At 41.6% G+C, this 57,671-nt stretch carries 54 protein-coding genes (1 of these 54 running past the window's edge); 19 read left to right on the forward strand and 35 right to left on the reverse strand.

What is annotated here, in order from left to right; genetic code table 11:
• Positions 1–128: 128 nt before the first annotated feature.
• The 4 genes from recQ to mdh form a co-directional block, all read right to left on the reverse strand.
• Complete coding sequence (gene recQ, locus KUL10_RS16955) at positions 129–2,429, reverse strand: DNA helicase RecQ (RefSeq protein ID WP_233499873.1); 2,301 nt, start codon at positions 2,427–2,429, stop codon at positions 129–131.
• Between the two features lie 5 nt (positions 2,430–2,434).
• Positions 2,435–2,752, reverse strand: coding sequence for a CcdB family protein (locus tag KUL10_RS16960; RefSeq protein WP_110430147.1), 318 nt, complete (start codon positions 2,750–2,752; stop codon positions 2,435–2,437).
• On the reverse strand, positions 2,752–2,997 hold the full coding sequence (locus KUL10_RS16965; protein WP_110430148.1) for a type II toxin-antitoxin system CcdA family antitoxin: 246 nt from the start codon (positions 2,995–2,997) through the stop codon (positions 2,752–2,754). The genes KUL10_RS16960 and KUL10_RS16965 overlap by 1 nt, the downstream gene beginning before the upstream one ends.
• 299 nt (positions 2,998–3,296) lie before the next feature.
• Complete coding sequence (mdh, locus tag KUL10_RS16970) at positions 3,297–4,235, reverse strand: malate dehydrogenase (protein WP_110430149.1); 939 nt, start codon at positions 4,233–4,235, stop codon at positions 3,297–3,299.
• A 219-nt stretch (positions 4,236–4,454) separates the two neighbouring features.
• On the opposite strand from mdh, the gene argR reads away from it, so the two are divergent.
• The 4 genes from argR (at position 4,455) to arsB (ending at position 6,912) form a co-directional block, all read left to right on the forward strand.
• Positions 4,455–4,919 carry a transcriptional regulator ArgR gene (gene argR, locus KUL10_RS16975; RefSeq protein ID WP_110430150.1) on the forward strand — a complete coding sequence of 155 codons (465 nt, stop codon included), beginning with the start codon at positions 4,455–4,457 and terminating at the stop codon, positions 4,917–4,919.
• 126 nt (positions 4,920–5,045) lie between these two features.
• Positions 5,046–5,381: a metalloregulator ArsR/SmtB family transcription factor gene (locus KUL10_RS16980; protein ID WP_110430151.1), complete on the forward strand. Its 336-nt coding sequence runs from the start codon at positions 5,046–5,048 to the stop codon at positions 5,379–5,381.
• 15 nt (positions 5,382–5,396) lie between these two features.
• On the forward strand, positions 5,397–5,867 hold the full coding sequence (locus tag KUL10_RS16985; protein ID WP_110430152.1) for an arsenate reductase ArsC: 471 nt from the start codon (positions 5,397–5,399) through the stop codon (positions 5,865–5,867).
• A gap of 25 nt (positions 5,868–5,892) precedes the next feature.
• Positions 5,893–6,912: an ACR3 family arsenite efflux transporter gene (gene arsB / locus KUL10_RS16990; RefSeq protein ID WP_110430153.1), complete on the forward strand. Its 1,020-nt coding sequence runs from the start codon at positions 5,893–5,895 to the stop codon at positions 6,910–6,912.
• 5 nt (positions 6,913–6,917) lie between these two features.
• On the opposite strand, the gene rsmI is transcribed toward arsB, so the two are convergent.
• On the reverse strand, positions 6,918–7,760 hold the full coding sequence (gene rsmI / locus KUL10_RS16995; protein ID WP_110430154.1) for a 16S rRNA (cytidine(1402)-2'-O)-methyltransferase: 843 nt from the start codon (positions 7,758–7,760) through the stop codon (positions 6,918–6,920).
• 118 nt (positions 7,761–7,878) lie between these two features.
• On the opposite strand from rsmI, the gene KUL10_RS17000 reads away from it, so the two are divergent.
• From KUL10_RS17000 to KUL10_RS17015, 4 genes are all read left to right on the forward strand, one after another.
• Positions 7,879–9,789: a penicillin-binding protein activator gene (locus KUL10_RS17000; protein ID WP_158525417.1), complete on the forward strand. Its 1,911-nt coding sequence runs from the start codon at positions 7,879–7,881 to the stop codon at positions 9,787–9,789.
• A gap of 7 nt (positions 9,790–9,796) precedes the next feature.
• Entirely contained in the window at positions 9,797–10,156 is a 360-nt protein-coding gene (locus KUL10_RS17005; RefSeq protein WP_110430156.1) for a YraN family protein, read from the forward strand.
• Positions 10,157–10,230: 74 nt separating this feature from the next.
• A complete protein-coding gene (locus KUL10_RS17010; protein WP_110430157.1) occupies positions 10,231–10,824 on the forward strand; it encodes a phosphoheptose isomerase in 594 nt (197 codons plus the stop codon).
• Between the two features lie 7 nt (positions 10,825–10,831).
• Positions 10,832–11,413 (forward strand): BON domain-containing protein, encoded by a 582-nt coding sequence (locus KUL10_RS17015; RefSeq protein WP_110430158.1) that lies wholly within the window; start codon positions 10,832–10,834, stop codon positions 11,411–11,413.
• An 88-nt stretch (positions 11,414–11,501) separates the two neighbouring features.
• Here the strand turns inward: KUL10_RS17015 and KUL10_RS17020 are convergent, their stop codons facing one another.
• The 18 genes from KUL10_RS17020 to pdsR all read right to left on the reverse strand — a co-directional run bounded on the left by KUL10_RS17020 (position 11,502) and on the right by pdsR (position 29,793).
• Positions 11,502–11,993: a ClpXP protease specificity-enhancing factor gene (locus tag KUL10_RS17020; RefSeq protein WP_110430159.1), complete on the reverse strand. Its 492-nt coding sequence runs from the start codon at positions 11,991–11,993 to the stop codon at positions 11,502–11,504.
• A gap of 37 nt (positions 11,994–12,030) precedes the next feature.
• Positions 12,031–12,663 (reverse strand): stringent starvation protein SspA, encoded by a 633-nt coding sequence (gene sspA / locus KUL10_RS17025; protein WP_110430160.1) that lies wholly within the window; start codon positions 12,661–12,663, stop codon positions 12,031–12,033.
• A gap of 120 nt (positions 12,664–12,783) precedes the next feature.
• Positions 12,784–13,518 (reverse strand): cytochrome c1, encoded by a 735-nt coding sequence (locus KUL10_RS17030; RefSeq protein ID WP_110430161.1) that lies wholly within the window; start codon positions 13,516–13,518, stop codon positions 12,784–12,786.
• Positions 13,515–14,780, reverse strand: coding sequence for a cytochrome b N-terminal domain-containing protein (locus KUL10_RS17035; RefSeq protein ID WP_110430162.1), 1,266 nt, complete (start codon positions 14,778–14,780; stop codon positions 13,515–13,517). Before KUL10_RS17035 ends, KUL10_RS17030 begins: the two co-directional genes overlap by 4 nt.
• 2 nt (positions 14,781–14,782) lie before the next feature.
• Positions 14,783–15,409 carry a ubiquinol-cytochrome c reductase iron-sulfur subunit gene (gene petA, locus KUL10_RS17040; protein WP_110430163.1) on the reverse strand — a complete coding sequence of 209 codons (627 nt, stop codon included), beginning with the start codon at positions 15,407–15,409 and terminating at the stop codon, positions 14,783–14,785.
• Positions 15,410–15,707: 298 nt separating this feature from the next.
• Positions 15,708–16,100 carry a 30S ribosomal protein S9 gene (gene rpsI, locus KUL10_RS17045; protein WP_110430164.1) on the reverse strand — a complete coding sequence of 131 codons (393 nt, stop codon included), beginning with the start codon at positions 16,098–16,100 and terminating at the stop codon, positions 15,708–15,710.
• 12 nt (positions 16,101–16,112) lie between these two features.
• Complete coding sequence (rplM, locus tag KUL10_RS17050; protein WP_110430165.1) at positions 16,113–16,541, reverse strand: 50S ribosomal protein L13; 429 nt, start codon at positions 16,539–16,541, stop codon at positions 16,113–16,115.
• A gap of 159 nt (positions 16,542–16,700) precedes the next feature.
• Positions 16,701–17,753 carry a GGDEF domain-containing protein gene (locus KUL10_RS17055; RefSeq protein WP_110430166.1) on the reverse strand — a complete coding sequence of 351 codons (1,053 nt, stop codon included), beginning with the start codon at positions 17,751–17,753 and terminating at the stop codon, positions 16,701–16,703.
• Positions 17,750–18,850, reverse strand: coding sequence for a GGDEF domain-containing protein (locus KUL10_RS17060; protein ID WP_110430167.1), 1,101 nt, complete (start codon positions 18,848–18,850; stop codon positions 17,750–17,752). Before KUL10_RS17060 ends, KUL10_RS17055 begins: the two co-directional genes overlap by 4 nt.
• Positions 18,851–18,996: 146 nt before the next feature.
• Positions 18,997–21,150 (reverse strand): GTP diphosphokinase, encoded by a 2,154-nt coding sequence (relA, locus tag KUL10_RS17065; RefSeq protein WP_110430168.1) that lies wholly within the window; start codon positions 21,148–21,150, stop codon positions 18,997–18,999.
• 137 nt (positions 21,151–21,287) lie between these two features.
• Positions 21,288–22,742, reverse strand: a complete 1,455-nt coding sequence (gene rlmD, locus KUL10_RS17070) for a 23S rRNA (uracil(1939)-C(5))-methyltransferase RlmD (protein ID WP_110430169.1) — start codon at positions 22,740–22,742, stop codon at positions 21,288–21,290.
• A 9-nt stretch (positions 22,743–22,751) separates the two neighbouring features.
• Positions 22,752–23,183 (reverse strand): holo-ACP synthase, encoded by a 432-nt coding sequence (acpS, locus tag KUL10_RS17075; protein WP_110430170.1) that lies wholly within the window; start codon positions 23,181–23,183, stop codon positions 22,752–22,754.
• 39 nt (positions 23,184–23,222) lie between these two features.
• Complete coding sequence (gene pdxJ / locus KUL10_RS17080; RefSeq protein WP_110430171.1) at positions 23,223–23,969, reverse strand: pyridoxine 5'-phosphate synthase; 747 nt, start codon at positions 23,967–23,969, stop codon at positions 23,223–23,225.
• 59 nt (positions 23,970–24,028) lie between these two features.
• Positions 24,029–24,772 (reverse strand): DNA repair protein RecO, encoded by a 744-nt coding sequence (recO, locus tag KUL10_RS17085; protein WP_146216803.1) that lies wholly within the window; start codon positions 24,770–24,772, stop codon positions 24,029–24,031.
• The gene (locus KUL10_RS17090; protein WP_110430173.1) at positions 24,769–25,050 is read right to left on the reverse strand and encodes a hypothetical protein; all 282 of its coding nucleotides are present in this window, start codon (positions 25,048–25,050) and stop codon (positions 24,769–24,771) included. Before KUL10_RS17090 ends, recO begins: the two co-directional genes overlap by 4 nt.
• A gap of 85 nt (positions 25,051–25,135) precedes the next feature.
• Positions 25,136–26,851: a single-stranded-DNA-specific exonuclease RecJ gene (recJ, locus tag KUL10_RS17095; RefSeq protein WP_110430174.1), complete on the reverse strand. Its 1,716-nt coding sequence runs from the start codon at positions 26,849–26,851 to the stop codon at positions 25,136–25,138.
• 18 nt (positions 26,852–26,869) lie between these two features.
• Positions 26,870–29,077: a proteobacterial dedicated sortase system histidine kinase gene (gene pdsS, locus KUL10_RS17100; protein WP_199509306.1), complete on the reverse strand. Its 2,208-nt coding sequence runs from the start codon at positions 29,075–29,077 to the stop codon at positions 26,870–26,872.
• Positions 29,074–29,793: a proteobacterial dedicated sortase system response regulator gene (gene pdsR, locus KUL10_RS17105; protein ID WP_110430175.1), complete on the reverse strand. Its 720-nt coding sequence runs from the start codon at positions 29,791–29,793 to the stop codon at positions 29,074–29,076. The genes pdsS and pdsR overlap by 4 nt, the downstream gene beginning before the upstream one ends.
• 236 nt (positions 29,794–30,029) lie before the next feature.
• Here pdsR and pdsO point away from each other — a divergent pair, with 236 nt between their 5' ends.
• Positions 30,030–30,806, forward strand: coding sequence for a sortase-associated OmpA-like protein PdsO (gene pdsO / locus KUL10_RS17110; RefSeq protein ID WP_110430176.1), 777 nt, complete (start codon positions 30,030–30,032; stop codon positions 30,804–30,806).
• A 120-nt stretch (positions 30,807–30,926) separates the two neighbouring features.
• On the opposite strand, the gene KUL10_RS17115 is transcribed toward pdsO, so the two are convergent.
• From KUL10_RS17115 to djlA, 6 genes are all read right to left on the reverse strand, one after another.
• Positions 30,927–33,404 carry an EAL domain-containing protein gene (locus tag KUL10_RS17115; RefSeq protein WP_110430177.1) on the reverse strand — a complete coding sequence of 826 codons (2,478 nt, stop codon included), beginning with the start codon at positions 33,402–33,404 and terminating at the stop codon, positions 30,927–30,929.
• Positions 33,401–33,823 (reverse strand): BLUF domain-containing protein, encoded by a 423-nt coding sequence (locus KUL10_RS17120; protein WP_110430178.1) that lies wholly within the window; start codon positions 33,821–33,823, stop codon positions 33,401–33,403. Before KUL10_RS17120 ends, KUL10_RS17115 begins: the two co-directional genes overlap by 4 nt.
• Before the next feature lie 143 nt (positions 33,824–33,966).
• Complete coding sequence (locus tag KUL10_RS17125) at positions 33,967–34,986, reverse strand: lysophospholipase (protein ID WP_146216804.1); 1,020 nt, start codon at positions 34,984–34,986, stop codon at positions 33,967–33,969.
• Between the two features lie 149 nt (positions 34,987–35,135).
• Complete coding sequence (gene dsbC, locus KUL10_RS17130; protein WP_233499874.1) at positions 35,136–35,885, reverse strand: bifunctional protein-disulfide isomerase/oxidoreductase DsbC; 750 nt, start codon at positions 35,883–35,885, stop codon at positions 35,136–35,138.
• Between the two features lie 91 nt (positions 35,886–35,976).
• Complete coding sequence (gene xerD, locus KUL10_RS17135; RefSeq protein WP_110430180.1) at positions 35,977–36,957, reverse strand: site-specific tyrosine recombinase XerD; 981 nt, start codon at positions 36,955–36,957, stop codon at positions 35,977–35,979.
• Positions 36,958–36,997: 40 nt separating this feature from the next.
• Entirely contained in the window at positions 36,998–37,942 is a 945-nt protein-coding gene (gene djlA, locus KUL10_RS17140; RefSeq protein WP_110430181.1) for a co-chaperone DjlA, read from the reverse strand.
• A 236-nt stretch (positions 37,943–38,178) separates the two neighbouring features.
• On the opposite strand from djlA, the gene KUL10_RS17145 reads away from it, so the two are divergent.
• The 8 genes from KUL10_RS17145 (at position 38,179) to KUL10_RS17180 (ending at position 47,373) form a co-directional block, all read left to right on the forward strand.
• The gene (locus KUL10_RS17145; protein ID WP_110430182.1) at positions 38,179–40,347 is read left to right on the forward strand and encodes an LPS-assembly protein LptD; all 2,169 of its coding nucleotides are present in this window, start codon (positions 38,179–38,181) and stop codon (positions 40,345–40,347) included.
• Positions 40,348–40,430: 83 nt separating this feature from the next.
• The gene (gene surA, locus KUL10_RS17150) at positions 40,431–41,738 is read left to right on the forward strand and encodes a peptidylprolyl isomerase SurA (protein WP_110430183.1); all 1,308 of its coding nucleotides are present in this window, start codon (positions 40,431–40,433) and stop codon (positions 41,736–41,738) included.
• On the forward strand, positions 41,738–42,724 hold the full coding sequence (gene pdxA / locus KUL10_RS17155) for a 4-hydroxythreonine-4-phosphate dehydrogenase PdxA (RefSeq protein ID WP_110430184.1): 987 nt from the start codon (positions 41,738–41,740) through the stop codon (positions 42,722–42,724). The genes surA and pdxA overlap by 1 nt, the downstream gene beginning before the upstream one ends.
• A complete protein-coding gene (rsmA, locus tag KUL10_RS17160; RefSeq protein ID WP_110430185.1) occupies positions 42,721–43,518 on the forward strand; it encodes a 16S rRNA (adenine(1518)-N(6)/adenine(1519)-N(6))-dimethyltransferase RsmA in 798 nt (265 codons plus the stop codon). Before pdxA ends, rsmA begins: the two co-directional genes overlap by 4 nt.
• Positions 43,519–43,520: 2 nt before the next feature.
• Positions 43,521–43,895 (forward strand): Co2+/Mg2+ efflux protein ApaG, encoded by a 375-nt coding sequence (gene apaG, locus KUL10_RS17165; protein ID WP_110430186.1) that lies wholly within the window; start codon positions 43,521–43,523, stop codon positions 43,893–43,895.
• A complete protein-coding gene (locus tag KUL10_RS17170; RefSeq protein ID WP_110430187.1) occupies positions 43,896–44,699 on the forward strand; it encodes a symmetrical bis(5'-nucleosyl)-tetraphosphatase in 804 nt (267 codons plus the stop codon).
• A 90-nt stretch (positions 44,700–44,789) separates the two neighbouring features.
• Positions 44,790–46,814, forward strand: a complete 2,025-nt coding sequence (locus KUL10_RS17175; protein WP_110430188.1) for a methyl-accepting chemotaxis protein — start codon at positions 44,790–44,792, stop codon at positions 46,812–46,814.
• A gap of 109 nt (positions 46,815–46,923) precedes the next feature.
• Positions 46,924–47,373: a hypothetical protein gene (locus KUL10_RS17180; protein WP_110430189.1), complete on the forward strand. Its 450-nt coding sequence runs from the start codon at positions 46,924–46,926 to the stop codon at positions 47,371–47,373.
• 9 nt (positions 47,374–47,382) lie between these two features.
• Here the strand turns inward: KUL10_RS17180 and lysC are convergent, their stop codons facing one another.
• The 4 genes from lysC to KUL10_RS17200 all read right to left on the reverse strand — a co-directional run bounded on the left by lysC (position 47,383) and on the right by KUL10_RS17200 (position 53,510).
• Positions 47,383–48,732: a lysine-sensitive aspartokinase 3 gene (gene lysC, locus KUL10_RS17185; protein WP_110430190.1), complete on the reverse strand. Its 1,350-nt coding sequence runs from the start codon at positions 48,730–48,732 to the stop codon at positions 47,383–47,385.
• 111 nt (positions 48,733–48,843) lie between these two features.
• Positions 48,844–49,386: a DUF192 domain-containing protein gene (locus KUL10_RS17190; protein ID WP_110430191.1), complete on the reverse strand. Its 543-nt coding sequence runs from the start codon at positions 49,384–49,386 to the stop codon at positions 48,844–48,846.
• Between the two features lie 124 nt (positions 49,387–49,510).
• Complete coding sequence (acnB, locus tag KUL10_RS17195) at positions 49,511–52,123, reverse strand: bifunctional aconitate hydratase 2/2-methylisocitrate dehydratase (RefSeq protein ID WP_110430192.1); 2,613 nt, start codon at positions 52,121–52,123, stop codon at positions 49,511–49,513.
• 253 nt (positions 52,124–52,376) lie between these two features.
• Positions 52,377–53,510, reverse strand: coding sequence for a PQQ-dependent sugar dehydrogenase (locus KUL10_RS17200; RefSeq protein ID WP_110430193.1), 1,134 nt, complete (start codon positions 53,508–53,510; stop codon positions 52,377–52,379).
• Positions 53,511–53,695: 185 nt separating this feature from the next.
• Between KUL10_RS17200 and KUL10_RS17205 the strand changes: the two genes are divergently transcribed.
• Both KUL10_RS17205 and KUL10_RS17210 read left to right on the forward strand, forming a co-directional pair.
• The gene (locus tag KUL10_RS17205; RefSeq protein WP_110430194.1) at positions 53,696–54,127 is read left to right on the forward strand and encodes a hypothetical protein; all 432 of its coding nucleotides are present in this window, start codon (positions 53,696–53,698) and stop codon (positions 54,125–54,127) included.
• Positions 54,128–54,231: 104 nt separating this feature from the next.
• A complete protein-coding gene (locus tag KUL10_RS17210; RefSeq protein ID WP_110430195.1) occupies positions 54,232–55,797 on the forward strand; it encodes an AMP-binding protein in 1,566 nt (521 codons plus the stop codon).
• A gap of 8 nt (positions 55,798–55,805) precedes the next feature.
• On the opposite strand, the gene KUL10_RS17215 is transcribed toward KUL10_RS17210, so the two are convergent.
• Together KUL10_RS17215 and KUL10_RS17220 are read right to left on the reverse strand one after the other, a co-directional pair.
• Positions 55,806–57,374, reverse strand: a complete 1,569-nt coding sequence (locus tag KUL10_RS17215) for a sulfotransferase (RefSeq protein WP_110430196.1) — start codon at positions 57,372–57,374, stop codon at positions 55,806–55,808.
• A 2-nt stretch (positions 57,375–57,376) separates the two neighbouring features.
• Positions 57,377–57,671, reverse strand: the 3' portion of a protein-coding gene (locus tag KUL10_RS17220) for a sulfotransferase (RefSeq protein ID WP_110430197.1). It continues 1,304 nt past the right edge of the window; 295 of the gene's 1,599 nt are visible here — the last part of the coding sequence; its start codon lies beyond the right edge, outside the window; the stop codon is at positions 57,377–57,379.

Below are 57,671 nucleotides of genomic sequence, written 5' to 3' on the forward strand. Positions count from 1 at the left end.
AATGAGCCTCAATAAAAATACCAAGTAATCTTAAATTGAGTAGCTAACATTTAATGACAAAAGGATTATCCGATTAATAGTCAAAAGAACATTAGTAAACAACCAGGTAGCAGCGAGAGATATGCCTATCACTTGACTGTATCTTTGGATAAAAAAGAAACATTGCACATATAATAAAGTCGGATAAAAGTTAAGCCTAGATAGTCTATTTTACCGTCTAACTCATCAAACGTAGGTTTCAATCGCTCTGTTCCATTGACTTTAAAACTTCTCACAACTGTATCAAGTAGACTTTTAGAAATATTAAGTGTGCTCAAAAACCGTTCAGGGTTTTCGATTTGATTGTTTGCTTTGATAAACTTTTCTAAATGGGTAAGGATGGTTTGAGGTTTGACCTTATTGCTGTTTGCCAATTGCTTAATCGATTCCCCTTGATTAAACCTTTTCACAATATCTTTAGTTTTACTGCTTAACGCTGAACTATTTGTAGATGGCTTTTTGGCGACGCTAACAACAGCCTCATTTTGTACTTCGCTAAGGTTGTGCTCATGACAATGCACTTGAATGACATCTAAAAAAGCGTCAGCATATTTCTCTAGCTTGGCTTGACCCACGCCATGAATTTGCAAGAAGCTGGCTTGTGAATGGGGTAAGAAGTGCGCCATTTCGATTAAGGAGCGATCGGAGAACACTGCATATGGCGGCAAGTTAGCCTCGTCAGACAAGGTTTTTCTCAGTGTTTTTAGGGCTTTGAGCAATTGCTCATCTGGCTCAAGATTAAGCCCAGCATTACTGCCACCTTTTGACGATTTCTGATTAGATACTGAAGCGGTACTATTGTCGGCTTGTATTGTGCCCCAAAATTCAACTTTGCCTTTTAACAGATCAACACCCAACTGAGTGAGTTTTAACCCTCCAAATTGCTCTTCTTGACGCAAATACCCTTTTTGTAAAAGCCTGCGTGACAACGATGCCCATTGCTTTTTGGTGAATTCCCCGCCGATATTATAAGTACTAAGTAAGTTATGCTGATTTTGCAGAATTTTTTCAGCATTTGAACCGCGCAATACATCAATCACGTGATTTGCACCAAAGCGCTGGCCTGTGCGCAAAACGCATGATAAAAACTTTTGCGACACAACCGTTAGATCGTCTTTTTGTTTATCTGGGTTTAAGCAATTATCACATTGCTCGCATTGCCCCGTTTCAGTTTGTTCGCCGAAATAATTGAGCAATGGCACACGCCGACAATCTTCGGCCTCTGCAAAGGCAAGCATTTGATTTAAATGTAAATTAGCAAGGCGCTTTTCATCTTCGTTGATCATTTGATCAATAAAATAACGCACTTTACTGGTATCACCGTAACCAAACAAAAGCGTACAGTGCGCGTCCAAACCATCTCGGCCTGCGCGGCCTATTTGTTGATAATAACTTTCGATATTTTTAGGTAAATCGTAGTGAATAACATAGCGAACATCGGGTTTGTTAATGCCCATACCAAATGCAATGGTCGCCACAATGATTTGAACATCGTCTTTTATAAACTTATCTTGATTAGCGCTGCGCTTTTGACTCGTGAGCCCCGCATGATATGGCAAGGCGTTAATACCCTCATCTTGCAGCCGCTGAGCCACTTCATTAACGGTCTTCTTTGCTTGACAGTAAATGATGCCGGCTTGGCCGCTATGCTGTTCTATGATTTGTTTGCACTGGGCGTAAGGTGTCGACTTTTCCACTACGTTTAAAAACAAGTTAGGGCGGTCAAAACTCGACAAAAACTCATGCTCATCACTGATGCCTAATTGACGTTTAATGTCCTGTCTCACCCGCGGTGTTGCGGTGGCCGTCAGTGCCACCAAAGCAACTGAGTCTTTGCTTTCGGCAGATTGAATTTGAGTATTGAGCACATCAATCAATTGACCCAACTGTCGGTATTCGGGCCTAAATTCATGTCCCCATTCAGAAATACAATGTGCTTCGTCTATCGCTAGGCAAGCTACTTTAGTGCGCGACAACAAGTCCAAACTACCACTTTGCAAAGCTGTTTCAGGTGCTAAAAATAGTAACTTAGTCGTTTGGTTTTCGATGTTTCTACAGGTTTCAGCATATTCACTTGAAGATAAAGTACTGTTTAGCAAAGCCGCTTCGATATCTAGCGCTCGTAGTTGCCTGACTTGATCTTCCATAAGTGAAATCAGTGGTGAAATAACCACTGTCAGCCCATCAAATAACAAGGCAGGGATCTGATAACATAAAGACTTACCCGCACCTGTAGGCATAATGGCGAGTGTATTTTGTTTATCCAATACACTTTGGATAATGAGTGCTTGCTGAGATCTAAACGAAGGATAACCAAATACTTGTTGAAGTGTTTGGGTAGCTTGTTGCATTGAAGCTGGAGTATGCTGGATAACGTTTTGCTTACTCATATTAACTATACGCCCGTTATTGCAAAATCTATTGCATCCACAAGCCGAGCTCGACAACTAATCAATGAACCAATTGGCGAGTGTAACGAATCAATCGGAACGGCAGTCAATTGCTGTGTTACAAATAAATATGATTGTTCTCTAAACTCAATGATAGGAGTCAGCTTCCTAAATAGCATGTTAGGTCTTGCTGTGCTTGAAGTTAAAGGAACAACTAATCGAGTCGCTAAATGTTGAAGCACGTTATTTTGCACGTCAACTATATAGGGATATTTCTCAGAAGTTTTAGTACTTGGATTCTTATAAACATCAAACTGGTGCATTATTCATCTCGATATTCGTCACCAAAACATCCGTTTTCAGCAACAAATTCATTGTATTCCTCAATGGCATTTATGTGTTCGCTTTGCCATTTTTCAGCCTCTAAAGACTTGAGTTTTTCAATCAATGCAGTTTCAAGAGTCGATGATAAATTCATATTAAGCCTTCTTGCTTTTTTCAATAAATCACTATTGAGGCTCAAATTTGTCGCTTTTTTTGGTGCCATAGTGTCGTATAAATCGTTCATATAAAAGCTCCCATTTAACCAGCACCAAATATACGCATAACAATGCGCATATAAAAGTGATTATTTTAGCTTTTTAATTTGAACGTTTATTGATGATGACAATAGAGTATTTACAAATAAACATCGACGGTATTAAAGTTTAGTTTTTAAGAAGTCAGCAATTCGCGTTTCAACCAAATCAGATAAAATGTGTTGTTAGACCACTAAGTATCTTTCGCATAAAAAAGGCTGATGCATTGCATCAGCCTTTCATACATACTTTAGCAAACCAAAGGCATGCCATTGCTTATCGCAATCAATTAACCTTTAACGAAATCAACACCCAACTGGATGTCGCCGCGCAGGCCTTCTAACATATCTTCTTTTGCTTTTTTCTCAAACGCACTTAACTCGCCGTAAGGTAGAATTTCTTCTACACCGTTTTTACCCAAGCGAACAGGGTGAGCAAAGAATGCAGCATCTTCAGAACCGTCTACTTGCACATAAGTATATTCAACAACGTCTTTTCCTTGCATCGCATCTACTAGAGATAAGCAGAAACGCGCAGCCGCTTGCCCCATAGAAAGTGTTGCTGATCCGCCACCTGCTTTTGCTTCAACAACTTCAGTACCTGCATTTTGGATACGTGGAGTAAGTGCAGCTACTTCTTCATCTGTAAAGCTTACGCCTTCAACTTGTGAAAGAAGTGGAAGAATCGTGGTGCCAGAGTGACCGCCTATAACTGGAACGTGAATTTCAGAGGTTGATTTACCTTTAAGCTCAGCGATAAACGTTTCAGAACGGATAACGTCAAGTGTGGTCACACCAAACAATTTGTTTTTGTCATAAACGCCTTTTGCTTTTAGCGTTTCTGCAGCGATAGCAACGGTCGTATTAACTGGGTTAGTAATAATACCAATACACGCCGTTGGGCAGTTGTCTGCACACGCTTCGATAAGATTCTTTACGATCCCAGCGTTTATGTTGAAAAGGTCAGAACGGTCCATGCCCGGCTTTCTTGGAACGCCAGCAGGGATTAACACAATATCAGCACCAGTCAGTGCTTCCGCTAAGTTATCTGCACCGAAACCCGCTACAGTAACATCGGTAGGAATGTGGCTTAAGTCAACAGCAACGCCCGGTACAACTGGCGCAACATCATAAAGTGCAAGGTCAGAACCCGCAGGTAACTGAGTTTTAAGTAGTAAGGATAATGCTTGGCCAATTCCGCCAGCGGCGCCTAGTACAGCAACTTTCATATTCATCTCCTGTTAATTAAGCTTTTTATTCGCGCGGTACAATAATCGAAGTGACGACAAATCTCAATCAATCAATGGTCTTAAAGCCAAGATTTTACATTGGCTATGGCAAATAATCGTTGTTTGTTCTAATGCTAATGTTCAATTGCTAAAAGCGCCGGTATCAGTCATACTTTTATGCATAAGGTTCACATAAAAATAAGAAAATTAAGAATAATTATGAGTTCTGCTAAACAAGACGCACTGATAAAGGCGTTTAAAGAGATACTAAAAACAGAAAGCTTTGGCTCACAAGGCGAAATTGTCAATGCACTTAAAGACCAAGGCTTTGACAATATCAGTCAATCTAAAGTCTCTAGAATGCTCAGCAAGTTTGGTGCAGTCAGAACGCGCAACGCACGTGGAGACATGGTTTATTGCTTGCCACCTGAGTTAGGCATGCCTACCGCCAAAAGCCCACTTAAGCAACTTGTGCTAGATATTGTCCACAACAATGTAATGGTGATTATTCGCACCAGCCCCGGCGCGGCCCAACTGATTGCTCGACTATTAGATTCACTGAGTCAAGCAGATGGTGTACTCGGCACAATTGCAGGTGACGATACGATATTTATTGCACCTGCTGATATTACCGAGATTGAAGACTTACGACAGCGTGTTGAAGACTTGTTTGAGAGTGTTTAATCGTCATTTAACTCCTTAAAACATCTCAAAACTCCCTAGCTTTTTTCCCCAATGTCGAAGAGACGGTTGACTTTCAATTTTACATATGCGAAATTTCACATATGTATTTTTACACATATATACTTTATGGATCCTTGTCATTTCTTTAAATGCTTAGCCGACGATACTCGCCTTAAGTCATTACTATTAATCGCAAAAACTGGCGAAGCTTGTGTCTGTGACTTGATGGTAGCGCTGCAACTTGATCAACCAAAGATATCTCGTCATTTAGCGCAGTTAAGAAAATGCGGCATTCTGTTAGATGAAAGAAGGGGGAAATGGGTCTTCTATAAATTGCATCCCTCTCTACCAGCATGGGCCAATGAAGTCATCAATAATACTAAAACACATAACTTAACTTACTTTGATGAAGCACTTTCACGACTTGTTTCATCCAAAGCCACTTCTCTCAACTGTTGTTAATTTTGGTCAATTTTCATGAAAATCTTATATATTTGTACACATAACCGATGTCGAAGTATCTTATCCGAAGCCATCACTAACAAAGTAGCAGGCGATGTGATTGAGGCTAAAAGCGCAGGTAGCCAACCTGCAGGTGCGGTTCACCCTTTATCGCTCAAATACCTTGCTCAATCAGGGTATCCTGTTGACAATTTACAAAGCCAATCATGGGATGACTTTGAACACTTTAGCCCTGATATAGTGGTCACCGTTTGTGACTCTGCAGCAGGCGAAATCTGTCCTATCTATTTTGGCAATAGCTTAAAAGTCCATTGGGGTTTGCATGACCCATCTAAAATTGAAGGCGATAGCGCTCAAATAGAACAAGCATTTTTATCGTGTATCGATGAGATCACTCAAAGAGTTCAACACCTAAAATCAATCGCTAGTCAAAACTTAAACCAAGATGCTCTTAAATCAGCTTTAGCTGAGCTTGGCGCCAAGTAATAGACCTTCAAAATAAGGAATTGTTATGGGGTTATTCGAACGTTACCTGTCAATTTGGGTGGCACTTGCAATCGCCGCAGGCGTGATAGCTGGCACATTGTTCCCAGCTGTATTTAGTACCATTGCACAATTTGAATATGCGCATGTAAATTTAGTGATCGCAGTACTCATTTGGTTAATGATTTATCCAATGATGGTTCAAATTGATTTCTCCTCACTTAAAGATGTTGGAAACAAACCAAAAGGTTTGGCCTTAACGCTTGTGATAAATTGGCTGGTAAAGCCATTCACAATGGCCTTTTTGGGCTGGCTCTTTTTCAAAATTCTGTTTGTCGAATGGGTGGATCCACAAACTGCAAATGAGTATATCGCGGGTATGATTTTGTTGGGTGTTGCGCCGTGCACGGCAATGGTGTTTGTATGGAGTCAAATGACTAAAGGGGATGCAAACTACACTTTAGTTCAAGTATCGATCAATGACATCATTATGATTTTTGCTTTTGCACCGATTGCTGCATTGCTGCTTGGGGTCACTGATATCACGGTGCCATGGGACACTTTATTGCTATCAGTCTTACTATATGTTCTGGTGCCACTAATAGCTGGCGCACTTACCCGAAAAGCACTCGACAGGGACTCTGATCACGCTAAACTCAATACCTTTCTCGCCAAAATGAAACCGTGGTCAATTGTAGGTTTGATTTCGACAGTCTTGTTACTGTTTGGCTTTCAGGCTGACACTATTTTATCAAAACCTGAAGCCATCATCTTAATCGCTATTCCTTTGCTTATTCAAACCTATGGTATTTTTGCGATTGCCTACTATGCTGCAAAGCAGATGAAACTGCCTCACAACGTAGCCGCACCAGCTTGCATGATTGGCACTTCTAATTTCTTTGAGTTGGCAGTAGCGGTTGCGATATCGCTGTTTGGACTTCATTCGGGGGCTGCGCTGGCAACAGTAGTTGGTGTTTTAGTAGAGGTTCCTGTCATGCTCTCGTTGGTGTGGTTTGCCAATCGCACCAGACATTGGTTTAGAAAGTAAACAAGCTAATCGAAATGCGCTAACCCGTACTTATACAAAGCGTTTTTCTTGACACTGTAGTGCTGCGCCACAATCGCAGCCGCTTTTTTCAAAGGTAGCTCAGATTTTAAATTAGCCAGTAAACTAATGACTTCTTCGCTGAAAGCCTCTTCACTGTTGGCCGGAAGCGCGTAAATCATGAGTACAAACTCACCTTTTTCATGTACGCTATCTGCTTCGAGCCAATCGAGGACGTCCTGAGCCGTTCCGCTTACATAGGTTTCAAATGTTTTTGATAGTTCTTTCGCTAACACGACTTCATGTTCAAAATCAAAACATGACACACATACACTCAAGGTATCTTTGATACGTCTGGGTGCTTCGTAAAATACACTGGTGTGCCCCTTTCGAACCGAGCGTTGAAGCATTTCAGCTTTCGCTTGTTGTTTAACGGGCAAGAAGCCGAAAAAGCTAAAACTATCGGTGGGCAATCCACTAGCGCTCAAGGCAGTCGTCAACGCACAAGGTCCTGGTAGTGCAATCACGTTGATACCGGCTTGTCGACATGTTTTCACTAGTACATAACCCGGATCACTGATCAATGGCGTACCCGCATCTGAAACCAGTGCAATAGACTGGCCTTGACTTAATTTTTCAAGTAACCACTGTGTACGCTGAGTTTCATTGTGATCGTGCAAGGATGTTGTTTTAGCGTTGATGTCGTAATGATTAAGTAAACGCGCAGTGTGACGAGTATCCTCGCAGGCAATAAGGTCAGCGTTTTGAAGGGTGTCTAAAGCGCGCTGACTAATATCAGATAGGTTACCGATAGGCGTAGGAACGATATATAAGGTGTTAGGTTCGAGCATTAAAAGCCATTTCCTTTGCAGTGACTTGATGCCCATTGGCATAGTTTATGTCAGAGTATTATGACATTTTAACCGCTATCCATTAAACTAGTCGAGAATAATAAAAAGGACATCTATCTTGCTTAGATTTTTTAGAATACGACTGCTTTTGATTGTTTTAACTGGCCTAAGTTTGGGGGGCTGTGCATCAAAAACCCCCGAAACGGTCGTTGTGCCTGAAGCGCCCAAAATAGCTGAAGTAAAGCCTGTTCAAATCGCCGATGATGACTACCTAGCGTTGGCTGAAAAAGCTTGGCAAATAGATGCAAATATCAATGTCCGAAACGAACTTTTGATAAAAGCCGCTGAAAAATTTTCAAAGCAATTTGAATGCAAAAGCGCTAACGTGATACTCAGCCACATTTGGCACAGCATAAATAAAAATAAACATCATGAAAACGCGCAACTTATCAAAGCTGAGTGCGCCATCTTTAACATACAAGAAGAAACAATTTCGCTAGAGCTTATTCAAAGTTGGCTGGACAGCCTTAGTTCATCCGAATTTCATCACAGAAAGCAAATCGCACAAGCTAAACTAGACGCCCTAAGTGACAACTTTGAGGCAGCGATTAGAAAGCTAGTTGTAAACCTCGAACAAGCCAGTATTTTAAACATTCAACCTTCCAAACAACTTTGGCAATGGTTTTCTGAGTTGAGCCAATTGCAACGCGATAAGCTCGTTAATGAATATCCTGTCTTAGTTCCGTATCAAGCACTCGCTAGCTTGACTGAAAACACTGAGTTGACCGATTTAGGACGTCAACAAGCTATTCTTTTTTGGCGAAACACACACGCTAATCATCCATTAAACAAAGACTTTCCTGAGTCTATTGACGCATTCACTCAACAAGCTCTAGTGAGTATCGACAAGGTCACCATTATGCTTCCTCTATCAGGGAGGTTGGCAGCACAGGGAGACGCAATAAAGCAAGGTATTATCAGTGCTTACCTGAAAACACTAGAGGATATCAAGCAAAATAACCCGGCTACTTTGCTGCCAAAGCTCAACTTTGTCGATACAGGTTCTGATACTCAGACACTTAGCGCAAGCGCTCAAGATCCGACTATCTACCAAGAATCTAACCTTATCATCGGCCCCCTATTAAAAGAGCATATAGCCGAGGTTTCTCGATATAATATTGAAAATATACCTGCAATTTATTTAAACCGTATAGATGAAGGTTCACGTCAGCCGCTCAATGCTTTATATTTTTCACTATCCCCCGAAGATGAGGCTAGCCAAATCGCAAGGTTGATGATCGACCAAGGCATTACAACACCAGTCGTCATCAATAATGGCAGCATATTGGCTTCAAGGATGCAAGATGCGTTTTTGAGTACTTGGGAGCGCTATGGCGCCTTGCAAGGTATTCCAACTGCGGATAGCGCTTTGTTGCCAGTGATTTCATTCACTGATAATAAAAGTATGCGGATTGGGATAACGTCAGCGCTAGATGTTTTACAAAGCCAAAGACGTATTTCGCAAATGGAGAACCTTAGCTCAGAAGTCGTGCACAGTGTCACACGCAACAGACGAGATATAGATGCATTTGTTGTTTTTGCGATACCAGACCAAGTCGAATTGATAAATCCGATCATAGAAGCAAGCATCAGTTTATTTTCAGATACTGCTTTACCAGTCTTCGCTTCTTCTTATAGTTACCAACATCAACTCAATAAAAATAGTATTCGCGACCTTAGAAATTTATCATTTGTAGATATGCCTTGGTTAATGCCAAATCAACGAAACAGTGAATTTGCGAAGGAAGTCGATATTATTTGGAACAAACCATCTAGTAGTTATTTGCGCTTATTTGCGTTTGGCTTTGATAGTTTTCAATTTGCTGAACGGTTTGGTCAATTATCATTTTTCAAACAAAATCGTCTAGAAGGTTTAAGTGGAACATTGCAAGTAAACAATAATAAACAAGTCGTTCGCGAATTGCCCGTTGCCAGTGTCGGTCAAGACGCGATTGAACTCACAAAGTAGTTAAATTTTGCCATCGAAGCAATATTTCGCCAGTTTAATTGGCCATCAAGCGGAACAAAAAGCCAAAGAGTACCTCAAACAACAGGGTCTTCAATTTGTAGAAGAAAATTATAGGGTCAAAGTCGGAGAGATTGACCTTATTATGCAAACTTCAGACGAAACTTGGGTGTTTGTAGAAGTAAAATACCGTCAATCAGATGATTATGGCCATGCCGCCGAATATTTTACGAGCAGCAAGCGCAGAAAGCTAATTCGAGCTATTATGTGGTTTTTAAAAGAGCATCAGCTTAATCCAGAAGAAACTGCAATGCGCATTGATTTGATTGCTTTGGATGGCGCTCAACTCAACTGGATTAAAAATGTATAATACTCATTTAATTTGAAGTAATTAATATTGTACAAATCAGATTTAGCGATATAAAAATATAAAAGAGAAGTTTAATGATAGAACTCATCAAGAAGAATTTTACTGAAAGTATTCAAACCAAGATTGCTGCAGCAGAAGAGCTTCCAAGCTCAATAGAAAAAGCAGCCAATATGATGGTTCAAGCATTAATAAGAGGAAATAAGATATTGAGTTGTGGGAATGGCGGTTCAGCGGGAGATGCTCAACACTTTTCCTCTGAACTGTTAAACAGATACGAGCGTGATCGTCCTTCATTACCCGCAATGGCCCTCACAACTGATAGTTCCACCATTACCTCAATAGCGAATGATTACAGTTATGATGAAGTGTTTTCTAAACAAGTAAAAGCGTTAGGGCAAGCAGGTGACATTCTCTTAGCGATATCGACAAGTGGTAATTCTCGCAACGTAATCAATGCGATGGAAGCAGCCTTAAGCCGCGACATGACAATTGTTGCTCTAACGGGCAAAGACGGCGGAGAAATGGCCGGTTTCTTAAGTGAAAATGATGTTGAAGTAAGAGTGCCTTCAACGAGAACTGCGCGGATTCAAGAGGTGCATTTATTGGTCATTCACAATTTGTGTGAATGCATTGATAACACTCTTTTCCCGATGCCAAGCGGAGACTAATACACTAATGATTAAAAAGATTTGCCTTGCTTCGATTATTACCTTGTCACTGGTAGTGCAAACTGGATGTGCCGTCGTTGCGGTGGGCGCCGCTGGCACAGCGGCCGCAGTTTCTGCAAACGATAGACGTACCGTGGGTACACAAATAGATGACAAGACAACTCAGTCTCGCGTTAGAAGTGCTATCAACGCTCATATCGAGATTAAAGAAGAAGCCGCTATCAGTGTGGATGTGTACAATGGTCAGGTATTACTCACCGGGCAAGCACCGACTCAAGAAATGATATCTAAGGCACAAGCCGCGGCGCAATCAGTTGAAAATGTAATAAAGGTTCATAATCAGATTCGCCTAGGCACACCGATACCTGCAACCTCTACCATGAACGATGTATGGCTTGCTTCTAAATTGAAAACTCAAATGTTAGCCAGCGACAGAGTACCGATGCTCAAGTTGGATCTTACTGTCGAAGATAGTGAGGTGTTTATTATGGGCTTACTAACCAAAGAAGAAGCAACCGCCGCCGTTGAGGTCGCTCGCAATGTTAAAGGTGTTACAAAAGTCATTAGAGTGATGGAGTTAGCAAACTGATTTACAAGCACTTTTAATGTAAGTTCTTACTGCTTCTCCAATGCTCAGGTAATTTAGAAGCCGGCTTGCACACGTCAATAAACTTGTCTTATTTAATCACTTTAAGTGTTGGTTTTGTTGACGATTTTTTATCACCTAATTTAGTCACCTTTTCACTGTTACTATCAACAGTTGAAAGTGATTTCTTGCTGTCTGAAGCACTTTTTGAAACAGGCTTATTACCCTCGTCACTTGCTGACTCGGCGTAAGCCTGTTGTAACTCTTCAGCGTCCGCAAAGACAGTACCAGCACCGTTCTCTTTAGCGTAAATAGCTCCAACAGCCGCACAAGGTAACCAAACTAACATTGGCTGGCCCGAAAATCGGGCTTGGAATGAAATTTGTTCTAAATCCATTTGAAAGTTAACGCATGCGCTTGGACTAATGTTAAGGACGATTTGACCATCCTTAACAAATTGAGTAGGTACTTCTACTCCCGGTAATGTAGCATTTACCACAATATAGGGAGTGAGTCCGTTATCTAGAATCCAATCAAAAAATGCCCTCAGCAAATAAGGTTGATTGCTCTTCATAGTTTGCATGCTTTACTCAATTCCTTTCTATGCTTCGACGAATCGCTTACAGAGGATTGTGAATTTCACGTTCTTGGTCGGTCAAAGACGCGATAAACGAACCACGTTCAAAGATACGATTCATATAAGTCACAATATCTCTGCTGCCAGGTCCTGAAAGTGAAATACCTAATGCTGGAAGACGCCACAAGAGTGGTGCTAAGTAGCAATCTACTAAACTGAACTCTTCGCTCATAAAATATGGCGTTTCAGCAAATACTGGCGCTAGTGACAAAATAGCTTCACGTAGATCATTACGTGCTTGTTCTGCACCATCTTCGTTATTAAAAATTTTCTTGGCAAGTGCATACCAGTCTTGCTCGATTCTATGCATCATCAAACGACTGCTACCACGAGAAACCGGATATACGGGCATTAATGGCGGGTGTGGGAATCGCTCATCAAGATATTCCATGATGATATGGCTGTTGTAGAGCACTAATTCGCGATCAACCAGTGTTGGCACTGTTCCATATGGGTTTAGCTCTAGTAAGTCTTCGCTAAGCTGTGCAGGCTCTAAATAGCTTATTTCAACGCCAACGCCTTTTTCAGCTAGGACTATGCGTACTTGATGGCTGTAGATATCAATTTTGTCAGAAAAAAGCGTCATGATAGAGCGCTTGTTTGCGGCTAATGCCATTAAAACCTCCGAACTCGCCCTCTCGGGCTGAATTACAATAAATATAATCTTTATTAAAACACTAAAAGGGGCAACGTTAAAACGTAGCCCCTTTTGTTACTGTACGTCACTCAAGGAACGTTATTTTTTAACGTCTCTCCAGTAATCTTTCTTCAACAGGTAAGCGAACACGAAGAAGATGCAAACGAAGATAAGTGCATATTTGCCTATGCTCTCTAACTTCAAACGGCCTGGTTCACCTGAATACTCTAGGAAGTTTACCAGATCTAGTATCGCTTGGTCATACTCTTCTGCATTTAATTGACCGTCTCCATCAGTTTTGATGCCGACGTAAACAGGCGTCAACTCTCCATCTACCATTTTTTCTTCATAAGTTTCGCGCGGAGTACCTTGTAAGCCTTGAAGAACATGGGGCATACCCACATTTGGGAAAACTTTATTGTTAACGCCAAACGTTTTAGTTTCATCCACATAAAAAGTACGTAAATAAGTATAAAGCCAGTCAGCACCTCGCACGCGAGCTACCAAGGTCAAATCTGGTGGTGGAGCACCAAACCAAGTTGCAGCGGCTTCTGCCGGCATGGCCGACGTTATATAGTCGCTCACTTTTTCTCCAGTAAACTGCAAGTACTCCTGACCTAATTCGTCAGGAATACCTAAGTCTGTAAAAGTACGCTGATAACGTTGATACTGCATTTGGTGGCAACCTAGGCAATAGTTCATGAAGATTCTCGCACCATTCTGTAGTGAGGCTTTATCGGTTAAATCAAAGTTTGCCTTATCTAAAGGGACACTAGAGCCCGCTGCAAATACTAGGCTAGGAACTAATAGTAAAAGGGCTAAGCACTTCTTCATTTTGGAATCCTCGCAGGTACAGGCTTGGTTGCTTCATTCTTAGAGTATAAGAAAAGTAAAACGAAGAAACCGAAATACATAATAGTCGCTACTTGAGACGCGATAATTTTCCAGTTTTCCTGTGGCGTACCGCCAAGATATCCCAAGAATACAAAAACAATTGCAAAAACAATAAGATTAGCTTTATGCAAACCACTTCTGTAACGCCATGAGCGCACTTTACAGCGATCTAACCAAGGCAATATGAATAGTGCTGCTATCGCACCAAACATCGTTAATACACCCAACAACTTATCTGGAACAGCTTTCAATACCGCATAAAACGGTGTGAAGTACCAAACAGGGAATATATGCTCGGGCGTTTTTAGCGGGTTAGCTATCTCAAAGTTTGGATGTTCAAGGAATTTACCCCCCATTTCTGGAGCGAAGAACATCACATAAATAAAGCCAAATAAGAATATTGAGAAAGCGACCAAATCCTTCAACACTATGTGTGGGAAGAAAGGCACTACATCATCCGCTATATCGTACTTATCAGTGTAATACTCGTGAATTTTGTATTGGGTTTTCTCGCTCTCTGGTAAAGAACCCTTCTTATGTTTAATCGCAACGCCATCAGGGTTATTTGAGCCCACTTCGTGAAGCGCGATGATATGCAAGAAGACTAAGATGACAATAACCAAAGGTAGCGCAATAACATGTAACGCAAAGAACCGGTTAAGGGTTGCTCCAGATATAACATAATCACCTTGAATCCATACAACAAGGTCTGGACCAATAACAGGAATAGCACTAAACAGCGATACAATAACTTGAGCTCCCCAATAGGACATCTGTCCCCATGGAAGTACATAGCCCATGAAAGCTTCAGCCATTAGAGCGAGGTAAATAAGCATACCGAATACCCACAGTAGTTCACGTGGTTTTTGGTAAGAGCCATAAATCATACCTCTGAACATATGCATATATACAACGATAAAGAATGCAGAAGCTCCTGTACTATGCATATAACGAATAACATCTCCATAAGGAACCTCACGCATGATGTACTCAACGGATGCGAAGGCACGTTCTGCGGAGGGTTCAAAATTCATGGTTAGCCAAATACCAGTAACAATTTGGTTAACTAAGACTATTGTTGCCAAGAAACCAAATACATACCAAAAATTCATATTCTTGGGTGCTGGGTATTGAAGTGCGTGCATGTTTGCAACACGCATCATCGGAATTCTTTGTTCAATCCAACCTAAAAAAGCGTTCATAGTTATGCCTCCGCTTCTGAACCGATGATAATAGTTGTATCATCGACATATTGGTAAGGCGGCACCACTAAGTTTAACCCAGCAGGTACGTTCTGGAATACGCGACCAGCCATATCGAACTTAGAACCGTGACAAGGACAGAAAAAGCCTTCAGCAACGCCTTCAGCATACTCGGAAAAAGCGCCTTCAGTTAAATGTTGAGGTGAACAACCCAAGTGTGTGCAAATACCAACCAATACTAGGTATTCATCTTTTAATGAACGGTATTGATTTTGTGCAAATGCGGGCTGTTGCTCTGCCTCTGAATTTGGATCTTTCAGTTGGTCTTCGTGAGCACCCAATGAAGCTAAAAGCTCGGGCGTTCTTCTCACCACCCAAACGGGCTTACTTCGCCACATTACTCGAATAAGCTGACCAGGCTGTACACCACTTATATCAACTTCAACGTCTGCGCCCGCTGCTTTAGCTTTTGCGCTTGGTTGCCATGAGCCAATAAAAGGCACGGTAGCTGCTGCGAAACCTAATCCACCTACTACAGAAGTCGCAACAGTCAAGAACTTGCGACGGTTACTACTATTAGGTTGTTCGGTCCCTTCAGCGTTTTTAGCATCAATAGATACTTCACTCATCAACTGATCTCCAGAGTTTCGAAAGGCATTGCGTGTGTTTTCATGTATCTTGTTGTCGGCTTACACACCAGATACATGAATTATCCTAGCCGAGTATGTTAAAAGAAAACCCTTAACAAACACAAGGATTTACTTAGAAAAAAACGACCTTAACGTTGTTTTAAGTCAAGTATTGTGCACAGCGACGAAATAATCGCTATTCGACCATGGTAGTCTCATCAATACACCGAGAGTTTTAAATGGCCAAAAACAAAAAACCCAGCACTTAGCTGGGTTTTTAATAAATATATACGTCGAATTAACGTTTTGAAAATTGTGGACGCTTACGCGCTTTGTGAAGACCCACTTTCTTACGTTCAACTTTACGAGCGTCACGCGTTACGAAACCAGCTTTGCGTAATGCTGGGCGAAGTGACTCGTCGAATTCCATTAGAGCACGGGTAATTCCATGACGAATTGCACCTGCCTGACCTGAAATACCACCACCAGAAACAGTGATGTATAAATCAAACTTTTCAGTCATTTCAACTAGTTCGAGAGGTTGCTTGACGATCATACGCGCTGTCTCGCGACCAAAGAACACGTCTAATGGACGTTTGTTAACTGTAATACTACCTGAACCCGGACGAATGAATACGCGAGCGGTAGAGCTTTTGCGACGGCCAGTGCCGTAATATTGAGTATCTGCCATGTTACTCGCTCCTTATAAGTCCAAAGTTTGTGGCTGTTGTGCTTGATGTGTGTGCTCTGGTCCTGCAAATACTTTCATTTTGCGGAACATTGCACGGCCTAGAGGGCCTTTTGGAAGCATACCTTTAACTGCTTTCTCGATAACCATTTCAGGTTTTTTCTCGATTAGCTTCTCGAACGATGCTTCTTTCAAGCCACCTGGATAACCAGAGTGTGCGTAATAGATTTTATTTTTCGCTTTGTTACCTGTTACTGTAATTTTTTCTGCGTTTACAACAACAATGTAGTCACCAGTATCTACGTGTGGAGTGTACTCTGGCTTATGCTTACCGCGCAGTCTTAACGCGATTTCTGTGGCCAAACGGCCTAAAGTTTTGTCTGCGGCGTCAACCACATACCAGTCGCGTTCTACGCTTTCTGGCTTTGCAACAAAAGTTTTCATTATTCGTCACCCGAAATATTCAGTTAAATTCATTTTGCGCGTCTAATACGACCCTTTCAAAATGTGCTAAAAATCAGCCATTTAGCCCCTTCGAGCTCAGCGATTCTCCACCTTCCCACAGGTGGGCCCATAGGTGGTCTAGGTTGGGCAGGTCGCGAATTATACAGATTTTGCAGCAAAAGCGAAGTGTTTTTTCTCTTGTTTATTGCGATACATACGTTTATCAGCCACGGAAATCAAAGACTCGATGCATTCGTTCGGACTGTATTGTGAAATGCCGTAACTAAAACTTAGGCTCAGTTTGTGTTTGGTCAAAGGTTGCTCAGCAAATTGTTCAATCAGCGTATACATGACAATTTCGGCTTTTGCACCACTGCAATTGTTCAGTACGATCAGAAACTCTTCGCCTCCCCACCTCACTGCGAGGTCAATTTCACGTAGGCGTGACTTTATAAACTCGGCAAACTCAATGATCACCTCGTCGCCAACGTGATGCCCATATGTATCGTTTATTTGTTTAAAATTATCTAGGTCGACGAGTATAAATGAAAAGGTTTCTTTTTTTAGCTCAGCAGAAACAATTTGTTGCTTGATCCATTGATAAAAATAGCGTCGATTTTTTAACTTACTTAATCCATCGTGGTAAGAGTAAAATGAAAGGGTATCCTTGTGCTTAATCAATATACTTTTCATCGACATCAGCGCTGCGAGGCAAGGTATGGCAACCGACAAAACGACTACTGTAAAGGTTGTACTCGCATATGCTTTTAGAAATTCATTGTTGGTGTATTCCGGCACAAAGATATGCAAGGCGAGAAAACTAATCAATGTAAGTAAACACCAAAGAAATGTCCGAATTCGGTTAAAACTCGGGAAAGCAGCAACGATACAAATACATGCAAGTAAGAAATATTGAAAGCCATAGGCGGTTCCGAGCAATACAACACCTGCATTGGCGTGCGTAAATATCTCAAAGCTGCCTATACAAACTGACCATCGCAGTTTGCCCTTTTGGTTTGCAATGAACGCCATCCCCCACAGCAACACACCGACGATGCCCCAAACACCCAAAAGGTACAACTCGAGCATAAACATAATGGGCGCCATGACAGCATTGAACAAAAGCCCAATCAATGACGCCAAATACATAGCTCGATATTCTGGCACTTGATGCAAAGAGATAAGTTCAGGCACCCTAAACAACTGCTTCATTGTGTTTTATTACCCGAATATTGAGCAACATGCACTCTATTGCGCCCTGCAGCTTTTGCTTCATACAAAAGCGCGTCAGCTTGAAAGACTAATTGGTCAAGTGCGAATTCTTTGTGGGTAGTGACCACACCAAAACTGATAGTCACAGTTCCATTATTTTCAATCATGACCTGAGCCTTAATTTTGTCTTTAAGTGAATTAAGCAGTTCTTCGCAGTCTTTAAGCTCAAGGTCATCAAAAAATATAAGAAACTCTTCACCGCCCCAACGACATGCCTTATGCGTATTTCCAATCGTTTCTTTAATGATCGTTGAAACCTCTTTTAATACTTGGTCACCTGCTTCATGGCCTCGCTCATCATTCAATTTCTTAAAGTGGTCAATGTCACCGATTGCAATCGCAAAGTGTTTGTTTTCTTTTTTGCTTTGGAATTTTTGAAAGTGAAGAAAATTGTAAAAATAACGGCGACTGAAAAGCCCCGTTAACTGGTCAATATTGGCAAATTGCTCGACACGTTGGCGCTGACGCATGTACACTGATTTCATGCGCATCATACCGATTATAAAGGGAATCCCGCCACTTATGAGACAAAAACTATAGAAATATAATTCATATCCCATAAAAACAGTATCAACACGGCCTTGTGAAAAATTCAATTCAAGCAAGATGAAAATGACAAATGTGGTGAGGGCAAATAATATAGCACCCAATATTTTTGTTTGCGTATGGATGGCGATAATACAGGCGGTTGGCCACAAATATAATTGAAAACCAAACTCAGTACCCAAAAACACGGTTGCAAGCGACGCGTGAATAATCACCTCAGCACCACCAAGCATGATTGCCTCGGAATAACGAGCGCGCCGAGCAAGTTTGATGACCGACAGCCAAATCACTAAACTGGCCAAATTGTATATTGCAAGAGAGTTAAGGCCAGTCAGCCAAAAAAGTAAAGAGAAAGCGAGGTGAATGGGCAAGGCAATGATCGCCACCCATAATATGGTGAAGTAATCTGTTTGGTCTTCAGCAGCCACACTTTGTGGTGCCTTCCTGAGAAAGTCATGCTGCCAAAGTGTTGTAGCAAACTCTGCTAACACTCTATTGAAAAGCCTTTACACTTTAGTCTATAAATAAAGTATACAGATAGCTAATCGATTAAGTAACCTACAAGTAGGTATAAATAGACATACTCAACTGCCGAATTTTATAACTAAGCTCTTAATTAATTGTAACTTTTTTAAATTTAAACCCGTGTAACTTCATTAATACTACTGATTTGTCTTAATTTATCAATGGTTTTAGAAAGTGACTCTGCATCACTCACTTCGATCGTCAGTTTAATATGGGCAGTGTTTTGCGCTTTATTACTCAAACTATTGACGCCGAGTAAGCCTACTTTTTGGTTTGACAGGACAGTGGTGATGTCGCGCAGCACTCCACTTCTATCTGCACAAAATACATTCAACTCAGTTTGGAAACTTCTTTGTTGTTCATCTGCCCAACTTACGTCTATTTCCCTTTCAGGGTGTTGATTTAATAAATGCTGCAACTGATTACAATCCTGTTTGTGAACACTTACTCCCTTTCCTTGGGTTATATAACCAAGTATCGGCTCACCTGCGACGGGCTGACAACACTTTGCAATTTGACTTAATAGATTGCCGACTCCTTCAGCAATAATCGGTTGATCATGTTTAGCTTTACGCACTTTTTTCGGTTTAAGCGGGATATCAACTAGCGTATCTTGCTCGGGCTCAATCTTGGGTTTTGGCTCAAGATAATGCACCACAGACATCACCCGAAGATCGCCGGCACCTACAGCAGCATAGAGGTCATCAAGCGTTTTTAAATTAAACTTTTCACATGCATCAACCGCTTTTTTAGGATTGATTTCAGCTTTAATCAGTTCGCGCTCAAGCAGCTCTTTACCAGCTTCCGCGTTTTTACTTTTATCTTCTTTTTTGAAGAATGAATGAATGGTCGCTCGCGCCCTCGCAGAATGCACAAAGCCCAAACCAGGATGCATCCAATCGCGTTTAGGCGCAGGATGTTTGCTGGTGAGCACTTCTACTTGATCGCCACTTTGCAACTTATAAGTAAAGGGCACAATGCGTTTATTGACTTTAGCACCATTGCAGCGATGACCCACATTACTATGGATATAATATGCAAAATCCAGCGGGGTCGACCCTAGTGGCAAGTCAATTACGTCACCTTTCGGGGTAAAGACGTACACACGATCATCAAACACTTGGCTTCTGAGTTCTTCAACTAAGTTACCCGATTCTGCCATTTCGTCTTGCCACTGAAGTATTTTGCGCAGCCAATTCAAACGTTCTTCTGAGCCCGCGCTTTTGCCTGCACTGCCCTCTTTATACTTCCAATGCGCCGCTACGCCGAGTTCAGCATCTTGGTGCATTTGTTGAGTGCGAATTTGAATTTCTACAGACTTGCCTTTAGGCCCTATGATAACCGTATGAATACTCTGATAACCGTTTTGCTTTGGCGTCGCGATATAATCATCAAACTCTTTGGGTAAATGCTTCCACTTAGCATGCACCGTGCCGAGGGCCGCATAACAATCCTGAAGACGATCGGCGACTATGCGCAATGCTCTAATATCAAAAAGCTCATCAAAGCCAAGCTGCTTTTTTTGCATCTTTTTATAAATACTATAAATGTGTTTGGGGCGCCCGATGACTTGTGCGTTGATGTTTTCGGAGTCTAAGAGTGCTTGTAACTGCTCAACGATATCTTCTATGTACTGTTCACGGGTAATGCGCTTTTCATCTAGCATCGATGCAATTTTTTTATATGTATTTGGATGCAAATAGCGAAACGATAAGTCTTCTAGCTCCCACTTTAACTGACCAATACCCAACCTATTGGCAAGCGGTGCATAAATAGTTGCGCACTCCTTTGCAACCAAGACTCTGGTTTCTTCGTCTTCTTTTTTGACTCGGTGTAAAGTGCATATACGTTCAGCCATCTTAATTACTACGGCACGCACATCCTCAACCATTGAGAGTAACATGCGGCGCAAGCCATCTATATGCTGTTCATTTTGTTGATGTCTGGCTTGCAGGGTTTTTATTGCATCCATGCGCCTTACACCCATAATTAGCGCGCATATTTTCGCTCCAAAGGCTTCGCTTATCTGCTCTTCAGAGTATTCATGTATTTGGCAATAGGGATAAACCAGTGCAGCTTGAAGCGTTTCATCATCCATATGGAGTGCATTTAGAATTTCAACCATTTCTTGGCCGATCAACAATATTTCCGGCGTGTCCGAAATATCCCTGATTTTAGCTCTGGTTTTTTCGTTAACGTCCAAATTTGCAAGCCACTCGCTAAACTCTGGTCGTTGCTCTTGATGTACGCTCCGGATAGAAACCATTGTTAATCCTTAATGTGGTTCTGCGATATTGAAATACTTAAATTGCTTCGGTTTTTGATCTAGCTTTGCGTCAGCGTACGCATGCATACCCGTGATCAATATGCGTTGCTCTAGTTCTTTACACCCGCTCTAGCTCTTCACACTCGCTCTAGCAGTGCCATCATTTCTATATGCTCCGTAAAAGGGAACATATCGAGGGCTTTAATTTGCTTGATTTGGTACTTTTCGTCGAGACAATTTATGTCTCTGGCAAAACTAATAGGGTTGCAACTGACATATAAAATACGCTTGGGTTTAAGTTTACTGAAAACCTGCATTAATTCCAGTGCGCCTTGTCTTGCTGGGTCAATAATAAAGGTGCTGTTTTCTGGTATATTTAATTCCTTGAAGGCATCTACATCACTGAGATCGACATGCTTAAACAACACATTAATTAAGCCGTTTAGCGCTGCATTTTGCTTGCCTAGTTCGACCATTTCAGCCACGCCCTCTGCAGCGATGCATTGTTTGACATCATTTGCAAAGTGCAAAGAAAAATTCCCCAAGCCTGCGAACAAGTCAACTAAGGTATCGTTTTTTGTCAACGACAACCACTGTTTCGCCGTTTTGAGCATGTCAATATTGACCTTGGCATTCACTTGAATAAAGTGATTTGGCGAAAGCATAATGTTAGTTTCACCATCATCACAAATACTAAAACTGGCATTTAATTTCTGGCACTTAGCTAAGTTCGCTTTGGCATCGACCAAGTTCGATAAGCTCACTAGTGACTTAGGTGATGACTTTTCATAAGATTCAGGCAATTCTAAGGTGAGTTCTAAATCAATCTCGCGCGTGGCTTCTTTAAGTTGAGTTAGGGCCGAATAATCAGGAGCCTTGGTAAGGTGCAAACAGACCTGTTGCCTCTGTTTGTCGCTTAATACGGTCATATGACCTAGCATTTTTACAATGGGTAACGTTTTTAAAACCTGAGTTAATGCGAACAAAGGTTCTTGAATCGGTGTGTCTAAAATAGGACAGACATTGATATCGATTATCTTATTCGATTGTTTGGCACGATAACCAATTTTCACTTTGCTGGCTTGCCTTGAATCGATGCTTAATCTGGCTTTACGACGATAAGCTATCGCAGGGGTTTTAGAGGCCTTAGGATCTGTGGCTATCGATGTTCTTACCGTATCATCGTATGGTAAAACATCGTTGAATGATACCGACGGGGGAAAAACCGAGTCATCAAGGTTTTTGCGAAGAAACACCTCTAGCGCATCTTGTTTGACTTGGTATTGATAACTTGCCGAAAAGTCTTGCTGAGAACAACCGCCACACTCATTGTAGTGCTGACAAAAAGGTGCACTACGATGCTCATTGGCTTTGAGTACCTTGACTATTTTAGCAAACCAAACACGTTGCTTTTGTTCGGTTATCTGTATTTTGTACAGCTCACCAGGAACCGCATTTGCGACGACGATAATAGGCTTGTGAGTCAGACAGATGCCTTTTCCGTGATGGTCAACGGTATCTACAGCAATATCTAAAACAGGCAATCTAGTCGTTTTGTTATTTCGTTTCTGCGCCTTGAAAAACTGAGCCATGTCTATTGTCTAACCCGCTTCCAAGATAACAGTCGCAACAGCATAGTTCTGCTCATCAGATATAGAGAGATGCGCGCCCGTGACGCCTTTTTCTTCAAAGAGTTCTTTAAGTCTACCTGTGACTTTTAAGAAGGGTTGCCCCGTTTCATAGTGGGCGACTTCTATTTGATGCCAACTCACGCCGTTACCTATCCCATTGCCAATTGCTTTAACGGCCGCCTCTTTGGCCGCAAAACGCTTTGCTAAAAATCGGCATTGCTTAGCAACGCTGGTATTAACTTGATTATCGCGTGTCAACACACCACTGAGTTTAGATAACTGCATAAAGTCACGAAACTCAGTTTCATTCAACACTCTTTTTGCCAACGAATCTGATTTTTCTAAACTGCTTTCCAAACGCACTATCTCAACGATATCTGTGCCAATTCCTACAATTGCCATAATGTTTTCCGTTATCTTTAGTGCTTTTTGCTAACTAAGCTAGATTTTGCCTATATCAGAACGCGCTTCTTGCATTAACAAGCGCATATCTCTCACCGCTTTATCAAGGCCATCAAAGGCTGCACGAGCAATAATACTATGACCGATGTTTAACTCAATCAGTTGGGGGATAGCTGCAATCGGCTTCACGTTGTGATAATGCAGACCATGCCCAGCATTGACTTTCAGTCCCAAGCGATCAGCGTACTCGATGCCTGTTATTAACTTTTCAAGCTCATGGTGAGCTTCAGCTTCATTTTTTGCCTCAGCATATTGCCCAGTATGGATTTCAATATAAGGTGCGCCCGCTTCAACAGCCGCTTCGATTTGAGACTCATCGGCGTCAATAAACAATGAAGTAAGCGTGTTATGAGCAGCAAGTGATGTGCATGCATCTTTTATCTTAGCGAGATTACCCGCCACATCCAACCCGCCTTCGGTAGTCAGCTCTTCGCGCTTTTCTGGCACTAAGCAACAGAACTCAGGAGTCACTTTGGCAGCAATCGCTAACATTTCATCGGTCACAGCCATTTCTAAATTCATGCGCGTGTTCAGCGTTTGTTTGAGTAAATACACATCATGATCTTTAATATGACGGCGATCTTCGCGAAGATGAATAGTAATGCCGTCTGCACCAGCTCGCTCTGCTACATCGGCAGCATGAACAGGATTGGGATATTGCGTACCTCTGGCATTTCGAAGTGTCGCGATATGATCGATATTCACACCTAATAATATTTGATTCATAGTAATCCTGTATGTAATAAGACGTAGCCACTAATTTTGACTGATTTCGCTAGAGAAACTTAGCCTTTCTTAGTTGAATTATAGCTAAATAGTTCACGACTTTTCAGAGGTTTATCACCTAAAAGTGGACTTAATGCTAAACGCACAATGCGCTTTGCTACTTGAAGTGAATGTTCATTCCACTCTTGAGCAAGCATTTGCTTGATGTGTAAACCCCGCATTCCCTGACCTACTATTTTTGAAGCAAGCAAGCCTTGCGAGGAGTCAAATTGATAATGGTGCTCATCTAAGAGTGGCTTATCAGCACTTACATCTAATGAAAGATCAGGTAGATATCCCAACATTTCCAACAAACTAAATTCGAATTGACGTAGCATTGGTTGCACTTTTAAGAGCGCTTCAACGTCTTCTAATCCTGCATTTTGAATCGCAAACAATTTAGCTAAATTGATTTGATACGACTCAAATAAAGCGGCAAAAGGCTCAGCTTCGGGTAGGGTGCGACTGAGTAATTCATTAATGTAAAAGGCGCAATACAGCATATTGCCGGATAAAGCGATACTTTTTTCATTGGCTTCTATGCTACCAAGCGTCCTTAAGGAGCTTCTGCCCGATACCTCAAAACTCAAAAACTGCAGTGGTTGTAATAAACTTCGCTTATCAGACTTTGCATTTCTCACGCCTTTTGCAACCGCCGAAACTTTTCCTTGCTCTTTACAGAAAAAGTCAACGAGCATACTTGTCTCTCGATATGCTCGACGATGAATCACAAATCCATTCAACGACTGTCTGTTAACGCTCAACTGGCTTTAATCCGAACCACTTTCATGGTTTCAAAGGTCATCCCTGCGACTATTTTGTTATCAGGATAATAAGTAAGATTGACGCGGTTGCCCACTAGACTCTTGTAGCGTTTTTTACGCTTAAAAATAAAAGGCACATCAATATCTTGAAGCATAATGGTATGGACTATCCAGTCATCTTCTTCGCGTTGCACATGCGATTGCACCTTCATGTTTTCTGAATGCGTGAGTTGCCTATGCTGTTGAAGCAAGCTGTCTACTTCTGATTTTTTAGGCATTTACTTGCGTACCCTTTTCTTTGTTTACCCATCATTATTTACTTAGCATTTTGCTTAGCGCTTTATACGCATGCTTGAATGTAAATTAAACAGCCTCTAAATAATCAACCAAAAGCTGTACGCTTACGTTGCCCCGAAAAGAATTAATATCTAGTTTATAGACTAACCGTACTTTCTGAGCCTCGGTATTCGGCCAGATTTTGGTATCGATATTAAATGCAATAGCATCGAACTCCGTCCCTTGTGCACTGACCACCATTTTAAGGTGTTTTTGACCCACGATCTTTTGTGTTATCAAATGAAAAACGCCTTCAAAGCAGGGTTCTTCAAATTGCTGGCCCCACGGTACCTTAATCTTCAATAAATGAGCAGTATCAAGGTTAATCTGCTTAACATCTAATGGACCGTCGCAAAATATGCTCGCATCTTTGGGCAAGTTTTCCATTGCTTGATGAGCATGGGCTTCAAATGCCTGTTTAAAATCACTTAGATGCACTTCTTTGATAGTTAAACCAGCAGCCATCGCGTGCCCACCGAACTTAGCGATTAAGTCTGGTGATTGTTTATGAATTAAGTCTAGAAGGTCACGCACGTGGACGCCTTTGATAGAGCGCGCCGAGCCTTTAATCAACCCCCCCTCATCTTGAGCAAAAACAATCGTCGGGCGGTTGTATCGCTCTTTAATTCTCCCCGCTACAATGCCGATGACACCTTGATGAAACTCTTCGTTATAAAGCACCAAACCACTTGGAATGTCTTCCTCGTTTAAGCTTAGTTTGTCTAACACGGTCTTTGCCTGCTCTTGCATCGAACTTTCAATTTCTTTGCGAGTTTGATTGAGGCTATCAAGGTTACTGGCATAAAGCCTTGCTTGATGTATATCGGGGGCGATCAGTGTTTCAATGCCCGTTGCCATATCATCCAGCCGCCCAGCCGCATTTAACCGAGGGCCGATAACAAAGCCCAAGTCACTTGCGCTTATCTTGTCTAATTCTCGACCAGCAACTTCAATAATCGCTTTGATACCGGGTCGTGTTTTACCACTGCGTATTCGTTGCAAACCTTGATGAATCAAGATTCTGTTGTTTTTATCAAGTGGCACAACATCGGCCACCGTGCCAACCGCGACAATGTCTAGCAAGCTCGCCAAATTAGGAGGCGTCATTTGTCGCTCTGTGAACCATTTGCTCTGATCGAGTACCGATCTAAGTGCAAGCATGACATAAAAAGCAACGCCTACGCCTGCCAAGTTTTTTGAGGGGAAATCGCAGTCAGGTTGGTTTGGATTGACAATTACATCAGCGTTGGGTAACGCGTCACCTGGCAGGTGATGATCAGTTATTAAAACTTTGAGCCCCAGCTCTTTTGCCAAGGCGACACCGGGTAGACAGGCAATACCATTGTCTACAGTGATGATCAATTTCGCCCCATTTTGATAAGCTAACTGCACAATTTCAGGACTCAAGCCATAACCAAAATCAAAGCGATTGGGCACAAGGTAATCAACTTTGTCGTAGTCAAATAACTTAAACGCCAGCTTACACAAGGCAGTACTGGTGGCACCGTCTGCATCAAAGTCACCGATAATGCAAATTTGTTCTTGCGCACGCATTGCGCTTGCAATTAACTCTGCCGCCTTTTGCGAGTTATATAATTCGCGAAAATGAGCGAGCCCTTGCGTTGTTAACGTAACTTCATCGAAAGATTGAATACCTCGATTGCGATATAAACGGTCTAAAATACTGGGCAGACTAGGGTCGAGTATCTGCTCTTGGCTGGGCTTTCTGTATTCTATGCGCACGTGTTTGTTCTTATGATGCTAATCTGCCCATAAGTTTATCATTTTGACGCTCACGACAACACCGCTTAAGTCACTTTGATTTTGAATTTCAAGGCGGGCGTGATGGAATTCGCTGATCATTTTTGCAAGATATAAACCTAAGCCCAAGTGTGCTTCGGTATTACCTGACGAGCTAGTCGCTTGATGCTTTTCACTTCTTACAGAAACCATCGAATCCATGAGTTCAGCGGTCATCTTATTTGGCAATAATTGACCTTTGTTACTGATAAATAGATCAGCGTGCTGTGAATGCATCACTAAATTGACAAAAATCGTTGAATCAAGCTCGCTAAACTCCACTGCATTGCTGATTATTTTATCCAACATCTGCGCAAATAGCTCAGGGTTACCGTTAACAAGGCATTTTTTCGCGTCAGTTTTCAATTCAAATGAGCGTTGGCTGTGCGCTAATTTATAGCCTTCGATACAGCCGGTAAGCAACGCTAATAAATCGAATTTTTCTAGTTCGCTGTGTTGAATGGTTTGCTCAAGACGTGTTGCTTCACTCATTTTTGTCAAGATAGTACTGAGTCGTTTGATACCGTCCTGAGCACGTGTGACATAGACTTCAGCATCGTCGGCTCTAGGGTCCAGTGCGAGCAAATCTAAACTAGAATTTACAATAGCCACCGGCGTTCGAAGTTCATGTGACAAGCGAGAAGCCATGTTCTCTAGGTAAACATTATACTGACTCAGCCGACTCAATACGTTGACAAATGTACGCGAAAGGTCGCCAATTTCGTCGTTTTGCATCGAAGGTGTCATACTTGCCTTAATTTTGCCGTTACTGTCAATTGCATTTTCGGTCTCATTTCTGAGTTTTCGAATGCGGTTTGATATACGTGTTGAGATTAAAAGTAGCGATAAACTGCCAACAACAACAATCGCCAGAATAAAATGGAACAGTTGTTCTAATGCTTTATTTCTTAGTGTGCGAATACCATTAGTGGTTTGCTCAACGACCACTGCCCCCATTACTTGACCGTCAATAAAAATAGGGTGTGCGGCCGATAAAATCACGGCCTTGTTATCGCTACTTAAACGCCAAAGTGTGTTGGGTGTGCCTTGCAAAGCGCTTTCTAAATCCTGACCGACCAAGGCAAAGGCGTCTCGTAATTCATCGACAAATTGATTAGGTGGCCGCGTAAGGACACGATAATACAAGGGAAGCAAAATATCTTGCTCCACAACGCGCCAAAGCCCATTTAATGTCCATTCAATTTCAATATTATTGCTAGTGTTAAGATCTGTTCGCTGTTCAAACCCTACTTGCTTTTGTATATCGCCACTTCGTGCCAACACTCGACGATGCTTATCGACTACCCAAACTCTGGAGTTTGCGTACTCTAGCCCTTTGATTATTTGTTCAATTTGCGGAGATGGCAGAAGCACTGTGCCTAGTTCATCAACTTGTGTAGGGTCAGCTGTGCCAATTGTGTATTTCACTGTCCGTGTTTCGATTGAATCGACATCAGAAATCGCAAACGCGATCTGACCGTTCAAATAGTCTAAAGGCAGGCGTAATTCTATATTGTACCCAGTTGGCGAAATTTGCCATTGGCCTTGAATTTTGCGCTCTAGAGTTGCAGGTCTGTCTTGACCATCTAGTAAGTAAGCATTTACCCACTGGCTTTCGAAGGGCGCAATAATGAAGCGTTTAAAACTATCGTCAGGCAGGCTTAGCCCAATTTGTAAAAAGTCGTTCCGATCAACATCTAAGCTATTTCGAGCACGAAAAACAACTTCATCATCTTGTACTTCAAATACGGCATACAAAAAATCACCGTATTGACCCACCATATGCTTAAACGAGAGGCTATCAAGGCGATATTGCTCACTAGGATTAATGAGGTTATTTTCGCCGTAATCGAGCATCAAGTGGCGATATTCGCTCCAATCCGATAACTGGCCGTCTAAACGAATAGGCGAATCAATTTTATGTGCATATAAGTCACGTCCCTCTTTGACATCTTTTAAAAAGGCGGATTGGCTATCAAACAATTGCGGACGTTCGTGCAAGGCAGTTGCTACCGCTCGTGCTGTGCCTACCATCGTTTGCTCTTGCCCGAGGCGCAAATATGACTCTAGTTCCCATACATATTGGTAGCCAAGATAGGGCACCGCCAACAAAAATGACGCGCTTAGCAATAATTGTGCTCGCAAACCAAAACGAAGACCTTTTATCATGCGACGTCAGTACCATGCGTAGTAGACATTTTCCAACGATAACCCATGCCATAAACGGTTTCGATCCTGTCAAACTTTGCGTCTATTTGTTCGAATTTTCGTCGAATGCGTTTAATATGAGAAGTAATAGTCGTATCGTCTACCACCATGTTGGATTCATCCATCAACTGCTGTCTACTTTTAACATGCCCAGCGTGTTTGGCAATGGCATAAAGCATCCAAAACTCAGTCACTGTTAATTCAATCGCATGCTCGCCCCAATTCACTAACATCCGCTTTGCATCAATACTAAGCAGCCCTTGCTTGATAATTTCATCGTTTGACTGCGCCGTCGATTGAATTAACTCATTGCGACGAAACAAGGCCGCAATCCTAGCAAGCAAGTGCGGTAAGCTAATATCCTTTGTTAGGTAATCATCAGCCCCCATGCGCAAACCACTTATCGTATCAAAGTCATTGTCACGCGCAGTAAAAAAGATAATCGGCAATTGTTTTGAGGCACTTCGCAAGCTTTGGCACAAATGAAATCCACCATCTAACTCATCTTCAAGCCCAATATCTATAATCGCGAGATCGGGCAGTTGTGCTAACAGGCTTTTTTCAGCATCTTTTCTGTTTGAGAATGCTTGTACTTGATAGCCCTGCTTACTTAATGCAATGATGTAGTTTTCTCTTAAAGATCTGTCATCTTCGACAAGCGCAATCGTTTTGCCCATTTGAGTGTGAATACCTGTGTTTTGTTTATGCTTCTACTATAAAGCCTTTTTCACGGTGTTAAAGCGCCGCGGCGCAATTTCCATTTTTTCGCCACAATTCACCCAAAGATTGCCATTTTATTTCCCGCGAATAGCCCTTTTCTAGTTGTTTAATAGCTCCATCGAATCAACACGATTAAATAAAAAACGACGCAAGTTAATTACTTTATAGAACCAAACGTTCATTGGAGAACATCATGAAAAATTCAGCTAAAAAAACACTGATCACAACATTTACTGCAATCGCATTAAGTACAAGCGCATTTTCTAGCTTTGCAGCCAAACACGAGCCGCTCACTGATAAGCAAGAAGAAATAAACCAAGCGGTTGGGCTCGGATCGGGTCTAGTGTTGGGTGCGGTAGTAGCAGGCCCCTTGGGTGCAATAGTCGCTGGTGTAGTCGGCGCATTAATTGGAGATGACATTAACGACACGCAAAAGATTAAAGATAGCCAATATGCACTTATGGTTAAACAAACCGAACTTCGCGACATGCAAGTTGCATTTAATCAACTGAAGACAGAAAACCAAGCACAACTGGCCGCTTTCGATAGTATTTTGGAAGACAAACAAACAAAGAGTGAAATCGTATTGCCCGAAATTATTGCAAATATTCAATTTAAAACGGCTTCTTTCTTGATTGAAGACCATTATAAGGCGCAACTAGACATAGTTGCAGAGCAATTAAAGCAAAATAAAAACCTAAAAATAGAGCTCTCAGGCTTTGCAGATCAACGAGGCGACTCAAATTACAATCAAATTTTGTCTGAGCAACGAAACGAATCAGTCAAAAATTACTTACTTAGCCAATATGTTGATGAAAAACAAATCATCTCACAAGCGTTTGGCGAATCTCATATCGCTAGCGAGGCTGATACCAGCTATGAAGATAACTTTTTTGATAGACGTGTGATGTTAAAGGTATCTTTTGATCAAAATGCTGAAATGACGGCTGCCACGCATACTGATTTGTAATAGAAGTATAATTCGGCAAACATTACATTGGGTGTAAAGTAGTTAAATCTTGAAGATCGTCTTCTTTACACCACTTTTCATTGAGAATAGGTATTCTTGTCTTAATCAAAGAAATTACATTTAGTTATGTCGATGCTCTTTACTGCTACTAAGTTTCTCAAGCAAGCTTTCGATTGCCGAGCTATCCACTGGCCGACTAAAATAAAAACCTTGTAGCAAAGAGCATCCCAGTTCTTCAAGCACCTTAACATGTTCCTCTGTCTCCACCCCTTCAGCAACACATTCAAGATTTAAGGAATGGGAGAGCATAATGATCGTATCAACAATAGCCTTTGACTTACTATCATTGAGCATATTGAGCACGAAACTTCTATCAATCTTTAGCACGTCTAGCGGATAACTTTTGATATATGACAAACTAGAAAAACCGGTACCAAAATCATCAAGTGATAACTTTAAACCTAATGCCTTAAACTTACTAAAAATATCTAGTGCAATCTCATTATCAACTAGCACGGTTTCGGTGATTTCAATTTCCAGTAGTTCGGCGGGAAATCCAGATTCACTCAGTACTTCCTCTACCGTCTCGACAAAACTTGTATTGAACTGAAGCGCAGACACATTGATTGATAGGCTAAGTGTTGGATTGTTCGCATGCCATTTTTTCACTTCTCTGCAAGCTGTACGCAATACCTTTTCACCCAATGAGATGATTAACCCCGTCTCCTCAGCCAAAGGAATAAACTCACTTGGCATGATGATGTGATCTGCACCTTTGTGCCAGCGAACAAGCGCCTCTACCCCGCTAATTCGTCTAGATTTACAATCAAATTTGGGTTGATAGTAGACCCTAATATCCTGATTGCTAATAGCAGTTTCAAGCTCTTTTACTGAAAACAAATACTGGGCGAGTTCTTTTTCGATTTTTGCAGAATAAAAACGAACATTGTTTCGCGTTTCACTTTTTGCTTTGTGCATTGCCGCATTGGCTCTTCTATAAAGAGTATGAGCGTCTTGTGCATCTACTGAAGAGAGTGCAACCCCCATAGTAGCAGTAACTTGCAAACTTAAATCACTGGTTACACACCATTTTTCTGTAAACGCCTGTAACACCCGAGTACAAAATGCCTGAACATGATTAGCATCTGCGACATTATTTAGAAAGAAAACAAACTCGTCGCCCCCATGGCGCGATAGTGTGTCTGTCTCTCTTACGAACTCATTTAAGAATAGTGCGACCTTCTTCAACAATAGATCACCAATCGCATAGCCATGAATATCATTGACCTTTCGAAAATAATCTATATTCAGAACGATAATAGCGATTTGCAGGTCATGTCTAGTACACATATGCATTGCTTGTTCAACGCGATCAAACAAGAGCACATGATTTGGCAACTTGGTCAAGACATCATGATTCGTAACGAAGTTCAATTCACGTTCAGCTCGTTTTAAATTGGTGACATCATGAAAGGTTATTATGGCACCAGTTAACTCGCCTTTGGCGTTACGAATTGGCGCACTTGATTCTTCAATATCAATTTTCCTAGACTGAGGACCGACCAACGAAGTTTCAGGTGCGCTCTCAATGACTCTTTTCTCACTGAGCACAAATTGCACGGGGTTGATAAGCGGCTCTGCTGTCACACTATCAATAAGCTTCATTACCTGTTCAACGGGTTTCCCATATGCGTCACGTTTAGGTACTCCTGTCATTTTTTCTGCAATCGGATTCATAAACGTAACGGCGCCGTGAAGATCAACGCAAATAACAGACTCTCCAATAAAATCGACAACTTTAACCAGAGTACTATGATCTCGGTGTGGTGCTTGTAATTCTGATTTGAGCCTAGTCAAATCGGTAATAAGTAGAATAAAACCGGATTGTTTTTCAAATACTTTATCGCTAACGAGTGAAATTGATACAAATTTCGACTCCGAATCAGTCACTTCAATCTCTGTTTCAAATGAAACCGTCCCTTTCAGTTTCATCGTTATTAACTTGGGTTGGACTTCTCTAAAAAGTGATCCCTTCAGTAAGTCTGATAGATGCAATCCGATTGTCTGCTCGGGCAAGGTAAACCAGTCTTCGTTTTCATCATTACTATAAATGAGCTTTAAATCATTATCCCAATAAGACACAAAATTGGGTAATTTAGTGACTATATTCTTATATATTTGAGTTGACGCGATAAGACGCTCTTTGTGCTCAATAAGCTCTAACTGTATGCGAACACGCGCGGTGACAATATCATTGTTTATGGGCTTTCTAATAAAATCGACGCAACCTGCCTCGAAGGCTTCAGTCTCAATATTGCTATCATCAGAAGCGGTGATAAACAAAATCGGTACCGAAGCAAGTGCATTATGGGATTTGAGTGTCTTACAGAGCGAGATACCTGAAATATCTGGCAAGCCAATATCGAGCACAATTAAACTAGGTAATACGTCCTCAGCAATTTTTATCCCTTGCTTTCCATCTGTTGCAAGATAAATTGAACCGAAAGATGAAAGAGTGCGCCCCAGAATTTGCAAAGTAGATGAACAATCATCAATTATTAATATGCGCTGCGAGCGAAGAGCGTCTCTATTCTTCATCTCTCACCTTCAGTGTATTCATCAAGGCAAAAGCGAGTGATTAATTCGCCGACCAAGCCACTTGGGACTTCACTGATGACTTCACCCAATAGATGCTTATTTTTAAATAAATTTAAACGTTTCGAATCAACTTCTTTTAAGGACATAGACCAATCATTAAAAGTCCTATGGCTTATATTGCCGACGTGTACAACTAAAACATCGGTATTACGTGGATCGTTTTTAATTTTGGATAGGAGCGCTTGAATGTTGCCCTCAGGGCCTTCAAGAACTTGTAAGAAGTACTTTTCTTGGTCGAATAACAAAATCCCAGTAATGTCCATTAAGGCATTATTTTTTCGAGCCGTGCTTACCAATTCCGCTAATTCAGAAGTTGAAAAGGCCTTAGTTGCCTCACTAATGTAAACCAGTTCTTGCATCCAACTTGACTCTAAATCAAAAAGTGCTTTGATAGCATAACGCTATCAAATTGTTGGATTTTTGCCAAATTTTTTAATTATCTAACCATCCTTTAGCGTGATATTACGTGTAAACTGAGGTTCTGTTGGCATCGTTTTTTAGCTTAGTCCTTAGTCTGCTCTAAACAATCTTTGTCTTCAAAATCACACAATAACCCTATTGTGCCAACATCATCGATAGCCACCGAATACTCAAGTAAATCAGACACAAAATCAGCCAGAATAGTTCTGCTCATTAACGCCATCATTTCAATATGATTTAAGTTTTCATAAATATTCAATGCTAAGTGTTCATTTTTGACTTCGTTTAAGGTCGTAAAATCGACTACCTTGTCTGCTCGAGACGCATAGATGAATGTCGGTGAATTAACCGTTTGAAGTTTTATTGGTAAGGCAGTGTCTACTGACGTCGTGCCAGATCTTTTGTAGATAAGCTCGATTGCTTCTTTGAGCGTTTCTTCTGAAACAAGAGCACGATAAAAGGCATTGTTATAATGCATTTCGTAAATGGCTTTGGTGGAATATTCAAAGTCGGTCATTGGCGCGAATAGATATAGCCGTATATTGTCTATCTCCCGCTCAAGCGCGTGAGCGGCTAATGCGCCCATTGAAAACCCGATAGCATGGACCTTTTCAGGTCGAGTTTGTTTAATTTTTTCTACGATTGGAGAAATGTAGTCAAGACCGAATTGAAAACGCCCTGATTTTTCCGCACTGGGAATAACAATGACATTCGCCCCTGTCATTTGATGTAACCATAGTTGATGTATCAGTAGTATTTGTGTGGGTTGGCTATAACCTGCAAAAAGTAAAATTAAGTGGTCTTCTAAAGGTTTTTCTTGATTCTCACTGTTTAATGAAGCGGAGTATCGCCAAATTTTGTGGTTATCATTGATTTTGATATCAAATTTAAGAGCGGTTTCAGTTACATCGACGTTCTTTAGACCAACAACATCGATACAGTAATTGTTGTCGTCGCATATTGTGATTGTTTCAGCCCCTATATCAGAAAGATTTCCTGTGATACTAGACGCGTGGGCCTTTGTAATTTCTTTAGCGACGTATGAAGCACAACCGCTCAAAGCAATTAACATTGTGCAAAGTGCTGCTCCTTTTACTAGCAACTTTTTCATCCTATGAATTATTGAGTAGCTATAGCAAGTAGCGGTTATGCGAACGAATATTTATTTTAAAAAACCTATCAAAATACAGCCTTTCACCCACCTTGGTTTAAGACTGTACTTTAATGAGAGAACACAATAAAAGTAAACGCTTACTTACCAAAACTCTCATTTAACAACTGTGAAAGTCTAGCAGCTGGCACATAACCAGGCTGAACGCTTCCATCTGGTAAAATGATGTTTGGTGTGCCGTTCACACCGATTTTTTGGCCAAATTTATAATGTTCCGCGACGTCATTAGCGCATGAGGCTGGGGCAACAGGTTGTCTAAGTTTTGCGGTGGTGATTGCACCTTGTGGGTCATCTGCACACCAGATTGATACGGTGTTATCGTACACATCACTGCCGATGCCAGCGCGCGGAAACGCAAGATAATTTACAGTAATGCCGTAGTCATTTAACTCTTTCATTTCTTTATGAAGCTTTTGGCAATAGCCGCAAGTGGTGTCTGTGAAGACCGTAATCACATGTTTTTCTTCTTTTGCTTTAAACTCGATTGCCGAATCTGAAAACGCTTTAACCCCTTCAAGTCTTACCGATTTAAGTTGCTCTTCATTGTGATTGACAAAGCCTGCGGGTGTGATTTCAAAAATAGCCCCTTGAATTACGAAGTTAGTATCAGGGGTAATATAAATCAAACCGCGGTTAGTATTCACCGACAGCAAGCCTTCAATCGGCGCATCTTGGATTGAATCAATCTCTAAATTCAACTTTTCAGCAAGTGCTGGTTTAAGATCCGCATATTTATCAACCGCTTGAGCGTGAACATTGGCCGCAAGACTGATGAAGCTTATCGCTGTGGCTAGCGCGGCAGCCTGTTTAATCATTTGTTTAATTTGCATTTAAAGATGTCTCAAATAGTAAATTTAGTTTTCGATAGTAGTATAGACCAAGCAAGCGCTCAAAATCATTCATAAATCTATCGATATTCATTTAGCCCCTAGGATGGTGCTCTTTCACTAGGCTTTGCAAGCGTTGTGTTGCTACATGGGTATAGATTTGAGTGGTAGAAAGATCACTATGCCCTAGCAGCATTTGCACGACGCGCAAGTCTGCCCCGTGATTTAGCAAATGAGTTGCAAATGCATGACGCAAAGTGTGGGGTGACAATTTTGATTTGATACCCGCTTGCTCAGCATAAAACTTTATGCGATGCCAAAATGTTTGACGTGTCATGGTTTGCCCCCGTTTACTCGGAAAAACGGTATTAGTTGGCTTTTTTAGCAGTTCACCACGGCCTTGTTTCAAATACTGACTCAGATAATCGACCGCTTCTTCTCCCAATGGCACTAAGCGCTCTTTTCCACCTTTTCCAATTACACGAATGACCCCTTGTAAAAGACTTATTTCGTGCATTTGCAAATTCACTAACTCAGATACGCGTATTCCAGTGGCATACAATACCTCTAACATTGCTTTATCACGCCATTGAACAGGATCAGACAAGTCAGGTGCGTCAAGCAAATCAGATACTTGTTGTTCACTTAGCGTGTCGGGCAGTTTGCTGGGTAACTTTGGGTTTTTGATTTTTTCAATTGGACTTTTTTCACACCATTGTTTGATTAAGGCGAATTGGTAAAAGGCTCTGATTGAGCTCAAACTGCGCGATGTTGAACGAGCACTGAGCTCTTTTTCGACCCGATACTTCAAATATTTTTCGATACGAGATGCGTCAATGTGCATCAAGTCAAAGATAAGTTCTTCTTCATGATGTAAGTTGCTGTCTTGAAAATAAAGCGCAAATTTAGTCAGATCCGTTTTGTAGGCACTTAACGTGTTTTTGCTTAAACCCTTCTCGACTAATAAGCTACTCAAAAACTTGTCGATATACTGCCTACTTTTCGCTGATAAGCCTTCATATTGAGTCAATCGACTTTGCTTTGATACTTTTTGAGCGCCTAATTTAGGTTTCATTTAATGCCTCTAACAATCATAGGTTTATCGCAAATGATCACTAAAAGTCACGACGTTTTTTAATTAAGGTGTACGCAGCCTGTATATCCTGAGCCTTTTCTTTCGCCATTAATACAGCTTGTTCAGGTAGGCCTTTTGAGGCGAGCTTGTCGGGGTGATGAGTCGACATCAACTTTTTATATGCTTTTTTGATGGTTTTCGCATCATCGTTAGCGCTCACACCAATGATTTTATAGGCATCTTCTAATTCTGATAAGTTGGAATATGAAGTGCTTGAATATGACTGATTTGTGTGAGAGGAATTCTGACTGTTATTGGACCGTTGAGAACTTTGTCTTTGATTGTGATACTCACGGTTTGCAGAATTAGCCCGCTTGGCAGACTCAGAGCGTTGCTTGTTTTGAGCTTGTCCTTTTCTAAAACGCTGCTCTGCCTCAAATGAAGTGACAAAGAAATGTAACTCTTTTTTGCTAAAATCCAATTGCCTAGCGACTTTTTCAAGCACGGATAGCTTGGGTGCAGATAACCTTGTTTTAGCGCATGCTGCTTTAACTAGAATCTCTAGATATACCTGCAAAATATCGCGGCGTGCATGACAGTTTTCTTTTAGTTGGCTCAGCATATCTATAAGCGGAAAATCCCTTGCTTTGCCTTCTCTAAATGCTTGTTGTGCTTCTTTTCGCACATCACCCTGAAGCCCCATATCATCCATCAACGCTGAGGCTGTATTAATATCATCTTGAGTAACTGCGCCGTCTGACTTGCAAACATGACCCAATGCAGAAAACAAACAGTGAAAAAACTCTGCTTCAGTCTGAAACTCATCTTTCGTATTAAAAAATCGTGCAAACCCGCCTTGAGAAGAAAAGTCTTTGCTATACGAAATATCAAAGAAGTGACCGACCACTAAGCCTAGAATAGCGCCAGGTATACGACCAAACATAAAGCCAAACATGACACCAATGACTTTACCCCAAATTTGCATATAGCAAACATCCTTTTGTCTTGTGAAGTTTTAAGATTGAAGTTACTGAGTCTTTTATCGATAAAAACCAAAGATTAACTTGGTTATTGTGAACTAAAGCTTTAAAATTACAAGGTTTAGCAAAACACGATTATTATTCTTGTTTTACAGACTCAGACATAAATCACCATCAAATAGGCCTATTGTTGTTCTCAATATCAATAAAAAATCGACTATTATTTAAGGTCCTACTCATAATGCCGACGCTAGTTGTTGGGCAAGAGGTATGTATAGTCACACCTTCAAACTTTGATGTCAGTGAATTAAGTCAAAATAGAGAGATAATAGTACGCTCTGATAATGCGCAAATGATTCAAGATACGACAGCTCGGTTTGATGGTAATGTCAAAATCATCAGCCCAGATGCACTCATCATTGCAGACTCTGCTAACATCAGCGATAGCGGCAAAGAATTGATAGCCAGTGGCGATGTAGAATACCAAGATGAAAGCTTGAGAGTTTTTTCTCAAGGGGTTGAGTTAAATAGCAACTTGAAGCTGCTTCAGATGGAAGATTCTGACTATGAAATGAAAGACATTGCAGGGCGAGGTGCGGCAAAACTTCTTTCATTGTCTGGCGAACGAGGTTTGACACTCGAATCTGTCACGTTTACGACTTGCCCTAAAGGTGGCGAAGACTGGCAGATCAGTGCAAGTGAAATAAGCATTGGAAAAGACAAACCTTTCGGGGAAGCCTTCAATACTATATTTAAAGTAGGTGGTGTGCCTGTGTTTTACTTGCCTTATTTCGCCTTTCCTGTCACGGCGGAAAGACAAACCGGTTTGTTATTTCCTAAAATTAGTAACTCACAATCGGTTGGCTTGGAATACGAACAGCCATTTTATTGGAATATTGCTCCTAATTACGATGCAACTATTTCTCCTCGATTTATGACTGAACGTGGTTTGCAACTCAAGACGGAATTTAGATATCTGAATTATGGCTCAAGGGGTGAAGTCCAACTCGAATATTTACCCAATGATATTGATACTGCTGAAGATGATGAACGTTACTTTTACCGGTTTAGCCATCAGGGAAAACTAGCAGAGGATTGGAATCTAAACATCGACTTCAGTGGTATAAGCGACGATAACTATATCGTAGATTTAGGTTCAGACTACTATAATCGTGCAGACACTCACCTATACCGGCAGGTAGGTTTAAGTTACTTTTCCGAACAACTTGATTTTACAATGCAGTTTCGGGATTTTGATGTTATTGGTGATCACCCTTCAGTTTATCGTGCGTTACCAGAGATGAAACTCAATTACGCGTCCGACTTGAGTAAATATTTATCATTTAATGTCAACTCGGAGTTAGCTTACTTTCAAAGTAGCTTGGACAGCAACCCAGATGCTATTCGTTTACACGTAGAACCCTCGTTGCAAATTCCCTATCAACGCGCATGGGGCGAATTGCTCGCTGAAGTGAGTGTGCTCAATACATATTACGCGCAAGATGTAGACGAGAATGCGGCGTTGGCTGATGAAACACTCCGGACAATTGGGCAAGGCCGCTTGTACGGCAGTCTAATTTTCGAGAAGCAACAAAGCCTACTAGATAAAGACTACACACTAACACTAGAGCCCAAGGCTCAGTATCTCTATACTAGTTATGAACAACAAGACAATATTGGTCTTTATGACACGACACCATTGTTAACAACATTCAGCAATCTGTTTAGAGGTCAAGAGTTTACTGGACTTGATCGCATCAATGACAACAACCAATTTACGCTTGGATTAACTTCGCGACTGATTGATAAACAAAATCGCGAAAAAATGGTGTTTAGTTTGGGGCAAATCTTTTATTTGCAAAATACTAAAATAATTGATGGAACTCGCGATGGGAATCGTTCAGCTTTAGCAGCAGAATTAGATTGGCAAGTGAACCAACGCTGGTTTTTACACTCTGATATTCAGATCGAGACGAGAACAGACCGTGTTCAACGTAGTAGTTTTGCAACTGAATACCGAGTCAATGATGATAAGTTGATACAACTAAATCATAGGTATATCAGGGACTTATCTGGGGAGCAGATTAACCAATTAGGTCTATCTGCAAGCTGGCCAATTAATGAAAAATGGGCTTGGGTAGCGCGCTGGTATCGAGATACTGAACGTTCTCGCACGACAGAGAGCTTTTTTGGGGTACAATACGAAAGCTGTTGTTGGGCACTTCGTGTGACTGCGCAACGACATCTTAGTAATCGTTTTGATGTAAACGGTGTGCGCACTCAAGATGACTTTGATTCGGGTATTGCTTTGCAGTTTGTGTTTAAGGGAATTGGCAGTAGTAAGGGGTCAACCAGTATGCTTGAACAAGGCTTATTCGGCTATAAACAACCCTATTTATTGAACCAATAAAGTAGAACGAAGTATCAGTCAAAGCGGGTTAACGATTAAACAAGCTAGGGCAAACAAACAGTTAAATAATGATTAGAGAAAATATGAAGTATAAAGCATTAATAGTAGCGTCATTGCTAGCTAGTTTAATTTTCAGCAGCGCAGTCAATGCGCAGTCTGGTGTCCAAACATTGGACAGAGTAGCCGTTATTGTAGATCAAGGCGTCATTCTCGAGAGTGAAATTCAGAAGCTAGTGCAGACGGTTAAACAAAACGCGATCACAAACAATCAAGACTTACCGTCTGATCGCGCGTTGCGAACCCAAGCTATAGAGCGTTTGATTCTTACTAATTTACAGATGCAAGTCGCCAGCCGCATGGGTATTCAAATTAGCGACCCACAGCTTGAGCAAACTATCGCCAATATAGCTCAGCGTGAGGGCTTAACACTCGAGCAGTTTCGTCGTGAAATTCAGGCGCAAGGGCTAAACTATGAAGAATATAGAGAGCAGGTTAGAGAAGAACTAATCACTGGTGAAGTTCGACGTGCTAACGTGCGTCGACGCGTTTATATAACACCGCAAGAAATAGAAGCGTTGATGACGGTATTAAACCAACAAGGTGAGCAACAGGCAGAATACAGACTAGGCCATATATTAATTGGTATTCAATCAGGTGCAAGTGATGCAGACGTTGAGACTGCTCGCGACCGAGCTGATAAAGTCATTGAACTACTGAACAACGGTTCCGACTTTACCAAAATTGCCATTGCATCTTCGTCAGGCCCTAAAGCGCTAGAAGGTGGAGATATGGGATGGTTAAACGTCAATGCTATGCCTACCTTGTTCGCTGAAGTGGTACAGAATAAAAGCAAAGATGAATTAATCGGCCCGATCAGAAGTGGAGCAGGTTTTCATATTCTTAAAATTCTAGACACCCGAGGGGTCGAAAAAGTCGAGGTTGAAGAGGTTAACGCGAGACATATTTTAGTCCCACCTTCAATCATTTTAAGTGATCAAAAAGCAGAACAAATGCTCTTAGAATTTAGAGCCCAATTAATTGAAGGCACAGCTGACTTTGCAGAATTGGCAAAGGAGCATTCACAGGACCCAGGTTCAGCGCTTAAAGGTGGCGTGTTAGGTTGGAACGACCCCGAAATCTATGTGCCAGAATTTAAAGCTGCGCTAGCTACACTAGAAAAAGATGAGTATTCTATGCCTGTCAGAACTGTTCACGGTTGGCATCTAATTCAACTAATAGACAGACGGGTAGACGACGCCACGGAAAAGTTAAAAGAAGACCGTGCAGCTCAATTACTTTACAATCGCAAATTCACAGAAGAAACCGAAAACTGGATTCGTGAGATGCGCGACGGTGCCTATATAGAAGTGATAGAAGAGAGCAATATTTAATGTCTGAATCATTGAAAATTGCAGTCACACCCGGCGAACCAGCAGGGATCGGGCCTGATTTAATCATTAAGTTGAGCGAACAAATCTGGGATGCTCAACTTGTTGTATTTGCTGATGCGGATATGCTGCTTGAACGCGCAAAGATGTTAGGCGTAGCACTGGAAATTATTCCCTACTCACCAGACAGTGATTATATACAACAACCAGGTCAGTTAATCGTTAAGCATATCCCTGTACAAACGCCAGTCATCGCCGGTGAATTGAATAGTGAAAACGGTCACTATGTGGTAGAGACATTAAGACAAGCTTGCCAAGAAAATATTGATGGCACCTTTGATGCCGTGGTCACAGGGCCTGTGCACAAAGGAATCATCAATAAGGCTGGTATATCTTTTAGTGGTCACACTGAGTTTTTTGCGCACCAGGCAAATTGTTCAGATGTAGTTATGATGCTAGCGACAGAAGGTTTACGCGTATGTTTAGCAACGACACATATCCCACTAGCATATGTGTCGAAGGCAATTACCCCCGAAAGATTAGACAAAGTCATTCACATAATCCATACCGATTTGAAATTAAAGTTCGGTATTGAATCACCCAAAATTTTAGTGTGTGGCTTGAATCCTCATGCCGGAGAAGACGGACACCTAGGAAAAGAAGAGCAATTGGTTATCACGCCAAAGCTCAATGAACTCAGAGACCAGGGTATTAATTTAATTGGACCGTTGCCTGCTGATACTATCTTTCAGCCTAAATACCTTGAACAAGCGGATACAGTGTTAGCCATGTATCACGATCAAGGTTTACCAGTATTAAAATACAAAGGCTTTGGCGCCTCCGTGAATATAACGCTCGGACTTCCATTTATTAGGACATCTGTAGATCATGGTACGGCGGCCGATTTAGCGGGCAGCAATGATATAGACTGTGGCAGCTTTAAGTTGGCTATTCTAAAAGCAATTAAATTGGCAAGGAAAAAAGTATGAGTCAAAAGCATTTAGGCCATACAGCCCGAAAACGCTTTGGACAGAACTTTTTGCATGATCAATATGTGATTAATCAGATTGTTAATGCTATTCATCCTTTGAATGGTGAAAACCTTGTTGAAATTGGACCAGGTTTGGGGGCGTTGACAGAGCCCGTTGCTGAATTGGTTGAGCATCTTAACGTCGTTGAACTTGATAGAGACCTCGCAAAAAGGCTGCGTCATCATCCATTTTTAAATGCTAAACTTAATGTATTAGAACACGATGCATTAAAATTTGACTTTTCACAGCTCAGTGAAGAAGAAGGCGATTTACGCATTTTTGGCAACCTCCCCTATAATATTTCTACACCGTTGATGTTCCATCTATTTAGCTTTCATTCCAAAATAAAAGACATGCATTTTATGCTTCAAAATGAAGTGGTAAAGCGCTTGTGTGCGGTTGCGGGTGATAAACTCTACGGCAGGTTATCAGTAATGGCGCAATATTACTGTAAAGCAACACCCGTTGTATTTGTTCCGCCCTCGGCATTTAATCCACCACCTAAGGTTGATTCGGCCGTTGTCAGATTACTTCCGCACAAGGCTCCACCAGTAAAATTAGATTCAGTAGATGCTTTGCAAAAAATCGTTACAACAGCATTTAATCAACGCCGGAAGACTATTCGCAATAGCTTATCTTCTTTGTTGACTGAGACTCAAATAAGTGAAGCTGGAATAGAGCCAAGCTTGAGGGCTGAAGCGCTGACGCTTCAAGACTTTGCAAACCTAGCCAATTCACTTCCAAGCGACTAGCCATGCTTGAAGATATCAAAATCAAAGTAGAAACAAAGTTCTTAGGTCGTCAGGAGCAAAAAGATGCAGAGCCTGCATTCGTCTTTAGTTATAAAGTGACGATACAAAATCTTGGTAATCAACGTGTACAATTACTCCGGCGCTATTGGTTAGTCACTAATGGTGACGGAGAAAAAGTTGAAGTTGCTGGGGATGGTGTTGTTGGCAAACAACCGTTGATCGAACCCAATCAAAGTTTTGACTACACTAGCGCTTCGATGTTAAAAACGCCCGTCGGGACTATGGAGGGATATTATGAATTTGAACTCTTCGACGGCAGCACAAAACGCGCGGCCATCCCTATTTTCAGTTTGGCGATACCAAATAGTCTGCACTAAATGAATTATGTTGTTGGCGATATTCAAGGCTGTCTGCACGGCTTACAAAAGCTACTTAAAAAAGTTAAGTTTGATCCTAAACACGATAAGTTGTGGGCTGTTGGAGACCTAGTTGCGCGTGGCCCATCATCGCTAGAAACCCTACGTTACTTAAAAAGCATGGGAAGTAGCTTTGAAACGGTGTTGGGCAACCATGATTTACATTTAATTGCCATTTACCATCAAGTAGGACGGGTCAAGACGAATGATTTACTTGATGATTTAATAAGTGCCCATGACTTTGAGGACCTAATTAAGTGGTTAAGTAGCAAACCTTTGGCGATTAGAATCGACAAACAACACTTGCTCAGTCATGCCGGCCTATACCCCGCTTGGTCATTTAAACAAGCTATTAGGCATTCGAATGAAGTGTCAGACTATTTAAAAAGTAAAAAAGCAATTAAATTTTTGAAATCTATGTACGGTAACGAACCCAGCACATGGGATGATAAAATTGAAGGAATGGAACGGCTTCGCTTCATTACGAACGCATTTACTAGAATGCGTTTCTTAAACGACAAACAGGGTTTAGACTTCAAACAAAAGTGCCACCCAAGTAATGCTCCACTTTTATTGACCCCATGGTTTAAGATGAAAAATACACAATTAAAAAAACATCACAAGGTTGTTTTTGGTCACTGGGCATCCTTATCAGGCGATACTCACTCTTCTCGTTTCATTGCATTGGACACCGGTTACGTGTGGGGTAAGTCAATGTCAATGTACTGCATCGAAAATCAAAAGATTTTTAGCATTTCAGCATAAAGAAATAACAATCTAATCCGATACCCTTCTTAACGACTCGCTAATTTTACGTGCGAACATCAACATTTGGCATGAAGCTAAGGAGCAAAAATGAATCTTACAGTTGCGATGAAGGTCATCGGCGGTTTTGCCGTAAGTAGCCTTCTACTCATCGTGTTAGGGATTTCGTCGCTGATCAGTTTAACTAGTATCGATAGCGCAACCAATGAAGTAAGTGATGTCGCGATGCCAACGGTATCGCAAAGCGCTAATTTGGAAACCCATTTTTTAAATATGGGCAGGCTAACTTTTGAAGCTTACATAAGTGAACAGGTTGCAGACTTGAAAGGAAAAGAAACTGACTTTTCTAAAAGCAAAGAACAATTTGAAGCCACTTTAGCCAAGTTGAAAGGGACGGTTCAAAACGATAAAGAACTCAAGCCACTTTTGAGCAAAGTCGAGTTGATATTTAATGACTATATCAACAACGCCAACGAAATGTATAAGAACCACTTACAAGATTTAAACGGTCGAAATCAAGTGGCATCAATGCGCTCAACTTTAGAAGAACAGCTAGATGATGCGTCATCTTTACTCTTAGACTTTACCGACCTCGACGAGGTTGAAGATAGCGCTGCGCTCTCAGAGGCGGCACAAATTGCTACTAGTCTAGAAGGCAGCCTATTGTCACTAATGTCCTCAGTTGCTGATTTTACTAACGTGAAGACACAACAACGAGCTGAAATAAGACAGCAAGAAGTCGATGTATTCAAAGCACAAACCCTTGAGCGTCTCTCGAACATGATGTCGGCAGCAAATGGTCAGGATGATAGTGGTACGCTTGAGGAAGCAGAAGAGTTAATCACAGACGCTATTGATTTAATTGAAAAAAATAATGGAATCGTCTCGACTAAGTTGGCCCGTCTTGTCGCCAGTAAAAAGGCAGAGGATGCGCTTGTTGCTTCTGATATAAACATTGCGGATGGGCGCAACGCATTAGACAGTCTGCTCAATTCGGCAAATGGAAAAGCGGCTAAAATTAAAGAACATGTTTCATCATTAGTATCTGGTAGCTTGACCTTTATTGTTGTCTTGATAATTGCCTCTGTGTTGGCAGCAGGATTTATCGGTTTTAAAAGTGTGATGGCAATCAAAGTACCACTAGGTAAAGTGAACGAATTGCTGAAAATCGCATCTTCTGGCGACTTGACTCATAGACTGGACGATAGTTCTACGGATGAATTTGGTGTGTTATCTAAAAACTGTAATCAATTGATTGATAACCTAAAAGCCTTAATAGACGGTATAAATATGCGTGCTGACCAGTTAGCCGCTGCGTCTGGTGAGACGTCTACCATCACCGCACAAACTACTAATTCGATAGAAGAGCAAAAGTCACAAATTTCTCAAATAGCTGCCGCGACGACAGAAATGCACAGCACATCAGAATTAGTTTCTCAAAGTGCTGATGACACCCTAAAAGAAATTAAAAATGCCGACGCCGAAGCAGAGAAAGTAAAACAAATCTCACAAGAGAATAAACATACTATCGAGGTGCTCGCAAGAGATGTACAAGATGCTGCGGACGTGATTAACAAACTACACCAAGACAGCGCAAGCATTGGTGGTATTCTTGACGTTATTCGCGGGGTTGCCGATCAAACAAATCTACTCGCATTGAATGCGGCAATTGAAGCCGCTAGAGCGGGTGAGCAAGGGCGAGGTTTCGCAGTTGTTGCTGACGAAGTACGCACTCTAGCAAGCCGTACTCAGCAATCAACTCAAGAAATCAACACCATGATTGAGCAGTTACAAGCAGGTGCAGAGCGCGCTGTATCAGTAATGAATCAGGGTCGCGATCAAACTAGCGTATGTGTAGAGCAAACAGAAAAAGCAACACTTGCGCTAGACGTTATTACCGACGCAGTTCATAGAGCATATGAAGTTAGCTCCAGAATTGAGCAGGCAGCACGTGAGCAACATACTGTATCAAGTGAGATCAGCGAACGACTTGAAAGTATCGTTGGCATCGCTGAAGAGACAACTTTAGGTGCTCAACAAACGACGGCATCTAGCGCTGAAGTGGCTAAATTGGCTGATGAGCTTCAAGAATCAATAGGCGAGTTTAAGGTCTAGACAGTTATCAAACCTAATCTTTAGGTATTGATTAGAAACTTTTAATCAGCTCTTGAGTTATCTACTATTCTCATATTGAATGTTTATAACTTAAGAGCTGATTTTCTTTATGAAGGGTGGTGTTTCAAAACTCATTTTTTTGCTCATTCTGTCGAGCTACCTCTTTGCATGCAATGGGCATCACGATAGGCCCTTTGGTGGGTTTTCTTCTGAATCACCGGAATACAAAGCACTTAGCTTCTTTCAAGCAAATTACAATACTAATGACTTCGATACTATGCTTGCTTTATCTTCGGTAAAATACCAGCAAACCATTCAGGCGTATCAAAGTCCTAATTCATTCTCAAGATACCTTTTAAACTTGCAATACGATCAAGGCGTCGATATCAATATAGACCGTTCATTTAGCGAAATAACCAGCAAAACAGGTGACCGTACTTCCGTTACTATTCTTTTTACTGGCCACAATCATGGTCGGAAAATCAAAGAATTAAAGCGAGTTTTGTTTATCAAAGAACAAAATAAGTGGCTAATCAACGATATCGAACCCGTCGTTTAACAAACGTTATTACTCGAATAGCGCTTTATGCAGTACTTTTACGATATCCTCACTATCTAATGCAGATACTACAAAAGACAAGTTATGGGGATTAGCACCAAAGCAGATCATTCTCAAATTAAAGTCAGAAATCGCTGAAAAAATCTTACTCGATACCCCTGCGCCACTGTGCATGTTATTGCCGACTACCGTCACAACATCAAAGCCCGTTTCAACACTTACATCACAAATAGTCGTTAGTTCAGCAAGAGTAGCTTTGTTTATCTTTTCAGAAACCGTGTTGGGAGGATTATCTAAGGTAAACGAAACCGAAATTTCAGATGTAGTCACCAAATCTACTGATAACTTGTGTTTAGCAATAATCGCAAAAACACGCTGCAAGAAACCCTGCGCGTACATCATTTTAGGTGTTTTGACAGTGACCATAACCTGTTCTTTGCGGCGTGTAATCGCTCGATATGCAGGTTCATGCTCACAATCGCGTACAATCCATGTGCCGCCTTTTTCTGGCTCTCTGCTCGAGCCAACAAAGACCTTAATATTTTGTCGTAACGCAGGCTCCATGGTCGCTGGGTGCAAAACTTTAGCACCAAATGTTGCCATCTCAGCCGCTTCTTCAAAGCTCAATTCTGGCAGCGGTCTAGCTTGCTCGGTTATACGAGGGTCGGTTGTATAAACGCCAATTACATCAGTCCAGATCTCACATGTTTGCGCACCTAAGGCTTCAGCCAACAATGCAGCGGTAAAATCAGAACCACCACGCCCTAATGTAGTTGTTCGTCCTTGTGTATCTGCGCCGACAAAACCTTGAGTCACAACGATATTATCTTCAATCTCAGGCACAAGTAATGATTGTACTAATTCTTTGATAGCGGGAACATCGGGGGCGGCATTAGTAAATGTATCATCGGTACGCAATACTTTTCTGACGTCAAAATTGACTGCGCTCGCGCCTTTTTCTTTTAAGACTTCGGCGAATAGTAAAGAAGACATTCTTTCGCCCATCGACATGAGTGAGTCTTTAACATCGTCTCTAAAATTAATTTCTTCATGAGCAGCCAATGTCGCCACCTCAGCAAGCAAATCAAATAGTTTTTCAGCCACATTACCGGGGTGTTTAAGTTGCTCTAAAATATTGGTTTGAATCTTTTCAATCTCAGCTACAGTCTCGCTGATTTGAGCTTGTGTCAGGGGTGTACTGGCCAGCTTAACAAGGTGATTAGTTACACCGGCTGAAGCACTTACAACGGCTACTTTTGTGTTTGGGTTAGCTAACACTACATCGGCGCAACTACACATGGTTTGAAAAGTGGCTACGCTGGTGCCACCAAATTTGGCTACATTAACACTGGATGTCATTTTAAACTTCTCTTATTTACTGCTTTTTACTTGTTGTTGATTTAAATTACTTCGCCTGAGTTTAGCTCTAAGAATGGTGCAGGCAATTGCTTTATATTCCTAATTTCACGCCTAGAAGTCGTGAACGTCTTGAACTTTTACTTTTTGGCCGACTTTAATATTGTGCATTGCCATCCACCCTAAATTCATTTCAAGAGCAAAACGCACAGGCTTTGAACTCTTTACAGGGCTTAAATCAAAAGGCGCTAACTGTTTAATATCAGTAATCGTTCCGTCTTCTTCAATGTAAGCTAAATCAAGCGGAATATACGTATTTTTCATCCAAATACTGCCAATTTGGTCTTGGTCAAATTTAAACAGCATGCCGCAGTCGGCGCACATTTGGCGACGATACATCAAACCAAGTGCGCGCTCATTTGGCGCATCTGCATATTCTACGACTATTGTTTTTTCACCTACTTCAATCGCGATCAATGAACCATCACTTTGAGCTTTTTTTAATAAGGCCTGAACGTCCTCTTTGGTTTGTACGTCGGATATTTGATGTTCATGATCATCTCCATGTGCCAGCACGGCCGTTGTATAAACAACCAAGAAGCTCGCCGCCATAAATTTGGTAAAAACACGGCGAAATATTAGATTTATTGATGTCATTTTTATTTTCCTGACGAAAAACAAGCAATAAAAAAGCTGGACGCAAACGCTATCCAGCTTTTTCTAACGTTTTTAGCATATTGCATCAGCTACAAAAGCGATGCAACGCTATTTAACTTATAACTTAAGCGATATTTAAGGTTGGAATAATATCAGCTTTTGCTTTTTCTGCGGCTTGTGTAAATTTGGGCATTTTATCGAAGTTTAAGTAACGGAATACTTCGCTACTCATTGATTCGATTTTATTTGCATATTCCATGTATTCTTCTGTCGTAGGAATCTTACCAACAATTGCGCCAACGGCTGCCATTTCAGCAGAACAAAGGTAAACATTTGCGCCATCACCTAAACGGTTAGGGAAGTTACGCGTTGACGTTGATAATACCGTTGCACCCGCAAGTACGCGAGCTTGGTTACCCATACATAATGAACAACCCGACATTTCCATTCTAACGCCTGCTTTACCGTAGATGTTGAAGTAACCTTCTTCCATCAACTGAGCTTCGTCCATCTTAGTCGGTGGAGACATCCACAAACGCGTTGGCAAGGTACCGCCGTATTGCTCAAGTAATTTACCTGCTGCACGGAAGTGACCAATATTAGTCATACACGAACCGATGAATACTTCATCAACATTGTCACCAGCAACTTCAGATAAGGTCTTCGCATCATCTGGGTCATTCGGGCAACACAAGATTGGTTCTTTGATGTCAGCCAAATCAATTTCGATAACTTCTGCGTATTCTGCATCAGCATCAGCTTGCATGAGACTTGGATCGGCTAACCACTCTTCCATCTTACGTGCACGACGCTCTAGTGTTCTTGGGTCGCCATAACCTTCTTTGATCATCCAACGTAACATGGTGATGTTAGAGTTTAGGTACTCGGCAATTGAATCTTCAGAAAGCTTAATTGTACAACCTGCTGCAGAACGTTCTGCAGATGCATCTGATAATTCAAACGCTTGCTCTACTGTCAAATCTTCAAGCCCCTCGATCTCTAAGATACGACCAGAGAAAGCATTGATTTTACCTTTTTTAGCAACTGTCAATAGACCTTGTTTGATACCATACAAAGGAATTGCATGCACCAAGTCACGTAAAGTGATACCTGGTTGCATTTTACCTTTAAAGCGAACCAATACTGATTCAGGCATATCAAGCGGCATAACGCCAGTTGCAGCTGCAAAAGCAACCAAGCCAGAACCAGCTGGGAATGAAATACCCATTGGGAAGCGAGTATGCGAATCACCACCTGTACCGACAGTATCTGGCAATAACATGCGGTTTAACCACGAGTGGATAATACCGTCACCTGGACGAAGCGATACACCGCCACGGTTCATAATGAAATCAGGTAATGTATGTTGCGTTTCGATATCAACAGGCTTTGGATAAGCTGCCGTGTGACAGAAAGACTGCATCGTTAAATCAGCGGTAAATCCTAAACAAGCAAGATCTTTTAATTCATCGCGCGTCATTGGTCCTGTTGTATCTTGAGATCCAACAGTGGTCATCTTAGGCTCGCAGTATGTGCCTGGGCGGATACCCTCAACACCACAAGCTTTGCCTACCATTTTTTGTGCTAGCGTAAAGCCTTTGCCTGAATCTTCTGGCGCTACTGGTACTCGGAATAAATCAGTTGGGCCTAACCCTAGTGACTCACGAGCACGGTCAGTTAGACCACGACCAATAATAAGGTTGATACGGCCACCAGCACGCACTTCATCTAGTAATACATCAGACTTATACTTGTATGTTGCTAATACTTCGCCTGTTTCTGCGTTTTTGATTTCACCCGCTAATGGATAAATATCAATCACGTCGCCCATGTTCATCTTATCAACATCAGCTTCAAATACTAAAGCACCTGCATCTTCCATAGTATTGAAGAAGATTGGCGCAACTTTACCGCCAATACAAATACCACCACCACGCTTATTAGGCACACCCGGTAAATCTTCACCAAAGAACCATAAGACTGAGTTAGTCGCTGACTTACGTGAAGAACCCGTGCCCACAACATCACCCACAAAAGCAACAGGGTGGCCTTTGGCTTTAATTTCATCAATTTGAGCTAGAGGACCGACTTCGCCGTGCTTTTCTGGCGTTAGCCCATCACGTGTCATTTTATACGCCGCACGAGCGTGTAGAGGAATGTCTGGACGTGACCATGCATCTGGTGCAGGTGACAAATCGTCTGTATTGGTTTCGCCAGTTACTTTAAATACTGAACATGTGATTTTTTCAGGCATGTCTTCGCGTGATGTAAACCATTCAGCTTCTGCCCATGAGTTCATCACAGCCGTTGCGTGTGCATTGCCCGCTTTGTGCTTTTCTTCTACATCGTGGAAAGCATCAAACATCAATAGTGTATGCTTCAGCTCTTCTGCTGCTAGTTCAGCTAAGTCAGCATCGTCAAGTAGTGACACTAATGTCTCGATGTTGTAACCACCGTGCATGTTGCCTAAAAGTTGAACTGCTGCGTCTTTTGAAATTAGCGGGCTGCTGGCTTCGCCTTTAACGATTGCGCTTAAGAAAGCTGCTTTTACATAGGCAGCTTCGTCAACACCTGGAGGTACTCGCTCAGAAATTAACTCGAGTAAAAAATCTTCTTCGCCGGCAGGAGGGTTTTTCAATAACTCAACTAAATCAGCAACTTGCTCTGGATTAAGTGGTTTTGGTGGGATACTCTCAGCTGCACGTTCGGCTACGTGCTTACGATAATTTTCTAACACTATGTCGTCCTCTTGTTGGGTGCTGACTCGATATTTCGTGCACTAAAAGTGAGGCACGAAACTCAGCATGAATCTATATTCGCGGCGTAGTATACCGCTTCATACCTAGAATTTGAATTTTAAAGTTTGATATCGGCAAAATAGCCATTATTCATAAGACTAATTGTTTTATAAATGTTAATCGATTTTATCAATGCCAAATTACAAAATTTGCAACGACACTTTAAATAGATGTGATAGGGAAAACCTTCCATCACTTAACGTATAATCCCAACTTAATGATAGAAGCCGTTTCGCCATCAGTTAGAAGTAAAATATTACTCTGAGGATCAAGCGTAATATCCCTCAAACGATGATCACCCTGATAAATAAGTTTTTCGTCATCGAGCTTTTGATTATTCAGCAGTAAAGAGTGAACTTGCTTATACTTGAGAGAGGTAATTAACAAACGACCTGATAGTGGACTTGAACCATTTTTGACATATACCATCCCCGATGGAGCGATAGATGGTGTCCAATCGTGATCAGGAAGGCGCATATTGGGGTAGTCTTTAAAAGGTGAGATAGTAGAGCCAATGTAATCCATCCCATTGGTCACGACGGGCCAACCGTAGTTGGTGCCCGCTTGCAGAAAATTGATTTCGTCTCCACCAGCAGGTCCATGCTCGTGGGTCACAACAGTTCCGTCTTGAAGCACAATTACTGACTGTGGATTTCTATGCCCTAAAGTAAATACCTTTGATTCGGCAGCACTTTCAGATGAATAAAAAGGATTATCAGTTAGCGCTTGGCCAGTATCAGAGACTCGCAATATTTTACCCTGATGCGAACTAAGTATCTGAGCACGTTCTCGATAGTCAAAACCATCACCACTACTGACAAGTAAAGACCCATCTGACATAAAGGCTAATCTGCCGCCATAATGCACAGGTGTATCACGCGGCTCATTTAGCACAAGGACTATTTCAAGATTGTCGACTGTGCTGTCATTTTCGTTGAGTTTAAATCGCACGACTTTTAATACATTTTCGTCATCGCTACCCGATGAATAGCTCAAATAAACCCATCCGTTTTCACTATATTGCGGGTGAAATTCGATATCTAATAAACCGCCCTGCCCTTTGTAGTATAAGTCTTGAGGCGCAAATTCAAACGTCTGCACTCTCCATTGCTCGTCTAAAACAGAAAATCCACCAGCTCGGTGGGTCACAAATATCCGATTGTCCGGCGAAGTGCTGATTGACCACGACTTCGGTAGCGCTTCAGCCACGGTCGATGTATTAAAATCTAAACCTAAAGTGTCCAAATCTGACGCGCGAATAAAGCCCGAAAATAGTAGAGCGCAGATTAATGTCGATGCACAAGATAAATAGTGAGGTTTATTCATCCGATTGCCTAGCGTTGATAGTAATTTCCGCATAAACCTTAAGTTTCCTGTATTTTTAATAACGTTATTTAAAGTGGAAGCTATTCAAATACTAATATAAAGTTAACGGTGTGTTAACTTTTTCTCCGGAAAACACATACGCCTAGCAACCGCTTTTCACAGACAAGTTTACGAACATGAAGATAATGAAAATACTGTTACACCTAATTGCCTCGGCACTTGCTTGTTTTGTAGTCGCCTCGTTGTTGCATACGCAATCGGTGCTTAATCGACTAATAGAGTTGGGTATTAATATTCCAATTAGTAATAGAATCAGTACGGTATTTGCTGATTTACAAGGGCTAGCTCCCACTTATGGCGTGATATTATTAGCAGGTTTAAGTATTGCGTTTTTCGTTTCATCTCTTTTGTTAAAGCGTTTTTCGACCAACCCCATTATCATATATAGCATTGCGGGTGCAGTAGCCGTTGCAACAATCTTGTTGGCAATGCAGCCAATTTTAAATATAACGCTATTAGGTGGTGCTAGGGGGACGTTTGGTTTTTTATCACAGTGCCTCGCGGGGGCACTGGGTGGCATTCTTTTTGGTGCGTTAAGGACTCAGCGTAAAAATTAATATCAACAATGTGATCTCATCATGTAAATTGATTGTTAATAAAACAACATTCAACTATTCTGAATTGACGATAGAATTGACAATTACACATGGAGATTTCACCGATGAGCCAAACGGTCACTTTACCCGATAACGTTAACTCGCTTGCGGACTATATCGAATCAACTTTTAAGAAATACGGCGAAAAACCCGCTTATCATGCGATTGGTCAAAGCATGAGTTTCGCTGAAATAGACACTCGCTCAGCTCAATTTGGTGCATGGTTATTAGCAAAAGGAAATCTACAGCCCGGCGATCGCATTGCAATTCAACTGCCCAACCTATTACAAAACCCGATAGCGGTTTACGGTGCACTTCGCGCAGGTTTAGTTGTCGTCAACACCAATCCACTTTATACCTCTAAAGAAATGGCGCATCAGTTTAAAGACTCTGGTGCAAAAGCCTTGGTGATTTTGCATGACTTTTTAGATAAATACGAAGCGATAAAATCACAGTGTGATATTCAAACGGTAGTGGTCACTGACGCGCCACAGATGTTGACTCAAAAAGCCTTGGAAAGTGATTACCCTTGTTACATGCAAGTCTTTTCTGAAGCGAGTGATTTAACGCTTCCTCCGCGTCCAGAAATTTCCTTAGATGATGCCTGTATTTTGCAATATACTGGCGGCACGACGGGCGTCTCAAAAGGGGCAGAATTAACCCACCGAAATGTCCTCGCCAATAGCTTACAAACACTTAATCGTTTGGGTGAGCGTTTTTCTGAAGGCAGTGAGATCATCGTCTGCCCACTACCGCTTTATCACATATACGCGTTTACCGTGTGTATGATGACCTTATTTGCAAAAGGCGCAATGACCCTACTTATCCCTAATCCTCGCGATATGGATAGTTTTGTGCAAGCGCTTAAACCGCATAAATTCACTGCCTTTGCTGGGCTAAATACACTGTTTATGGGGCTTTGTTCTCACCCAGAGTTCCCCAAGTTAGACTTTTCAAAGCTTAAGCTCACTATTTCTGGCGGAACGGCGCTAACAAAATCAGCATCTGATCTGTGGGAATCAACAACAGATTGCTCGATTACAGAGGGTTATGGATTATCCGAAACAGCGCCAGTAGTTGCCTTTAATCAACCCGGTCAAGAACACCTTGGCACCGTTGGTTTGCCTGTTGATGGCACCGATATTTTGTTGCTCGACGAAAATGATCAGCCGGTCGAGGATGGCAAAGAAGGGCAAATCGCCTGCAAAGGGCCACAAGTGATGAAAGGCTATTGGCAGCGCCCTGACGAGACAGCAAAAGTAATGACAGCTGACGGTTACTTTAAAACTGGCGATGTCGGTGTGCGTTTAGAAGACGGATGCATCAAAATCGTTGATAGATTAAAGGACATGATCATTGTCTCTGGCTTCAATGTTTACCCTAACGAAGTAGAGGAAGTACTTACGCTTCACCCAAGCGTTTTAGAAGCCGCTGTTATCGGCAAACCAGATGAAAAAACACAAGAAAAGGTGTGTGCATTTGTGACCGTTAATGGTGATTATAATGAAGCCGAGGTTATCGCGTATTGTCGAGAATCGTTGACCGCTTATAAAATCCCGAAAGAGGTTAACGTCATCCCTGAACTACCCAAATCGGCAGTGGGTAAAATCCTTAGAAGAGAACTGCGCTAATCAACAATTTAATCAACAATAATGCCATGCCGTTGCAAGTAGTCTTGCAACGGCTTTAAGTGCTGCTTAAAGTGTTTCCATTTACCCACTGATCTTGAATGAATCTTTTCTCTAACTTGCAAGGTGCTAGCTGTCGCACTTGAGGCTGGATTAAGTTCAAATGACAGACAAGCTTGCTCGAATTCAACGCCGAGCTTACCTAGTAACATTCTGGTTTGCCCTTCTTGATCAGCCACCATGTCTTCATAGTTGAGTTCAATCAGCCGCTCACCTAGCGTAGACTGCCAATGTTGCCTGAGCTTTTCTTGCGCTACATAGTATTTGCCCAAGTCTTCTAAGGAATATGCAAATTTGAAGAACGACTGCTTGAACATGGCAAAACACGCATCCATGGGGTGTCGTTTTAAGTAAACGATTTTTGCATTTGGAAACGCCTTCGCAATAAAGCCCAAATACAAATAATTGAATGGGTATTTATCAATAAACAAAGGGCTATTATTTAATCGATATTTAATCGCATTCAAATAAGTGTTTGCCACCAGCTCTATTTTGTTCGCTGCGGCTGATTTAATCGTCGACACACTTGGGTCATGTATCCCGCCTTCTCCGCTAGCTGCACGAACTGCCATTTGCATAAAAAAGGTCTCATCGGCACTTTCAATTTGCGAATGACTAGACGCAATTCGCTCGATAAGTGTTGTGCCTGTTCGGGGCAAACCGACAATAAAGATAGGTGTTTTGAGCGACTCATTGATAGCTGGGTTACTGGTTTCCAACCAAGCCTTAGTGCAGGATACTTGAATTTGCTCAAGAACAGCGATTTCATCCTCCACTCGATAGTTTGCGACACTTAGTACTGCATCACCTGCTTTTTTGTAAAATGAAAACGCGTTGTCCCATTGGCCGAGATCTTCATACTCTTTTGCAAGCGCATAATATAAGTAGATGTTTTTATCAGCAGACAAGTTTGTTTGTGCCAAGATATCTAGCATTTGTTTTATATGACGCTCGTCTTTTACGGCTTCTAACTTTGAATACTCATAGTGATGCTTTTGATACTTTGGGTACTTTTGGATCAGCGCCCCATACTTTTCTTTGGCTTCACTGACTTTACCTAGCAAAACTGCGCAGGCTGCATAATTGGCTTTGAATGCATCCACATCACTTTGCAGCACATTTGCACGTTGATACAAAGGCCATGCATTTGAATGCAAACCAAGTCCAGTGTAGAGGTTGGCAGCCATGTCCAGATATAATGGACTGTTGTCTAACAAGGTTTCATATTCGGTGAGTAACGCATGGCACTCATTGTGTTGTAATAACACCAGATGCTGGCTGGCTTTTTCAATCGCAGCATCATAGCGTTTACTATCTAAACTCAAGGCTTGTGCAAACAGTTGAATCGCTTGGGCAGGTCTTCTAGCAGCCTTTTGAGCCAGACCAGCCAAAAAGTAACCTTCTGCCTGCTGTGGAAAGTTAACTTGGATATGACTGGCAATTGCATGTACATTTGCCCAGTCTTTTCGTTGTACCGCATGCCTAGCATGTTGGCTGAGTTGCCCAAAATCGTATTGCATGTTTAGCCCAGTTTTATACCTGCTTTTTCTAGGTGTTCTTTTAAAGGAGCTAAATGTTTTTCGAAATTACGCCATTTATCAATGGACCTTACGTGAGCCTTTTCACGGATTTGAACCGAACTCGCGGTTGCACTTGGCGCATCATTTTTATCAAAATCTAAGCACGCTTGTTCAAAATCTAGGTCCAGTTTTTCAAGCAGGATTTTAGTCTCAGCTTCGGTATTTGAGGCGATGGCTTCATATTCAACTTCGATAAGCCTATCTTGCAGCACATCTCGCCAATGATTGCGAAGGCGA

The sequence above is a fragment of the Glaciecola sp. KUL10 genome (assembly GCF_003203515.1).
Lineage (GTDB): Bacteria > Pseudomonadota > Gammaproteobacteria > Enterobacterales > Alteromonadaceae > Glaciecola.

What these genes read in the sequence shown, in the direction of transcription:
- KUL10_RS16980 (WP_110430151.1), top strand. Translation starts at nt 5,046, where the DNA reads ATGGATCCTTGTCATTTCTTTAAATGCTTAGCCGACGATACTCGCCTT.
- acpS (WP_110430170.1), bottom strand. Translation starts at nt 23,183, where the DNA reads ATGGCAATTGTAGGAATTGGCACAGATATCGTTGAGATAGTGCGTTTG.
- rlmD (WP_110430169.1), bottom strand. Translation starts at nt 22,742, where the DNA reads ATGGCTCAGTTTTTCAAGGCGCAGAAACGAAATAACAAAACGACTAGA.
- KUL10_RS17215 (WP_110430196.1), bottom strand. Translation starts at nt 57,374, where the DNA reads ATGCAATACGATTTTGGGCAACTCAGCCAACATGCTAGGCATGCGGTA.
- rplM (WP_110430165.1), bottom strand. Translation starts at nt 16,541, where the DNA reads ATGAAAACTTTTGTTGCAAAGCCAGAAAGCGTAGAACGCGACTGGTAT.
- KUL10_RS17190 (WP_110430191.1), bottom strand. Translation starts at nt 49,386, where the DNA reads ATGACATCAATAAATCTAATATTTCGCCGTGTTTTTACCAAATTTATG.
- relA (WP_110430168.1), bottom strand. Translation starts at nt 21,150, where the DNA reads ATGGTTTCTATCCGGAGCGTACATCAAGAGCAACGACCAGAGTTTAGC.
- KUL10_RS17180 (WP_110430189.1), top strand. Translation starts at nt 46,924, where the DNA reads ATGAAGGGTGGTGTTTCAAAACTCATTTTTTTGCTCATTCTGTCGAGC.
- KUL10_RS17020 (WP_110430159.1), bottom strand. Translation starts at nt 11,993, where the DNA reads ATGCAAACTATGAAGAGCAATCAACCTTATTTGCTGAGGGCATTTTTT.
- KUL10_RS17055 (WP_110430166.1), bottom strand. Translation starts at nt 17,753, where the DNA reads ATGAAGCAGTTGTTTAGGGTGCCTGAACTTATCTCTTTGCATCAAGTG.
- KUL10_RS17145 (WP_110430182.1), top strand. Translation starts at nt 38,179, where the DNA reads ATGCCGACGCTAGTTGTTGGGCAAGAGGTATGTATAGTCACACCTTCA.
- KUL10_RS17200 (WP_110430193.1), bottom strand. Translation starts at nt 53,510, where the DNA reads ATGAATAAACCTCACTATTTATCTTGTGCATCGACATTAATCTGCGCT.
- pdsO (WP_110430176.1), top strand. Translation starts at nt 30,030, where the DNA reads ATGAAAAATTCAGCTAAAAAAACACTGATCACAACATTTACTGCAATC.
- rsmI (WP_110430154.1), bottom strand. Translation starts at nt 7,760, where the DNA reads ATGCTCGAACCTAACACCTTATATATCGTTCCTACGCCTATCGGTAAC.
- dsbC (WP_233499874.1), bottom strand. Translation starts at nt 35,885, where the DNA reads ATGCAAATTAAACAAATGATTAAACAGGCTGCCGCGCTAGCCACAGCG.
- KUL10_RS17015 (WP_110430158.1), top strand. Translation starts at nt 10,832, where the DNA reads ATGATTAAAAAGATTTGCCTTGCTTCGATTATTACCTTGTCACTGGTA.
- KUL10_RS16960 (WP_110430147.1), bottom strand. Translation starts at nt 2,752, where the DNA reads ATGCACCAGTTTGATGTTTATAAGAATCCAAGTACTAAAACTTCTGAG.
- recQ (WP_233499873.1), bottom strand. Translation starts at nt 2,429, where the DNA reads ATGAGTAAGCAAAACGTTATCCAGCATACTCCAGCTTCAATGCAACAA.
- lysC (WP_110430190.1), bottom strand. Translation starts at nt 48,732, where the DNA reads ATGACATCCAGTGTTAATGTAGCCAAATTTGGTGGCACCAGCGTAGCC.
- pdxJ (WP_110430171.1), bottom strand. Translation starts at nt 23,969, where the DNA reads ATGAATCAAATATTATTAGGTGTGAATATCGATCATATCGCGACACTT.
- rpsI (WP_110430164.1), bottom strand. Translation starts at nt 16,100, where the DNA reads ATGGCAGATACTCAATATTACGGCACTGGCCGTCGCAAAAGCTCTACC.
- KUL10_RS17030 (WP_110430161.1), bottom strand. Translation starts at nt 13,518, where the DNA reads ATGAAGAAGTGCTTAGCCCTTTTACTATTAGTTCCTAGCCTAGTATTT.
- pdsS (WP_199509306.1), bottom strand. Translation starts at nt 29,077, where the DNA reads ATGATAAAAGGTCTTCGTTTTGGTTTGCGAGCACAATTATTGCTAAGC.
- KUL10_RS17010 (WP_110430157.1), top strand. Translation starts at nt 10,231, where the DNA reads ATGATAGAACTCATCAAGAAGAATTTTACTGAAAGTATTCAAACCAAG.
- KUL10_RS17210 (WP_110430195.1), top strand. Translation starts at nt 54,232, where the DNA reads ATGAGCCAAACGGTCACTTTACCCGATAACGTTAACTCGCTTGCGGAC.
- xerD (WP_110430180.1), bottom strand. Translation starts at nt 36,957, where the DNA reads ATGAAACCTAAATTAGGCGCTCAAAAAGTATCAAAGCAAAGTCGATTG.
- KUL10_RS17205 (WP_110430194.1), top strand. Translation starts at nt 53,696, where the DNA reads ATGAAAATACTGTTACACCTAATTGCCTCGGCACTTGCTTGTTTTGTA.
- djlA (WP_110430181.1), bottom strand. Translation starts at nt 37,942, where the DNA reads ATGCAAATTTGGGGTAAAGTCATTGGTGTCATGTTTGGCTTTATGTTT.
- rsmA (WP_110430185.1), top strand. Translation starts at nt 42,721, where the DNA reads ATGAGTCAAAAGCATTTAGGCCATACAGCCCGAAAACGCTTTGGACAG.
- surA (WP_110430183.1), top strand. Translation starts at nt 40,431, where the DNA reads ATGAAGTATAAAGCATTAATAGTAGCGTCATTGCTAGCTAGTTTAATT.
- pdsR (WP_110430175.1), bottom strand. Translation starts at nt 29,793, where the DNA reads ATGGGCAAAACGATTGCGCTTGTCGAAGATGACAGATCTTTAAGAGAA.
- mdh (WP_110430149.1), bottom strand. Translation starts at nt 4,235, where the DNA reads ATGAAAGTTGCTGTACTAGGCGCCGCTGGCGGAATTGGCCAAGCATTA.
- sspA (WP_110430160.1), bottom strand. Translation starts at nt 12,663, where the DNA reads ATGGCATTAGCCGCAAACAAGCGCTCTATCATGACGCTTTTTTCTGAC.
- KUL10_RS17035 (WP_110430162.1), bottom strand. Translation starts at nt 14,780, where the DNA reads ATGAACGCTTTTTTAGGTTGGATTGAACAAAGAATTCCGATGATGCGT.
- KUL10_RS17175 (WP_110430188.1), top strand. Translation starts at nt 44,790, where the DNA reads ATGAATCTTACAGTTGCGATGAAGGTCATCGGCGGTTTTGCCGTAAGT.
- KUL10_RS17090 (WP_110430173.1), bottom strand. Translation starts at nt 25,050, where the DNA reads ATGCCTAAAAAATCAGAAGTAGACAGCTTGCTTCAACAGCATAGGCAA.
- argR (WP_110430150.1), top strand. Translation starts at nt 4,455, where the DNA reads ATGAGTTCTGCTAAACAAGACGCACTGATAAAGGCGTTTAAAGAGATA.
- pdxA (WP_110430184.1), top strand. Translation starts at nt 41,738, where the DNA reads ATGTCTGAATCATTGAAAATTGCAGTCACACCCGGCGAACCAGCAGGG.
- arsB (WP_110430153.1), top strand. Translation starts at nt 5,893, where the DNA reads ATGGGGTTATTCGAACGTTACCTGTCAATTTGGGTGGCACTTGCAATC.
- KUL10_RS17170 (WP_110430187.1), top strand. Translation starts at nt 43,896, where the DNA reads ATGAATTATGTTGTTGGCGATATTCAAGGCTGTCTGCACGGCTTACAA.
- apaG (WP_110430186.1), top strand. Translation starts at nt 43,521, where the DNA reads ATGCTTGAAGATATCAAAATCAAAGTAGAAACAAAGTTCTTAGGTCGT.
- KUL10_RS17115 (WP_110430177.1), bottom strand. Translation starts at nt 33,404, where the DNA reads ATGAAGAATAGAGACGCTCTTCGCTCGCAGCGCATATTAATAATTGAT.
- KUL10_RS16965 (WP_110430148.1), bottom strand. Translation starts at nt 2,997, where the DNA reads ATGAACGATTTATACGACACTATGGCACCAAAAAAAGCGACAAATTTG.
- KUL10_RS17120 (WP_110430178.1), bottom strand. Translation starts at nt 33,823, where the DNA reads ATGCAAGAACTGGTTTACATTAGTGAGGCAACTAAGGCCTTTTCAACT.
- KUL10_RS16985 (WP_110430152.1), top strand. Translation starts at nt 5,397, where the DNA reads ATGAAAATCTTATATATTTGTACACATAACCGATGTCGAAGTATCTTA.
- petA (WP_110430163.1), bottom strand. Translation starts at nt 15,409, where the DNA reads ATGAGTGAAGTATCTATTGATGCTAAAAACGCTGAAGGGACCGAACAA.